Source organism: Streptomyces sp. NPDC059248 (assembly GCF_042753905.1).
Classification (GTDB): Bacteria; Actinomycetota; Actinomycetes; order Streptomycetales; family Streptomycetaceae; genus Streptomyces.
Genome location: NZ_JBHYZV010000045.1, coordinates 1 through 57,671, shown reverse-complemented (window position 1 = coordinate 57,671; position 57,671 = coordinate 1). Strand labels below are relative to the sequence as shown.

General features: G+C 72.2%; 44 protein-coding genes (1 of these 44 running past the window's edge). 11 read left to right on the top strand and 33 right to left on the bottom strand.

Annotation, left to right across the window (positions count from 1 at the left end):
- The 16 genes from ACFXG1_RS20375 to ACFXG1_RS20300 all read right to left on the bottom strand — a co-directional run.
- On the bottom strand, positions 1-856 hold the 5' portion of the coding sequence (locus ACFXG1_RS20375) for a DUF4910 domain-containing protein (protein WP_384719601.1). 398 nt of this gene lie to the left of the window's left edge; the window shows 856 of its 1,254 coding nt (coding positions 1-856); it begins with the start codon at positions 854-856; its stop codon lies beyond the left edge, outside the window.
- Positions 857-873: 17 nt separating this feature from the next.
- Positions 874-1,899, bottom strand: a complete 1,026-nt coding sequence (locus ACFXG1_RS20370) for an NAD-dependent epimerase/dehydratase family protein (protein ID WP_384719597.1) — start codon at positions 1,897-1,899, stop codon at positions 874-876.
- A 3-nt stretch (positions 1,900-1,902) separates the two neighbouring features.
- Positions 1,903-2,550, bottom strand: coding sequence for a PIG-L deacetylase family protein (locus ACFXG1_RS20365; RefSeq protein ID WP_384743932.1), 648 nt, complete (start codon positions 2,548-2,550; stop codon positions 1,903-1,905).
- Positions 2,547-3,395: a glucose-1-phosphate cytidylyltransferase gene (locus ACFXG1_RS20360; protein ID WP_384743930.1), complete on the bottom strand. Its 849-nt coding sequence runs from the start codon at positions 3,393-3,395 to the stop codon at positions 2,547-2,549. Before ACFXG1_RS20360 ends, ACFXG1_RS20365 begins: the two co-directional genes overlap by 4 nt.
- Positions 3,392-4,630 carry a class I SAM-dependent methyltransferase gene (locus tag ACFXG1_RS20355; RefSeq protein WP_384723330.1) on the bottom strand — a complete coding sequence of 413 codons (1,239 nt, stop codon included), beginning with the start codon at positions 4,628-4,630 and terminating at the stop codon, positions 3,392-3,394. The genes ACFXG1_RS20360 and ACFXG1_RS20355 overlap by 4 nt, the downstream gene beginning before the upstream one ends.
- A complete protein-coding gene (locus ACFXG1_RS20350; RefSeq protein WP_384743928.1) occupies positions 4,627-5,904 on the bottom strand; it encodes a glycosyltransferase in 1,278 nt (425 codons plus the stop codon). Before ACFXG1_RS20350 ends, ACFXG1_RS20355 begins: the two co-directional genes overlap by 4 nt.
- Positions 5,905-5,911: 7 nt before the next feature.
- Entirely contained in the window at positions 5,912-7,210 is a 1,299-nt protein-coding gene (locus tag ACFXG1_RS20345) for an O-antigen ligase family protein (RefSeq protein ID WP_384713759.1), read from the bottom strand.
- A gap of 95 nt (positions 7,211-7,305) precedes the next feature.
- Positions 7,306-9,282 carry an alginate lyase family protein gene (locus tag ACFXG1_RS20340; RefSeq protein WP_384713756.1) on the bottom strand — a complete coding sequence of 659 codons (1,977 nt, stop codon included), beginning with the start codon at positions 9,280-9,282 and terminating at the stop codon, positions 7,306-7,308.
- Positions 9,279-11,480, bottom strand: a complete 2,202-nt coding sequence (locus ACFXG1_RS20335; protein ID WP_384743926.1) for a bi-domain-containing oxidoreductase — start codon at positions 11,478-11,480, stop codon at positions 9,279-9,281. The genes ACFXG1_RS20340 and ACFXG1_RS20335 overlap by 4 nt, the downstream gene beginning before the upstream one ends.
- A gap of 26 nt (positions 11,481-11,506) precedes the next feature.
- A complete protein-coding gene (gene asnB / locus ACFXG1_RS20330; RefSeq protein WP_384713747.1) occupies positions 11,507-13,435 on the bottom strand; it encodes an asparagine synthase (glutamine-hydrolyzing) in 1,929 nt (642 codons plus the stop codon).
- Positions 13,436-13,438: 3 nt separating this feature from the next.
- Entirely contained in the window at positions 13,439-15,010 is a 1,572-nt protein-coding gene (locus tag ACFXG1_RS20325; protein WP_384743923.1) for a Wzz/FepE/Etk N-terminal domain-containing protein, read from the bottom strand.
- Positions 15,007-16,452, bottom strand: coding sequence for a Wzz/FepE/Etk N-terminal domain-containing protein (locus ACFXG1_RS20320; RefSeq protein WP_384743921.1), 1,446 nt, complete (start codon positions 16,450-16,452; stop codon positions 15,007-15,009). Before ACFXG1_RS20320 ends, ACFXG1_RS20325 begins: the two co-directional genes overlap by 4 nt.
- Positions 16,449-17,765 (bottom strand): glycosyltransferase family 4 protein, encoded by a 1,317-nt coding sequence (locus tag ACFXG1_RS20315; RefSeq protein ID WP_384716184.1) that lies wholly within the window; start codon positions 17,763-17,765, stop codon positions 16,449-16,451. Before ACFXG1_RS20315 ends, ACFXG1_RS20320 begins: the two co-directional genes overlap by 4 nt.
- On the bottom strand, positions 17,755-19,071 hold the full coding sequence (locus tag ACFXG1_RS20310; protein WP_384716187.1) for a nucleotide sugar dehydrogenase: 1,317 nt from the start codon (positions 19,069-19,071) through the stop codon (positions 17,755-17,757). Before ACFXG1_RS20310 ends, ACFXG1_RS20315 begins: the two co-directional genes overlap by 11 nt.
- An 82-nt stretch (positions 19,072-19,153) precedes the next feature.
- Positions 19,154-20,632 (bottom strand): sugar transferase, encoded by a 1,479-nt coding sequence (locus ACFXG1_RS20305; RefSeq protein WP_384716190.1) that lies wholly within the window; start codon positions 20,630-20,632, stop codon positions 19,154-19,156.
- 920 nt (positions 20,633-21,552) lie between these two features.
- Complete coding sequence (locus ACFXG1_RS20300; protein WP_384716193.1) at positions 21,553-22,494, bottom strand: alpha/beta fold hydrolase; 942 nt, start codon at positions 22,492-22,494, stop codon at positions 21,553-21,555.
- A 167-nt stretch (positions 22,495-22,661) separates the two neighbouring features.
- Here ACFXG1_RS20300 and ACFXG1_RS20295 point away from each other — a divergent pair, with 167 nt between their 5' ends.
- On the top strand, positions 22,662-22,961 hold the full coding sequence (locus ACFXG1_RS20295; RefSeq protein ID WP_384716196.1) for an ArsR/SmtB family transcription factor: 300 nt from the start codon (positions 22,662-22,664) through the stop codon (positions 22,959-22,961).
- Positions 22,962-22,964: 3 nt separating this feature from the next.
- On the opposite strand, the gene ACFXG1_RS20290 is transcribed toward ACFXG1_RS20295, so the two are convergent.
- Positions 22,965-23,951, bottom strand: a complete 987-nt coding sequence (locus ACFXG1_RS20290; RefSeq protein WP_384743917.1) for a GlxA family transcriptional regulator — start codon at positions 23,949-23,951, stop codon at positions 22,965-22,967.
- Between the two features lie 144 nt (positions 23,952-24,095).
- Between ACFXG1_RS20290 and ACFXG1_RS20285 the strand changes: the two genes are divergently transcribed.
- The gene (locus ACFXG1_RS20285) at positions 24,096-24,944 is read left to right on the top strand and encodes a S1 family peptidase (protein ID WP_384724159.1); all 849 of its coding nucleotides are present in this window, start codon (positions 24,096-24,098) and stop codon (positions 24,942-24,944) included.
- A 29-nt stretch (positions 24,945-24,973) separates the two neighbouring features.
- Positions 24,974-26,032, top strand: coding sequence for a GlxA family transcriptional regulator (locus ACFXG1_RS20280; RefSeq protein ID WP_384743915.1), 1,059 nt, complete (start codon positions 24,974-24,976; stop codon positions 26,030-26,032).
- A gap of 38 nt (positions 26,033-26,070) precedes the next feature.
- Here the strand turns inward: ACFXG1_RS20280 and ACFXG1_RS20275 are convergent, their stop codons facing one another.
- The 8 genes from ACFXG1_RS20275 to ACFXG1_RS20240 form a co-directional block, all read right to left on the bottom strand.
- Entirely contained in the window at positions 26,071-27,126 is a 1,056-nt protein-coding gene (locus ACFXG1_RS20275) for a hypothetical protein (RefSeq protein WP_384711941.1), read from the bottom strand.
- A 574-nt stretch (positions 27,127-27,700) separates the two neighbouring features.
- Positions 27,701-29,119 carry a tol-pal system YbgF family protein gene (locus tag ACFXG1_RS20270; RefSeq protein WP_384711944.1) on the bottom strand — a complete coding sequence of 473 codons (1,419 nt, stop codon included), beginning with the start codon at positions 29,117-29,119 and terminating at the stop codon, positions 27,701-27,703.
- Between the two features lie 398 nt (positions 29,120-29,517).
- The gene (locus tag ACFXG1_RS20265) at positions 29,518-30,558 is read right to left on the bottom strand and encodes a hypothetical protein (RefSeq protein WP_384711947.1); all 1,041 of its coding nucleotides are present in this window, start codon (positions 30,556-30,558) and stop codon (positions 29,518-29,520) included.
- Positions 30,559-30,859: 301 nt separating this feature from the next.
- Positions 30,860-31,951, bottom strand: coding sequence for a polyprenyl synthetase family protein (locus ACFXG1_RS20260; protein ID WP_384711950.1), 1,092 nt, complete (start codon positions 31,949-31,951; stop codon positions 30,860-30,862).
- Positions 31,948-33,099, bottom strand: coding sequence for a flavodoxin-dependent (E)-4-hydroxy-3-methylbut-2-enyl-diphosphate synthase (ispG, locus tag ACFXG1_RS20255; protein WP_384711953.1), 1,152 nt, complete (start codon positions 33,097-33,099; stop codon positions 31,948-31,950). Before ispG ends, ACFXG1_RS20260 begins: the two co-directional genes overlap by 4 nt.
- Positions 33,086-34,948 carry a 1-deoxy-D-xylulose-5-phosphate synthase gene (locus ACFXG1_RS20250; protein WP_384711956.1) on the bottom strand — a complete coding sequence of 621 codons (1,863 nt, stop codon included), beginning with the start codon at positions 34,946-34,948 and terminating at the stop codon, positions 33,086-33,088. Before ACFXG1_RS20250 ends, ispG begins: the two co-directional genes overlap by 14 nt.
- The gene (gene ispH, locus ACFXG1_RS20245; protein ID WP_384711959.1) at positions 34,945-36,282 is read right to left on the bottom strand and encodes a 4-hydroxy-3-methylbut-2-enyl diphosphate reductase; all 1,338 of its coding nucleotides are present in this window, start codon (positions 36,280-36,282) and stop codon (positions 34,945-34,947) included. Before ispH ends, ACFXG1_RS20250 begins: the two co-directional genes overlap by 4 nt.
- A 391-nt stretch (positions 36,283-36,673) precedes the next feature.
- Positions 36,674-37,174, bottom strand: a complete 501-nt coding sequence (locus ACFXG1_RS20240) for a carboxymuconolactone decarboxylase family protein (RefSeq protein WP_384711962.1) — start codon at positions 37,172-37,174, stop codon at positions 36,674-36,676.
- Between the two features lie 97 nt (positions 37,175-37,271).
- Here ACFXG1_RS20240 and ACFXG1_RS20235 point away from each other — a divergent pair, with 97 nt between their 5' ends.
- Positions 37,272-38,213 carry a pirin family protein gene (locus ACFXG1_RS20235; RefSeq protein WP_384743911.1) on the top strand — a complete coding sequence of 314 codons (942 nt, stop codon included), beginning with the start codon at positions 37,272-37,274 and terminating at the stop codon, positions 38,211-38,213.
- A 22-nt stretch (positions 38,214-38,235) separates the two neighbouring features.
- Complete coding sequence (locus ACFXG1_RS20230; protein WP_384724057.1) at positions 38,236-38,586, top strand: GNAT family N-acetyltransferase; 351 nt, start codon at positions 38,236-38,238, stop codon at positions 38,584-38,586.
- Positions 38,587-38,656: 70 nt separating this feature from the next.
- Here the strand turns inward: ACFXG1_RS20230 and ACFXG1_RS20225 are convergent, their stop codons facing one another.
- The 5 genes from ACFXG1_RS20225 to ACFXG1_RS20205 are packed head-to-tail and all read right to left on the bottom strand — an operon-like array spanning position 38,657 to position 46,295.
- The gene (locus tag ACFXG1_RS20225) at positions 38,657-39,865 is read right to left on the bottom strand and encodes an ABC transporter substrate-binding protein (RefSeq protein ID WP_384743909.1); all 1,209 of its coding nucleotides are present in this window, start codon (positions 39,863-39,865) and stop codon (positions 38,657-38,659) included.
- Positions 39,862-40,797 (bottom strand): hypothetical protein, encoded by a 936-nt coding sequence (locus tag ACFXG1_RS20220; RefSeq protein WP_384719995.1) that lies wholly within the window; start codon positions 40,795-40,797, stop codon positions 39,862-39,864. Before ACFXG1_RS20220 ends, ACFXG1_RS20225 begins: the two co-directional genes overlap by 4 nt.
- Positions 40,794-42,251: a VWA domain-containing protein gene (locus ACFXG1_RS20215; protein ID WP_384743906.1), complete on the bottom strand. Its 1,458-nt coding sequence runs from the start codon at positions 42,249-42,251 to the stop codon at positions 40,794-40,796. The genes ACFXG1_RS20220 and ACFXG1_RS20215 overlap by 4 nt, the downstream gene beginning before the upstream one ends.
- A 34-nt stretch (positions 42,252-42,285) precedes the next feature.
- On the bottom strand, positions 42,286-44,595 hold the full coding sequence (locus tag ACFXG1_RS20210) for a tetratricopeptide repeat protein (protein ID WP_384743904.1): 2,310 nt from the start codon (positions 44,593-44,595) through the stop codon (positions 42,286-42,288).
- Entirely contained in the window at positions 44,592-46,295 is a 1,704-nt protein-coding gene (locus ACFXG1_RS20205) for a serine protease (RefSeq protein ID WP_384716696.1), read from the bottom strand. The genes ACFXG1_RS20210 and ACFXG1_RS20205 overlap by 4 nt, the downstream gene beginning before the upstream one ends.
- A gap of 76 nt (positions 46,296-46,371) precedes the next feature.
- Between ACFXG1_RS20205 and ACFXG1_RS20200 the strand changes: the two genes are divergently transcribed.
- Positions 46,372-46,692: a trypco2 family protein gene (locus tag ACFXG1_RS20200; protein WP_384716693.1), complete on the top strand. Its 321-nt coding sequence runs from the start codon at positions 46,372-46,374 to the stop codon at positions 46,690-46,692.
- 74 nt (positions 46,693-46,766) lie between these two features.
- Here the strand turns inward: ACFXG1_RS20200 and ACFXG1_RS20195 are convergent, their stop codons facing one another.
- Positions 46,767-47,189, bottom strand: coding sequence for a secondary thiamine-phosphate synthase enzyme YjbQ (locus ACFXG1_RS20195; RefSeq protein WP_384716690.1), 423 nt, complete (start codon positions 47,187-47,189; stop codon positions 46,767-46,769).
- A gap of 68 nt (positions 47,190-47,257) precedes the next feature.
- Here ACFXG1_RS20195 and ACFXG1_RS20190 point away from each other — a divergent pair, with 68 nt between their 5' ends.
- Positions 47,258-48,340 (top strand): NAD(P)-binding domain-containing protein, encoded by a 1,083-nt coding sequence (locus ACFXG1_RS20190; protein ID WP_384743901.1) that lies wholly within the window; start codon positions 47,258-47,260, stop codon positions 48,338-48,340.
- On the opposite strand, the gene mltG is transcribed toward ACFXG1_RS20190, so the two are convergent.
- Both mltG and ACFXG1_RS20180 read right to left on the bottom strand, forming a co-directional pair.
- The gene (mltG, locus tag ACFXG1_RS20185; protein WP_384716702.1) at positions 48,337-49,164 is read right to left on the bottom strand and encodes an endolytic transglycosylase MltG; all 828 of its coding nucleotides are present in this window, start codon (positions 49,162-49,164) and stop codon (positions 48,337-48,339) included. The two genes, ACFXG1_RS20190 and mltG, sit on opposite strands and share 4 nt — an antisense overlap.
- Positions 49,165-49,233: 69 nt before the next feature.
- A complete protein-coding gene (locus ACFXG1_RS20180; protein WP_384743899.1) occupies positions 49,234-51,078 on the bottom strand; it encodes an ABC transporter ATP-binding protein in 1,845 nt (614 codons plus the stop codon).
- Between the two features lie 135 nt (positions 51,079-51,213).
- Here ACFXG1_RS20180 and ACFXG1_RS20175 point away from each other — a divergent pair, with 135 nt between their 5' ends.
- From ACFXG1_RS20175 to ACFXG1_RS20160, 4 genes are all read left to right on the top strand, one after another.
- Positions 51,214-51,660 (top strand): MarR family winged helix-turn-helix transcriptional regulator, encoded by a 447-nt coding sequence (locus tag ACFXG1_RS20175; protein ID WP_384743897.1) that lies wholly within the window; start codon positions 51,214-51,216, stop codon positions 51,658-51,660.
- A 371-nt stretch (positions 51,661-52,031) separates the two neighbouring features.
- On the top strand, positions 52,032-53,540 hold the full coding sequence (locus ACFXG1_RS20170) for a Gfo/Idh/MocA family protein (RefSeq protein ID WP_384743895.1): 1,509 nt from the start codon (positions 52,032-52,034) through the stop codon (positions 53,538-53,540).
- Positions 53,541-53,722: 182 nt separating this feature from the next.
- Positions 53,723-55,573 carry an ABC transporter transmembrane domain-containing protein gene (locus tag ACFXG1_RS20165; RefSeq protein WP_384743893.1) on the top strand — a complete coding sequence of 617 codons (1,851 nt, stop codon included), beginning with the start codon at positions 53,723-53,725 and terminating at the stop codon, positions 55,571-55,573.
- A 121-nt stretch (positions 55,574-55,694) separates the two neighbouring features.
- Positions 55,695-57,476: an ABC transporter ATP-binding protein gene (locus ACFXG1_RS20160; RefSeq protein WP_384743939.1), complete on the top strand. Its 1,782-nt coding sequence runs from the start codon at positions 55,695-55,697 to the stop codon at positions 57,474-57,476.
- Positions 57,477-57,671: the final 195 nt, after the last annotated feature.

Below are 57,671 nucleotides of genomic sequence, written 5' to 3'. Positions count from 1 at the left end.
AGCAGAACTGCCGCTCGTCGTAGCCGTAGGGAGTGAACTCGTTGATCTGGTGCGGACGTTCCGACGTGGTGAGGACGTATCGCATCACCCGGTCGATCTCCGCGTCCCCGCGTCTGCTCCGCTTGTACGTCAGCCGGCCCCGGTCACCGGCGCAGGCCAGCACCAGCCCGTGTGCGACCCGTTCCACGCGTTCCGCGTTACGGGCGAGCCAGGTGATCGCGCCGATGGTGCCGGGGGCGAAGAGGAACCGGTAGGTGTAGTACGGGGTCTCCGCCGCCAGCGCCCGGGCCAGGAACACCGCCACGGCGATACCGGCCAGGTTGTCGTTGGCCAGGGACGGGTGGCAGACATGGCAGGAGACGATCACCTCGTCGGGGACCTGTCCGGGGACCACGTACTCGGCGTAGGTGAGATGGCCGTCCGCGAGGGTGGAGTCGATACGGACCTCGTAGTCGCCGTCCGGCAGCGCGTCCAGGACCTCCTGGGCCAGGCAGAACCCCCATCGCGGCTGATAGTAGCTGGTGCGGTACGGCACCCAGCCCGGGTGGTCCGGCAGGGTGTACAGGTGTTCCCGCAGTTCGGCCAGCGGCATGGTGGCCGACACGGGCACGCTGTAGCCGAGGACGTGCAGGCTGGACGCGGCGAAGTCGACGACGCGGCGGCCGGTGGCGTCGGCGATGTACGCGTCCCGGATGTTCCACTCCTGCGGCACGGTCCAGTCCAGTACCCGGGTCCCGGTGGGTACCTCGTGCACCTGGAGCGGAAGGTACTCGCCCACGATGTCCAGGGTGGCGCGCACCCCGTCGCCCGTGATGCTCCGGCAGAGCGGGTAGAGCCGCTCCACCAGGGCGTGCATCCGGTCGCCGGCCCCGGTCACCGGCGCCACCGGAGGGTGTCGTCGACGGCACCGGCGTCCGACGCGGCGCGCAGTACGGCGAGCCGGGTGAAGCGCCGCTCGAAGTCCTCCCGGGTCAGCCCGTGTTTCCGGTAGGCGTCGGCGAGTTCGAGCGCGCCCTGCTTCACCGTCCACTCGCAGTCGAAGCCGGGTATCGCGGCGCGGAACCGGGCGAAGTCCACCCGGTACGACCGCGGATCGGCGCCGGTCTCGCCGGTGATCACCACCCGGGAGCCGGTCACCGCCTCGGCGACCTGTCCGGCGATCTCGGCGACGGTGACGTTGTTGGTCTCACTGCCGATGTTGAACGCCCGGTCGTGGACGGCCTCCCGCGGCGCGGTCAGCGCGGCGGTGAAGGCCCGCGCGATATCGGCGGCGTGCACCAGCGGGCGCCAGGGGGTGCCGTCGGAGAGCACCAGCACCTCGCCGGAGAGGAGCGCGTGGCCCACCAGGTTGTTCAGCACGATATCGGCGCGGAGCCGGGGCGAGTAGCCGAAGGCGGTGGCGTTGCGCAGGAACACCGGGCTGAAGTCGTCGTCGGCCAGGGCGCGCAGATCGTCCTCCACCCGTACCTTGGACTCGGCGTACGGGGTCACCGGGCGCAGCGGGGCGTCCTCGTTCACCAGGTCGTCACCGCCCGCGGCACCGTAGACCGAGCAGGTCGACGCGTACAGGAAGCGCCGTACTCCGGCGTCGCGGGCCAGCCGGGCGAGCCGTACGGACGCGTGGTGGTTGATGTCGTAGGTGAGGTCGGGCGCCAGCGCTCCCAGCGGGTCGTTGGAGAGCGCGGCCAGATGGATCACGGCGTCCACCCCGGCCAGGTGTTCGGCCGTGATGTCGCGGAGGTCCACCCGGTGTCCCGCCGGGTCGACGGGCGGCGGGCCCAGTACGCAGTCGGCGAACAGGCCGGCGTCGAGACCGGTGATCTCGTGCCCGGCGGCGGCGAGTACCGGGGCCATCACGGTGCCCAGGTAGCCTTGGTGTCCGGTCAGCAGCACGCGCACGGTTCATTCCCCCAGGTCGAGTGTGAGTTTGGTGACGGTGAACGCCTCGGCGTACCGCGTGTGGCATTCGATACCGCGGATCCGTGCGAGACCGAGGAACGCCTCCCGGTCGTACCAGGGCCGGTGCCGTTGTGAGGGGTAGTGCTCCTGGAGGAGCCGTACCTTCTCCTCGGCGGTCTCCGGCGGCAGCGGCTGGTACGCCGAAGGGCGGCCGAGGTCGCCGTCCCATTTGACGATCTCGTAGCCGAGCACCAGGTGGTCGCGGAACGCGGTGGTCATCAGCCGCGCCAGGCCGCGGTGGTCCTGGTGCGCGTCGTCGGTGCGCGGGGCCAGGACGAGATCCGGCTCCGTCCGCTCGCGCAGCTCCTCGATCGCGTTCTTGGCCTCCTCCCACCGCGCGGGCAGCCGGCCGTCCGGCAGTTTGAGTACGGTCGGCCGCAGGTCGGCGCCCGGGCAGAAGGCGGCGAGCGCGGCCCGCTCCTCCCGCTCCCGCTCGCCGCCACCGCCCGAGAGCACCAGGGCGTCGACGCGGATACCGGGCCGCGCACGGCAGATCGTCAGCAGGGTGCCGCCGGCGCCGATGGCGATGTCGTCGCAGTGGGCGCCCACCGCGACGAGCCGGTCGAGGCGCCCGGCACCGAGGCGGATCATCCGGTCCTCGTTCCGGCACCGCCGCCGCCGCTACCGCCGCCGGTGCCGGTGTGCTGGTAGGTCTCCGCGCCGTCCCGTTCCCAGACCGCCCACGGGCGGTCGCCCCGGGCGTAGGCGGAGTCGAGCGCGGCCCGCTCCTTCACGGTGTCGGTCGGTTTCCAGAAGCCGCGGTGCTGGTACGCCACCAGCCGGCCCTGCTTGGCCAGCCGGGCGCAGCCGTCGGCGACCAGGTCCCCGTTCTCGGGGATGTGGTCGAAGATCTCCTGCCGGAGCACGAAGTAGCCGCCGTTCTCCCACAGCGGCATATCGCTCACCGCGGTGATGCCTCCCACCAGGCCGTCCTCGGCCAGGTCCACACAGTGGAACGAGGACTGCGGCGGCACCACCGTCATCGACGCGCCGGCGTCGCGCCGGGCGAAACGGTCGATCATCTCCGGCAGCGGGGCGTCGGTGAGCACATCGGCGTAGTTGGCGAGGAACATCTCGTCGCCGTCCAGATGGTGCCGAACCCGGCGCAGCCGCTCCCCGATGGGTGACTCGATCCCGGTCTGGACGAAGGTGATCCGCCAGCCGGCGATATCGGTGGAGAGCAGCTCGGTCCGCCCGCCGTGCAGGACGAAGTCGTTGGACGTCGTCTCCTCGTAGGTGAGGAAGAAGTTCTTGATGTGGTGGGCCCCGTAGCCGAGGCAGAGGATGAACTCCGTGTGCCCGTAGTGCGCGTAGTAGCGCATGACGTGCCAGATCAGCGGTCGCGGGCCGACCATCGCCATCGGCTTGGGTATGTCGTCGGGTGCTCCGTTGCGCATACGCAGCCCGTAGCCACCGCAGAACAGTACGACTTTCATGACGGTTCGACCTCGACAATGCTCAGTTCCGGGATGGGAAAGACCAGCCGGCCGCCCCAGCCGTGCACATAGGACAGCTGTTCGGCCAGCTCGGCCCGCAGATTCCAGGGGAGGACGAGTACGTAGTCCGGCCGGTCGGTGCCGATCTGCTCGGGCGGCAGGATCGGGATGCGGGTGCCCGGGGTGTATCTGCCGTGCTTGTAGGGGTTGCGGTCGACGGTGTACGGGAGCAGGTCGGGCCGGATGCCGCAGTGGTTGAGCAGGGTGTTGCCCTTGCCGGGGGCGCCGTAGCCGACGACCGTCTTCCCCTGTTCGGCCGCGTCGACGAGGAACCGCAGCAGGTCCCGGCGCACCTTGGCCACCCGGGCGGAGAACTCGGTGTACCCGGAGAGTTCCTCCAGCCCGGCGGCCTTCTCCCGGGCCAGCGCGTCGGCCACCCGCGGGGTCGGCTCGCCCGCCGCATCGGCCGGGCGGGCCCACAGCCGGATGGAGCCGCCGTGCGTGGGCAGCAGTTCGACGTCCACGAGGGCGAGTCCGCCGCTCGCCAGGGCCCGGATCGCGGACGCGACCGTGTAGTACTGGAAGTGCTCGTGGTAGATCGTGTCGTACTGGTTCTGCTCGATCAGGGTGAGCAGATGCTGGACCTCGATGGAGACCCAGCCGTCGTCGGCGACGAGGGCGCGCAGCCCCCGGGTGAACCCGACCACGTCGGGGATGTGCGCGTACACATTGTTGGCGACGACCAGGTCCGCCGGGCCGTGCTCGGTCCGGACGGCGGCGCCGGTGGCCGGGTCGAGGAACGCGGTGAGCGTCGGCACACCCGCGTCCCGCGCGGCGGCCCCGACATTCACCGACGGCTCGATGCCGAGGCAGCGGATCTCACGGTCCACCAGGTGCTTCAGCAGATATCCGTCGTTGCTCGCGACCTCGACCACAAAGGCGTCGGGGCCGAGATCCAGCCGCTGTACGGCGCCGGAGACGTACGCGCGCGCGTGCTCCACCCAGGACGTCGAGTAGGAGGAGAAGTACGCGTACTGCGTGAATGTCTCCTCCGGGGTGATCAGCGGCGGGATCTGCGCGAGCCAGCAGTCGGTGCAGACCCGCAGATGCAGCGGGTACGCCGGCTCCGGCTGGTCCAGTTGGTCCGCGGCGAGAAAGCTCTCGCACGGCGGGGTCGCCCCGAGGTCGACGACGCTCGCCAGCGCCGCCGAGCCGCAGAGTCGGCATTCCGTCATCTACTGCCCCCATCCCTGCCCGCGCGGGTGTCCCGTCGCGAGCCCGTGTGTCCCTTGCCTGCCGGTGGCGTGCCGTGCCCGCCGCCGGACCACCCCGCGATCGCGGCGCGGTACCCCTCCATCAGGCGCTCCAGCCCGACGGCCGGGCTGAAGTCCCGTTCGTAGCGGCGCCGGGCCGCCCGGCCCATCGCCCGGTTGCGGTCCGGGCGTGCCGTGATCCGGCGCAGCGCCGACGCGAGTGACGCGGCGTCGCCCGGCTGGTGCAGCAGCCCGGTCACCCCGTCGTCGACGAGTTCGACGAAGGCGCCGTGGCCCGCGGCGACGGCCGGGACGCCGGCCGCCATCGCTTCGGCGATCACCAGCCCGAAGGTCTCCGGGGCCCGCGCGGGCGCCACCGCGGCGACCGCGCGCCCGACGGCCCGGCGGCACTGCTCCGGATCCCACAGGCCGGCGTACCGTACGTCGTCCCGGCCCGCCGCCCAGGCGGTCACCTCGCCCTCCATCGGGCCCGCGCCGGCGAGCACCAGCGGCACACCCACCCCGCCGCCGGCGGCCAGCTCGTCCCACGCGGCCATGAGCAGCCGTACGCCCTTGCTCTCCGAGAGGCGGCCCAGGAAGAGCAGATGCTCGCCGTCGCCCACGCGGCGGGCGCCCGGGTCGGGCACGAAGTTGTGCTTCACCGTCAGCCGCTCGGTCGGCATACCGGACCGTGCCAGGACGTCGCGCTGGGCCGCGGAGATACAGAAGAACCGCTCCACGCCGGACCACCACCGCCGCCGGTTGACCGACAGGCTGACGGCGAGCGGCACCGTCGCGAGCCGGGAGTTCCGGTAGCAGCCGTGCCGGACGGCGGGCAGCGCGGTCCGTGTCCCGACGCATTCGGTGCAGAGCCCGCCGTCCCGGTTCAGCGTGCCGGGCGGGCAGACCTGGGTGTAGTTGTGCAGGGTGGCGACGGCGGGCACCCCCGCGTCGGCGCACGCCGCGAGGACCGCGGGCGACAGGAGCGGGAAGACGTTGTGGAGATGGACGATGTCGGGCCGCTCGGCGCGGAGCCGGGCCGCCAGCTCCGCCCGTACCCCCGGATTCCACGGCACCAGCAGCGGTACCGCCGCCTTGCCCCACAGGGACCGGGCCGCGATGTCGTCGCTGCGCCGTTCGAAGACGTCGACCCGGTGGCCGGCCGCGCGCAGCAGCCCCACCTCCTGATCGACGACCTGGTTCTCCCCGCTCGGCTGTGCCGAGGAGTAGCGGTTGTGCACCACGAGGACGTGCATGGTCAGTTCACCTCCGGTCCCGGGCCCATGGCGGGATACGTCGTCGGGGGACCTCGGCCGTGGAGAGGGGCGTGGCCTCGGCGGGGGCCGCCAGCAGCGCGGCGGCCAGGGTCAGATGCAGCAGATAGGCGGAGGCGTCGCCGAGACCGGCCTCGGTGTACGACGAGAGCGCGACATAGCTGATCAGGAAGATCGCGCAGGCCCTCGGCAGGGACGGCGGCCGCAGCAGCGCGACACCGCCGAGGACGAGGACGATCGCGGAGACGAGGGTGACCCCGATCAGGCCCTGCTCGTGGTAGACGGCCAGCCAGCTGTTGTCGATCGGCAGCCCGCCGAACGACTTGTCGCTCAGGCCGGTGCCGAACACCTTGTCGCCGGTCGACCGGGGCGCCGCCAGCAGGGCGTCCCAGACATTGGCCCGGCCGGTGAGGCTGGTGAAGTTCTCCTGGCTCTGTCCGCGCAGAAACCACTTCCGCAGCGCGGACGCGAACACCACCGCGCCCACCGCGGCGCACAGCACCGCCCAGGTGAAGAAGCGACGGGCGGCCGCGCTGGTGAGGACGAGTGAGCCGATCGCCAGCGTCAGCCCGATGATCAGGCCCAGGGTGGCCGTCCTGGTGTGGGTGAGCGCGAGCAGGACGAGCGACGCCACGATGACCACGGCCGCGCCGCCCCGGTCGGTCCTGCGGCCCAGGACGAGCAGCACGGTCAGCCCGATGATCACCGCGGTGTACTGGCCGATCTGCGGCGGGGTGAGCGGCCACAACGCGCCGACCAGCCGTCCGCCGTACAGCTCCGGCATGGCCGCGCCCGGTGAGATGAGCAGGCCGCCGACGACGGATCCGAGCACCGTGAAGTAGATCCGGATGTGGTATCTGACGAAGGTCAGGCCGTCGTCCCACCAGCGGGTCAGCAGCCAGAGCGTGCCGGTGAAGAGAGCCAGCCGGGTACAGCGGAAGAGCGCGCCGAAGCCGGACTCCAGTTGCAGGCTGGCGACCAGGCTCGGCACCAGCAGCAGGGTGAGCAGGAAGAGGAAGGCGCTGGCCCGGATCCGCAGCCGGAGATTGAGGGCGAGCGCCAGGACGAACGCGGCGCCCAGCGCGCCCATGGTGACCATCTGGATGAGGGTGCGGGGCAGCGGGAAGATGGGTTTCGCCCCGGACGAGCCGAGGGTGTTGAGGATCAGCAGCGCCCAGACGATCGCGACCGCCTTCGGCGGGCGGGCGGGGCGCGGTGCGGCGACGGGCCGGGTGCCCGCCGGGTCCGGTCCTTCCGTCCGCTCGTCGCGCCGCGGCTCCTCGTCCATCTCAACCACCGGCCCGTGGAGGGAGAACGCGGCCCGCGCTCCGCCGGTCGGACACCGGTAACGCCCGGTCGCGCCAGATGTTCCGCACGCGTCCCCTAACCCCCGAACCTGAGTACGGTGGTGAACTCGCCGGACGGCGCGCCGCCGTCGGCGAAGCCCGTACCGATCAGCGTCGTACTGGGTTCCTTGCGTCCGAAGCCCGCGGAGTACCAGCCCAGCGGTGGATCGGTCTCACCCCGATGTGCCCGCCAGTCGAGCCGCTCCGGCAGTTCGAGGACGGCCGAGCGGTCCTCGCCGTCCCGGGTCCAGGTGAGCTCGGCCCGGTTTCCCACCAGGTGCGCGGTGATCGCGGGACCGAGATGGAACGCCAGACGCGCGGCCCGGCGCGGGCCCCGTACCTCGTCGGTCAGGCGCAGCTCCCGGCTCCCGGCGGTCAGCTCGACCCGGCGGCGGTGGACGGAGCCCTGGTAGCCGTGGTGCTCGGCGCACCAGCGGGCCGTGCTCCCGTCGGCCGTGTCGGTGGCGTCGGCGACGGCGACGGCCAGGACTCGGCTGCGGGCGTGCCGGGTCCACAGGAACGGGCCGCCGGAGACGGACTGGTCGCCGCCGTCCAGCTGCAAGGTGTTGTGGCCGATGGTCGACCGGAAGTACCGCCGCCACTCGGGCTGCCCGTGGTAGCAGAACGTCCCCGGGTCGGCGAGTACGTCGACCCCGTCGTGCCGGACCTCCACGGACAGCGCGTCCGCGTGGGCGTGCGCGGCGATGGAGAGGAAGCCGTGCGGGCCGCCGTCGCAGCGGCACCAGATCTCCCCCGGGCCGCGCAGGATGGTCATCCCCGCGTCGGCGAAGTGGGCGGGCCGGGTCGCGGGACGGGTCGCGGCCGGTGCCGTGGGGCGGATGAGCGCGGCCAGCAGCGGGGTGCGTACATCGGTACCGGTCACCGCCGGCCACCAGGCGAGCCTGCCGAACACGGCGTCCCCGGTGGCCAGCAGCGACGCCCAGCGGTCGGTGTCCGCGCCGTCCACGATCAGGCCGTGCCCGTCGTCCGCGTCGCCCTGGCGCGGCGGCCGCAACCGGTTGTCCACGACGGCCGCGAGCGCGTCGGTCATCCGCAGCAGTACCAGCCGGACGGAGTCGGGGACCGGCACATCGGCGGTGTCCGCCTCGGCGACGGCGGCCAGGCCGAGTTCCAGCACGAGTCCGTGGTACTCGGTCGCCAGCTCGCGGTTGAGGCCGGAGGGGAAGGTGTTGCCCCGCAGATGCCGCTCCAGCGACCGCAGCGCGTCGGCCCGCCAGCGCGCCGACGCGGGGAACCACCCGAACGCGCAGGCCGCGGCGAACTGTCCGGCGGCCTCGGCGACGATGTGGTTGTTCGCCGACGAGCCCCGGCTGGGGAAGGCGGCCAGCCAGCGCTGGTGGTGCCAGATCTGCCGGAGCGCCACCGGGTTGCCCTCGAACAGCGCGGCCGCGCCCGGCCAGCCGTCGAGCAGCCGGCGGATCCACACCCAGGAGAGCAGCCGGATCCCCAGCTCGATCCCGCTGATCCAGTGCACCCCGCGCAGGGGCGGGTTCGCCGCCCACCAGGACCGCAGGTGGTCGGCGACCCGTTCGGCGTACCGCTCGTCGCCGGTGGTCGCGTACGCGGCGGCGAGGACGGTGAGGTACTGGTGCCGGGACGGCTCCCAGATCTGTTTGATGTCCCCGACCGCGTCCTCACTCCGGTACGGCACGTCGAAGGCGTAGCAGGACGGGGCCCGGCGCCCGGTCTTCGGGTCGTACGACCAGTCCGGGTCGGCCAGGTCGTCGCGGTCCACCCCGAAGTACTCGGCGTGCCCGGCCATCAGCCGGTCCGCCTCGGCGACGAGGCGTTTCACGGCGTCCGGCGGTACCGAGGCGAGCGTTCCCGCGGGCAGTACCGCGGTGAACCGGGCGCCGGCCGGGCGGGGTCCTTCCGGCGGTGCCGACCGCCACCGCCGTCTGCGCACGGTGTCGCCGACCCGTCCCGCGACCTCCCGCGGTCCCATCCGGGAGAGCCGCCGCAGATACCAGCCGGCCGATGTGCCCGTGGTCATGGCGCCCCCGTCAGCGTCACCGGCACTCCGGCGGCCAGGGCGGCCGGTACGGCGAGGGTGGCCGCCGTGGTGGCGACCAGCGACTCCAGCGCTACCGGCATCGGCCCGCCGGTCCTCACCGCCTTGACGAAAGCGGCGAGTTCGGCGGACTGGCCCTTGTCCCGGGCCTTGGGCAGCCGGGAGCTGACCCACCGCTCGGGGCCGTGGACCGAGGCCCGGACGAAGTCGTCGAGCCGCAGCACCTTGCCGTCGGCGACGAGGTCCAGTGTCTCCTTGGGGAAGCCGGCCGCGCCGGTGGTGACATAGCTGATGGTGGCGGTCGCCCCGTCGGGGTAGCGCAGGACGACCTGGACGTCGCCGCCGCCGTCGGTGCCGGGCGTACCGGTCGCGTACACGGAGACCGGGTCGGCGTCGAGCAGCCAGCTCGCCGTATCGACGAAGTGTCCGCCCTCACCGGTGAACCGCGAGCCCTCGGAGTCCTGCCGGAGATACCAGCTGCCGTGCTGGAGCCGGCCCGCGTTGACGAGGTAGCGCAGGCTCGCGGGACCGGTCCTGGCGCCGAACTTCCCCTTGGCCTCCCGCAGCAGCGGTGCGAACCGGCGGTTGAACCCCACCTGGAGCCGGTCGTTGCCGGACTCCTCCACCGCCGCGAGCACCCCGGCCAGCTCGTCCCCGGTGAGCGCCAGCGGCTTCTCCACGAATACGGCCTTGCCCGCGAGGAGGGCCTTTCGGGTCAGTTCGGCGTGCGAGCTGTGCCGGGTGACCACGAACACCGCGTCGACGGACTTGTCGCCGAGTACGGCGTCGAGGTCGGTGGTCGCGTGGGCGAAGCCGAACTTCCGTCGCGCGTTGGCCGCGGAGAGCGCCGTCGTGGTGACGACCGTCGACAGCGCGACGCCGTCGCGCCGCGCGAGCTGCGGCAGCAGCATCGACGTCGCGTAGTTCCCCGCGCCGACGAACGCGACACGCACCGGCGCGTCGGCGCCCCGGGCCCGGCCACCGCCGGAGGAGCCGCGGCGGACCGCGGGCACGGCCACCGTCGGAGGAGCCGGCGTTCCGGTCTCCTCCGCCCGCTGTCCGGGGTAGCGGAACAGCACGGCAACGGCCTTCAGATCGCCGTCCTTCAGGCTCCGGTACGTCTCGACGGCGTCGTCGAAGCCCGCGATGTGCGAGATCAGGGGCTCCACGTCGACCCGGCCGCGGGCGGCCAGGTCGAGGAAGCACGCCAGGTTGCGGCGCTCGGTCCACCGTACGTAGCCGATGGGGTAGTCGCGCCCCTCCAGCTCGTACTCCGGGTCGTAGCGCCCGGGGCCGTAACTGCGGGAGAACCGTACGTCCAGTTCCTTCTCGTAGTACGCGTTCCACGGCAGGTCCAGACGGCACTTGCCGATGTCGACGACCCGGCCGCGGTCCCGGCAGAGCCGGGCGGCCAGCTCGACGGGCTGGTTGCTGCCGCCGCCCGCGGCCAGATACACCTGGTCCACGCCATGGCCGCCGGTGAGTTCGGCGACGGCGTTCTCGACGGCCGTCGACGCGGGATCGCCGCAGGCCGCGGCGCCCAGGCCCACGGCGAGTTCACAGCGCGCCGGGTCGGGGTCGGCGCCGACGACACGTACACCCGAAGCGGTGAGGAGCTGTGCCACCAGCTGCCCGATCAGTCCGAGGCCGATGACCAGGGCCACCTCGCCGAGCTGCGGCTCGCCCTGGCGGACGCCCTGCATGGCGATCGCCCCGACGGTGCCGAAGGCCGCGTGCCGGGGCGCGAGGCCGTCGGGCACCGGGGCGTAGAGGTTCCTCGGCACCCAGTTCAGCTCGGCGTGCAGCGCGTGCTCATTGCCCGCGCAGGCCACCAGGTCGCCGGCCTTCACATCGTCGATCCCGGTCCCGACCTGTTCGACCACCCCGCACAGGGAGTAGCCCAGCGGTGTGTACGAGTCCAGCTTCCCCATCACCTTGCGGTACGTGGCGGGCACCCCGTTGACGGCCACACTCTGCATGACCTTGGCCACCTGGTCCGGCCGGGAGCGGGCCTTGCCCAGCATCGACATCCCGGCCTCGGACACCTTCATCAGCTCGGTCCCGGTGGAGATCAGCGAATAGGCGCTCCGGACCAGCACACCCCCCGGCTTGCACCCCGGCACCGGGACGTCGAGCAGCGCCAGCTCGCCGCTCTTGTAGTTCTGCACAACCTGTTTCACCCGAGCTCCTCTTGATTTCTCCGCCGTCAGGCCGCTTGGCTCCGGCCGGAGCCGGAGGTCGCGCCGCGATACCAGTACTCGAGGGTCAGCACATGCCACAGATGCTTGGAGTAGTCCCGGTGCCCGGCGGCGTCCTCGGCGACGAGCCGGGCCAGCGCGTCACGGCGCAGAAAGCCGGAGCGGACGAGCACACCGTCGTTGACCACCTCACGGACGAGCGGGGCCAGATCCCGGCTCATCCAGGCCCGCAGCGGGGCGCTGAACAGACCCTTGGGCCGGTAGACGATCTCCCGGGGCAGGACCGAGACGGCCGCCTCCTTGAGGACGGCCTTGCCCTGCCGTCCGACGATCTTGCGATCGCCGGGCACGGCGAAAGCCGCCCTGACCACCTCGACGTCCACATACGGCACCCGCACCTCGGTCGACGCGGCCATGCTCGACCGGTCCGTATAGGCGAGGTTGAGGCCCGGCAGGAACATCCGGGCGTCGCCCAGGCACATGCGGTTGACGAAGTCGTCGAGGTCGTTGTCGTGGTAGACATCCGCGTGTTCGGTCAGGACGTCGTCGACGGTCCCCGCCAGGTCCGGGTCGATCAGGGCGAGCAGCTCGGCCCGGTCGTACATGGTGTAGCTGCGCCGGAACGCGGTCTCCTCCGGCAGATCGGCGAAGGAGAGGAACCGCTTCGCGAACCGCACCGACCGGTATCCCCTGCGGGCCGTGGCGACCGGCAGCCGGTCCACGGCCGCCGACAGGCCGCGCCGCACCGGCCGCGGGACGCGCTGGTAGCGGAGCGCGAGCAGATTGGCGAGGTGCTTGCGGTAGCCGGCGAAGAGTTCGTCGGCGCCCATCCCCGAGAGCATCACCTTGACCCCGGCCTCCCGGGCGGCCTCGCAGATCAGGAAGGTGTTGATCGCGGCGGGGTCGCCGATCGGCTCGTCCAGGTGGTACGTCATCCGCGGCAGCAGGTCGAGCACCTGGGGGGCGATCTCGATCTCGTGCAGATCGACGCCGAACCGTTCGGCCACCACCCGGGCGTAGCGCAGATCGTCCGGCATGGCCTCGAACTTGGCGTCCTCGGCGCGGAACCCGATGGTGTAGGCGGAGATCCCGGGCCGGTGGCGGGCGGCGAGGGCGGTCAGATAGCTGGAGTCGAGTCCGCCGGAGAGGAAGGTCGCCACGGGGACGTCGGAGAGCAGATGGCGTCGGGTGGACTCCTCGACGACGGCGGCCAGGTCCGGCTGTTCACCGGCGAGGGCGCGCTCCCGGCCCTCTGCGGCGACGTCCCGGAGGTTCCAGTACCGGCCGCGTTCCACCCGGCCGTCGGGCCGGCACCGCAGCCAGCTCCCCGGCGGCAGCTTCTCCGCCTCGCGGAACGCGCAGCGCGAGTCGGGCACCCAGTAGTACAGGAGCGACGCCACCAGCGCCGCGTGGTCGACCTCCAGGGATCCGCCGGCCACGTCCGCGAGCGCCTTCAGCTCGGAGGCGAACATCAGCCCCGTACCGCGCCGGAGCAGGAACAGCGGCTTGATGCCGAGCTGGTCGCGGGCGAGCACCAGATCACCGGTGCGCTCGTCGAAGACGGCGAACGCGAACATGCCGCGCAGCCGGGGCAGGCAGTCGGTGCCCCAGCGCCGCCAGGCCTCCAGCACCACCTCGGTGTCGGAGGTGCCGCGGAACCGCGCCCCGGCGGCGGCCAGCTCGGCCCGGAGTTCGGGGGCGTTGTACAGCTCACCGTTGTAGGTGAGGGCGAGGCCGTCCGCGACCATGGGCTGGGCGCCCGTCTCGGACAGGTCGATGATGGCCAGCCTGCGGTGCCCGAGGTGCACTTCGCCGTCGCCGGCGGGGTGGCTGTACCGTCCCGCCCCGTCCGGACCGCGGTGGGCGAGGACTTCGGTGAGCCGGTCGGTCACGGCCTTCCCGCCCGGCCATCGATACGTTCCTGCGATGCCACACATGTTCTACCGCGCCTCCTGGTCGCTGTCCGGGACTCGTGCGGCCGGCATCGGCGGCCGCTCCGTCCGCGTCCGGCCCGTTCCGTTCTGCCGGGCCGGTCGCTCGGTGCGCGGCCGGCCCGTCCCGTTCTGCCGGGCCGGGGGCTCGGCACGGCCCCGTAACGCCATCTGCGGTCCGTCCCACAGCGTGCCGTCGGTCCTGTCCCGGGGATCGGGGTCGATCAGCACCACACCGATCACCGGGATGTGCTGGTCCGCGAGCTGTCGCGCCACGGTGTGGAGCCAGGCGGCGCTGCCGTGCCCGGCCCGGACCACGAGCACGGTCCTGCCGCCGAGGTACTGGAGGTCGGTCCACGCCGTGCCGGGCGAGACCGAGCCGACGCCGAGCCTGCGTGCCTGGGGCGGGGCGGTCGCGGCGTGGTCGCCGCTGACGACGGTCGGGCCTCCCGGCTCCTGCTTGCCGTCGGCGAGCCGCCCGCCGGGCAGACCGTCGACGACGACCACGGGCCCGTCGGCCGACAGCGCCCCGGCGACGCTCAGGGCGATCGCGCCCGTGGTGCGCGCACAGCCCAGTTCCAGCAGCGATACGGGTTCGGCGGAGCCGCGTACGGCGCGGGCGAGGGTCGCGGTGAGCCGTTCGTGGGCGGCCCGGGTCCGCCGGCGCCGCCAGGGCACGACGGGCCCGCGGGGCGTACGGCGCCGTTCGGCGACGATCGACGCGCCCAGGTTCGCCGCGATCTCCCGGCGCAGTACGGGCCGGTCCGCCACGGCCGTGCCGACGGCGGCCAGCGCGAGCCCGAGGACGAGCCCGAGGACGAGGCCGATCACGGCGTTGGTGGCGGCGGCCTTGGGCAGGGAGTGCGGTACCGGGCGCGGGCCGTCCACGATCTGGGTACCGGCGACGACGCGGGGTGTGCCGGTACGGGCTTCCGCGGCGCGCTGGTCGAAGTCGGCGATCCGCGAGTTGAGTTCGGCCCTGCGGGCGAAGAGCGACTCGACACCCGCCGCCGCCTTGGGGTCGACCGTCCGCGGTCGCTCGCCGATCGACTTGTTGACCCGGGCCAGCTCTTCCCGCATCCGGTCGCGCTGTTCGAGCAGGGCCTCGGCCTCGGCCCGCGCGGCTTCCCGCATCCGCCGTACATGGTCGGCGATGAACGCGTCGGCCAGCGCGTCGGCCCGTTTCACCGCCTCCGTTTCGTCGGCGCCCGACACCTCGATCTGGAGCAGGTTGTTGGTCAGCCCGGTGCCCCGGTAGTCCCGCATGAAGTCCTCCGGCTTCTCCGGGGACTTGAGGGCCTTGAGCGCCTCGGCGGCGATCCGGGTGGTGCCCAGCAGCGCGACATCGGTACGGATCAGGCTTCCGGTGTCGTTCGGCTGGTCCTCCTGGTGCGCGACCAGCACCTTGGTCACCGCGGTCGGCGGCGGGGGCAGCGCGACCGCCACCGCCGCGCCGGCCAGCAGCCCCAGGAGCGCCAGGGACGACCACAGGCGGCGGCGTCTGCGGACCGCCACCACCAGCGCTTGCAGATCCAGCAGCGGAGCGGCCGTCGGCGGCTCCGCGGTCGTGCTCGTCGTCACACCGGCTCCCCCGTCGCGTGGCCGCGGACCGCGAGCGCCGGAGCGGCGTCGTCCGGGGCGCGGCCGGCGGACCGCTTCGTACGGGCCAGGACCGTACCGGCGACGACGACGCCGACGATCTCGTATCCGCCGTCCGCGCACGCCTCGGCGATACCGGTGAGCTCCCCGGCGGTCCAGCTGCCGGCGCTGAGGACGACCAGGGCCCCGGACTCGGTGTCGCGGTCCGGCACCATCGGCCGGGACACCGGGACCTCCACCACCCGCAGCGTGAGGTCCCCCCCTCCCGATCCGCCGCCCGATCCCCCTCCCGATCCGTCGCCTGATCCGTCGCTCGGGGAGTCCGGTGTGTGATCGCTCCCGGCCTCGTCGACGAGGTGCGCGGCGGCCCGGCGGGCGATCTCGTCGCCGTCCGGTACGACGACCAGCAGCCGCCGGGCGGCCGGCAGCCGATCCCGGAGGCGGGCGCACAGCCGCCGGTAGCGGATCCTTCTACTGGCCTCGTCGCCGGACGTCCGCGGGGTCGGCAGGTCCCATCGGGTGTCGACGCCGAGGAGCCGCCGGATCAGGGCCCCCGGGCCGCTTCCCTCCGGCCGTCGCCCGGACCGCTCACCCGGCACGTCCACGGTGCCCAGGACGACCGATCCCAGCGCCGCCGCGATCTCCGGTTCGGTGCGCGTCCTGCGGTTCGACCGTGCGGCGACGAGATGGCCGACGACCCCGAGCAGGACGGAGAGCAGGGCCCCGGCGATGATGAGCTGGATCCTCGTCGGCGGCGCCTCGCCCACCGGCCGGGGCGCCGGACCCATGACGACGAGGCCCGACTTGTCGGTCGCCGATTCGGCCTGCTCCAGCTTCTCCATGGCCTCCTCGAGCCCCGTGCTGAGCTTCTGGAGCACGGTGCGGGCCTGCACGCTCTCCACGGTCTGCCCCGGGTCGGCGGCCGCGGCCAGATCGGTGATGCGGCGGTTGGTCTCCACCACCTTCTGCCGCAGTGCCGCGGGCGCCGTCGCCGCGTCGGTGTCGGTGCCGCCGCCCGCGATCCGCGCGGCGAAGGCGACGAACTGCTGGGCCAGCCGGTCGGAGAGCTGCTGCGCGCCCTCCGGGGTGTCGTCCGTACCGGAGACCTTGATGATGTTTCCGTCGGTGGTCTTGGCGCTCACCCGGTCCCGCAGATCGGCGCCGCTGACACCCGGCCTGCCGAGCGCGGCGGCCACGCGGTCGAGCACCGACGAACTGGTTGCGATCTCCACCTGGGTCAGCAGCTCGCGCTCCTCCCACTGCCCCGGCAGCAGGACCGAGGCCGACGCGGTGTAGCGCGGCGGGAACACCACCGAGGCGCCGTAGCCGACGAGCGCGCCCACCACGGCGAGGACGGCGAGCAGCCGCCGGCGCCTGCGGAAGATCCGGCCGATCGTGACCAGGCGTATCGTGTCGTCGCTCAACGCCGCGGCCACTTCCTTCGCCGGCCCCCGCCGTCCGCCGGCACCGGAGTACGGCCCCGGCAGGCGGCGTCGTAGGCGGCGAGCAGCGACCGCTGCGAATTCCGCCAGGACAGCTCGCCGCTGATCCGCTCCTGGCCGATCTTGCCCATCGTGGCCCGCTTCTCCGGATCGTCCAGCAGCTGGGCGATCAGCCCGGCGAACGCGGCCTCGTCGTTGGCGGGCGCGTAGACGGCGGCTTCACCGGCCGAGACGCGCGCCTCCCGGAGGTCGAACGAGACGAGGGGGCGGCCCATCGCCATGTACTCCAGGACCTTGTTCATGGTCGACACGTCGTTGAGCGGATTGCGCGGATCGGGGGAGAGACAGACGTCCGCGGTGGAGAGGTAGCGCACCAGGTCGGCGTCCGGGATGCGTCCGGTGAACTGCACGTGCTCGGAGAGCCCGAGCTGCCCGGACAGCTCCACCATCGCGTCGAAGGCGTCACCGGCGCCGACGAACACCGCGTGCCAGTCGGTCCTGCCCAGCTCGTCGCGGAGCTTCGCGAGGGCCCGCAGGGCGTAGTCGACGCCGTCCTGAGGCCCCATCACACCGAGATAGCAGAGCAGATGGGGCTTGCCGCGCTTCAGTTCCGGCTCCGGGTCCACCGGCTGGAACCGGTCGGTTCGGGGCGCGCTGCGCACCACGAAGACGTCCTCCGGCCGCCGGCCGCCGCGGCGCACCGCGACGTCCTTGTAGCTCTCGTTGGTGGCCAGCACGATGTCAGCGGTGCGGTAGGTCAGCCGTTCCAGCGCGCATACGGCGCGGTAGAGCAGGTCCTCGCCCCGGTCGAACCGGGAGAGATACAGCTCGGGTACCAGGTCGTGCTGGTCGAAGACGAACCGGGCGCCGAGCCGCTTCAGCCGGAGCGCCGGCAGGAACAGCAGGTCGGGCGGGTTGCATGCGTGGACCACATGGACCGGGCCGACCTTGCGGGCCAGCCGGGCCGTATGCCACAGCGCCGCTCCGTACTCCCGCAGATAGCCGGCCGGTCCGCCGGTGGCGGCCCGTAACGGGTAGCGGTGGATCCGCACCCCGTCGATCTCCACCTCCGGTTCCGTGTCCCGCTGACTGCCCCGGGGGCAGATGACGTGCACCTCCCAGCCCGCGTCGCGCAGGGTCGTGCACTCCTGCCACACCCGCCGGTCGAACGGCACCGACAGGTTCTCCACGAGGATCAGCGCGCGCCGGTGCGGCCGGTCGCCGCCCGTCCTGTCGCCGGTCCTGTCGCCGCTCTTGTCGCCGGTCGAGCCGCCGGTCGTCGTGTCACCAAGCAAGGCCCATGTACCCCGGTTCGGTCCGGCGCGTGTCGGCGTCGGGAAGGTGGATGAGATCGATGAGCACCGGTCCTTCGCCGTGGGGCAGCGCCGCGAGCACGGCCGGATCACTGGTCCCGACCAGGCATACCTCGGCATGGTCGAGCACCTCGCCGACGGAGTCCGCGAGCAGTTGCGCCAGGTGCGGCAGCCGGGTCTCGATGTACTCGCGGTTCGCGCCGATCAGCCGGGAGAGGCTCACATTGGCGTCGTGGATCCGCAGGTCGTACCCCTTGCCGAAGAGTCTTTCGGCCAGCTCGACGAGCGGGCTCTCGCGGAGGTCGTCGGTGCCGGGTTTGAAGGAGAGTCCGAGCAGGCCCACCCGGCGTCTGCCGGTCCGCTCGACCAGCTCCACCGCGCGCTCCAGATGCGCGGTGTTGGAGGGCAGCACATGGGCGAGGATGGGTATCGAGACATCGGCCCGCTGCGCCGCGTGGACCAGGCTGCGCAAGTCCTTGGGCAGGCAGGAGCCGCCGAAGGCGAAGCCGGGGCGCAGATAGGCGGGGCTGATGTTGAGCTTGCGGTCGGCCAGGAACACATCGATCACCTGGTGCGAGTCCACGCCGAGCGCCTGGCAGACCGCGCCCAGCTCGTTCGCGAAACCGATCTTGAGGCCGTGGAACGCGTTGTCCGCGTACTTGATCGCCTCGGCGGTCGGGACCGGGACCCGGAACACCTCGCCGGGCAGGCCCTCGTAGAGCGCCGCCACCGCGTCGCCGCTCGCCGGGTCGAGTTCGCCGATGACGGTCTTGGGCGGGTCGAAGAAGTCCCGCACGCTCGTGCCCTCGCGGAGGAACTCCGGGTTGACGGCGACTCCGAAGTCCACCCCGGCCGTGCCGCCGACGCACTTCTCCAGGATCGGCACCAGCAGGTTGAGGCAGGTGCCCGGGAGCATGGTGCTGCGGAACACGACGGTCTGCCGGCCGCCCCGTTCGGCGAGCGCGGTCCCGATCTGCTCGGTGACCCGCTCCAGATAGGTGGTGCACAGACTGCCGTTGGACTCCGACGGCGTCCCCACGCAGACCAGTGACACATCGCTGCCCATGATCGCTTCGCAGACGTCGCCGGTGGCGCGTAACGCCCCGCCGCGCACGACCTCGGCGATCAGCTCGCCGATCCGCTCCTCGACCACCGGGGCCTTGCCGTCGTTGACCAGGTCGACCTTCACCGGGTTCACATCCACCCCGATGACCTCGTGCCCCATGTCGGCCAGGCACGCGGCCGACACACAGCCCACATAGCCGAGCCCGAAAACGCTGATCCTCATGACCTGTCCCTCCGCCCAGGCAGGCCCTCCCGGCCTGCGGTTCGCGCGCCGGTGCGGCCGCCCCGCCGCGGCCCTTCGCGCATCAGTACGCCCCTTGCCCGTGGAGTACCGCTCGCAGGGTCTTCCACAAGATCACCGTGTCCAGGGCGAGCGACCAGTCCTCCACGTACCGCAGATCCAGCCGGACCGCCTCGTCCCACGGCAGGTCGCTGCGTCCGCTGATCTGCCACAGACCGGTGAGTCCGGGTTTGACCAGCAGCCGCCGCCGGATGTCCGGGCCGTACGCGGCGGATTCCTCCGGGAGCGGAGGCCGCGGCCCGACGAGCGACATCGAGCCGGTGATCACGTTCCAGAGCTGCGGGAGTTCGTCGATCGAGTACCGGCGCAGCACCGTTCCCACCCGGGTCACCCGCGGGTCGCGGCGGAGCTTGAACAGCAGTCCGGCGCCTTCGTTGCGGTCGGCCAGTTCGGCACGTGCCCGGTCGGCCCCGGCGACCATGGTGCGGAACTTGAGGATGGTGAACTCGCGGCCGTCCTTGCCCACCCTGCGCTGCCGGTAGAACGCCCCGCCCCGGCTGTCCGCCAGGACGAGCACCCCGACGAGCAGCATCAGCGGTGCGAACAGGATCAGCAGGATCGCCGCGCCCATCCGGTCGACGACTTCCTTGACCGCCCGGCGGCCCCCGCTGAAGGTCGGCATGCTGACCCGCAGCAGTGGGATCCCGAGCACCGCGTCGATGTGCAGCCGCGGTCCCGCCACCTCCATCAGTACGGGGGCCACGACCATCTCGGCGTCGCTGCCTTCGAGGTTCCAGGCCAGCCGCTGCAACCGGTCCGGTGACCAGTGCGGGTCCGGGGTGATGGCGACGACCCGGTAGCCGTCGCGGCGGACGTGGTCGGCGACGTCCGTCAGCCGGCCGACGACCGGCACTCCGTCGAGTTGGCCGCCGTCGATCCCGAGCCCGTCCGTCGTGCACACGGCGTCCACCCGCCAGCCGAGGTGCGGGAACTTGCGGGCCCGGGTGATCAGATCCCGTACGGTGACCACACTCCCGGCGGCGAGCACCGGTCTCAGGCACTGCCCTTCCTTCCGCTGTCTGTGCAGCCGGAGGCGGAACAGATACCGCGCGGTCATGGTGACCAGCGCGATCGCGGGGATCGCGACGAAGACCCAGAGTTTGATGTTGCGCGAGGTCAGGGCGATTCCGCCGAGCGCCAGGATGACGGCCGCCGCGAAAAGTGAGCGTCCGAGCCGGCGGAATTCCTCGGCGCCCTGCCCGAGTACGGCCGGAGACCATGCCCGGCTCACCGCCAGCGCTCCCAGCACCAGCACCTCGGTGCCGAAGGCGAGAATTCCCCACTTCTCATGCCAGTCGGCCGCGTTGCGGGCCCCGAAGAAACTGCCGATCGCCGCCACCACGAACGCGGTGGCCACCGTATCGCCGGTTATCACGGTACGGCGGTACCGCTCCTCCCAGTCGCTCGCGGACCGGCTGATCACCCCGTTCGCCAGACGCCCGTGCGTCGAAGGAAACGAGTGGACTAATCCCCCCTGCTCCACAGAACCCCCCAGGTCGACAGCGATTCGACGTGTTCGCCCAGCACTGTGCATCCCCCTGCGGAAGACCCCCGTCCTCCGCGCCGCGCCGTTCCTCCCCCGCGGGAGGCCCCCGCCCCCCGCGCATGGCACAACCCGCTGTTTCAGCGCTACTTGAACAACCCGCTCCGGCGGCAGCGGACTCGCATGTCCTGCCGGACGCGAGGTGTGTGGTAACCCCTCGGATCCCCGGGTGCTCCCCGCACCCGTCGTCACCTCTCGGGCTCCACGAATCGATCACCCCGGCGTCCGACGCAGGGGACGCGACTTTCGGCTGTCCCCGGCGCCGGACCAATAGATCATTTTCGTTCGCCTCGTGCCCGAACATCTGAAGCACGGTCAATCTAGACCATCGGGGCCGGTATGGAGAGGGGATGTGTGCAAGTTGTGGTCAAGCTTTGAAATAGGCTCCACCAATCGTTGACTACCCATGGGTGCCCCCATTCCGCGAACCTGCCGTGTGACCTGCCATAACGGGAGTTCACCGACCCTCCGGAACCGGCATCGCGGAGGCATCCCGGCATGGGCGGCCGGTCCACAATCTGGCCACAACTGGACGGTATTCAGGCCGTGTTGGCACCCCACGGCGTCATTTACGCGGTGGTTCGGGCATATCCGGCGGACTCCGCGGACCGTTCCCGGCCGGAGGGCCGGAGGGCCGGAGGCGGAAAGGAGTGGGGAAGGGTCAGCCGGCGGGCCGGTCGATCCGGTAGACGAAGTGCGCGCGGCCGTCGACTGGATTGTCGGGTTCCAGGGATGCCTCGGCGTACCGGGTGGAGTTCCGCCTTCTCCAGGGCTCTCCAGGATCGTCACGGGAAGCCTCACGGAATCGGTTGCGTACCCGTCAGTTGTCCCGGACGACCGGCGGCCCCGTCACCTGGATATCAGCCCAGGAAGGCGGTGAGGGCGTCGATGACGGCCCGGGGCTGCTCCTCGGGGATGTAGTGACCGCAGTCGGCGACTTCCCGCACGGTCACATCGGTGCCCTTGGCGGGCATCAGATCCCGTAGATAGGTGTAGTTGCTGCGGTCGCCGCCGAGCGCGAGCAGGGGCACGGTCACCGGCCCGTAGGTGCGCTCGTCGGCGATGTCACGGTTGTACGCCCGGTACCAGGCGTTTCCGGCCCGGACGGCGTCCGGGGTGGCGTAGGCGTGCGCGTAGACCTGCCGGGAGAATTCGTCCAGCGTGTCCGGGTCGTGCGCCATGTATGCGAAGAGCCAGTCCACCAGGCTCCGGAAGCGGCCTTCCAGCAACTGCTCGGGCAGACCCCTGATCTGGTTGAAGGCGAACCACCACAGATAGGTCCTGCCGCCGTCCTCGACGACCGAGTCGGTGTGCTGGTCCGGGCCGGGGAGCAGACTCAGCGCCGAGAGGCTGGCGTCCGGGTGCGGAACGTCCAGCAGGACGGCGCGGGTGGTCGCCTCGGGATGGTTGGCCGCGTGGGCGTAGGCCACCATGGCGCCGATGTCGTGTCCGGCGATACTGGCGGAGGTCAGACCGAGCCGGCGGATGAGTTCGCGGATGTCCCGGGCCATCGTCTTCTTGTCGTAGCCGCCGTCGGGCTTGCTGGAGCCGCCCATACCGCGCAGGTCGACGGCGATCACCCGGTACCGGCGGGCGAGTTCGGGCATGACCTTGTGCCACTGCCACCAGGTCTGCGGCCAGCCGCCCAGCAGGATCAGCGGCTCTCCCGTACCGCCCTCCACATAGTGCAGCCGGATTCCGTTGACCTCGGCATGACGGCTGGCGAATCCGGGCCCCAGCCGGCGGGCGAGAGCGTCGTCGCTCAGCGATTCGGCCGACGGGTCGGTCAGAGACGCGGGCATGGCAAGTCCTCCTGATGACGGGCCGCCCGTGGCGGCGTGTGCGTGCGGAGACACTCATCGATCGTACGAACTTCCCGTACAATCAACTGTACGAGATCTTCGTACGATTCGATGGAAGCTGTCAACGGGCCCGCCCCGTCCGTACGGGACTCCCGTACAGTGAATCCATGGAGGAGCTGCCCCACCCCGAGGCCGCGGACATCCGCCTCGTCGACGTCCTCGCGGCGCTGGGCCACCCCGTCCGCCTGGAAGCCGCGCGGGCACTGGCCAGTGGCGAGGAGCGGTTCTGCGGCGAGATCCTGCGCGATGTGCCCAAGTCGAGCATGACCCACCACTGGCGCACGCTCCGGGAGAGCGGCGTGATCCACCAGCGGCGCGACGGCCGGAAGTTCTTCCTCACCCTGCGCCGCGACGACCTGGACGCCCGTTTCCCGGGCCTCCTCGACCTCGTCCTCACCGAATCCTGAGGGTTATCCGGCGTAGTCCTCGTCGTCCTGCGTGAACATGGTGACGATCGACCGGAAGGCGGCCCGGTACGCACCCGGTGTGGTGCCGTTGAGCCGCTGGAACTGATGGCGCAGATTGGCGGGCGTCCCCAGACCGGTGAGCACGGCGACGCGCTCCACCGGCAGGTCTCCGCGTTCCAGCAACTGCTGGGCGCGTTCCACGCGGAGCCGCAGCAGGTACTGGAGCGGGCTGAGCCCCGTCCCGGAGCGGAAGCGGCGGCTCAGGGTGCGGACGCTGGTCTCCGCGTGGGCGGCGATGTCCGCGAGGGTCAGCGGGCGGCGCAGCTCCCGCTCCAGCCATCGGATCACCGGCCCGATGACGTCCGCGCCGCCGGGGTCCGGGACCGCCACGGCTTGCGGCCCGCCCCGCTCGGGCAGCCGGAGGAAGAGCCGCCGGTCGGCCTCGCGCGCCACCGCCTCGCCGTGCATCTCCTCGATGAGCCGCAGCCAGAGGTCCTTTCCTCCGAGCACCCCCGCCGACATGAGGAACGGGCCGTCGGCGACGACCTCCTCCCCGGGGCCGACGACGACCCCGGGGTGGCGTACGGCCAGTTCCCGGGTGTGACGTGGGTCGGTAGTGGCCCGCCGGCCTTCGAGCAGTCCGGCCGCCGCCAGCGCGAACGTACCCGTACCGACAGCGCCGACCCGGCATCCCCGGTCGGCGGCCGCGCGCAGTCCGGCCGGCACCACGACCGGGGGCGCGGCCCGGAACTCCCGGTATCCGGCCATGATCACGGTGTCCGCCCCGTCGAGGCCGTCGAGCCCCCACCCCGTATCGAGGCCGAACGGGCCCGGCGCCGCCGTGGCGCGGAATCCGGGGCCGAGACAGATCCGCAGCTCGGTCCTGCCGCCTTCGGGGCCGGACCGCGCCAGCGCTCCGAGCAGGGCCCCGGCAGTGGTGAGCTGATGCCCGGGAGCGCCGTCGAGCAGGAGGAGAGCGGTGATCGGCATGGCCGGAATTTTGTCATAGCTGGCATCACGGTGGCTGTTTCCGATCGGTTGACGGCCCGGAGGATAGAGGCACAGGCGGTCCGGAAGCGGTCAGTCCGCTGATCGTCCACAGGCCCTCATCCACCGACGAAAGGCGTCTTCACCATGTTTGGTCCGACCTCCCTGCCGCAGCACCGATCCGGCCTCCGCTCCCGGCTGCCGGCCAGGCTGGCGGCGGTCGGCGCCGCGACCCTCCTCTCCGTCACCGGCCTGACGGCGGGAACCGCCGGAGCCGTCGTCAACGGGGAGGACTCGACTCGGCCGTACTCCTTCATGGCATCGGTACCGCAGGTCATCACGGGTGCCGAGGGCCCCGTCCACGGAGTCTGCGGCGGCACCCTGATCGATCCCCGGTGGGTCCTCACGGCCGCCCATTGCGCCGGCCATCCGGATGTGCCCGCCGCGCCGGCGGGGACGGTCCGGATCGGCAGCGAGTATCAGAGCAGTGGCGGGACGGTACGCAGGATCGTCACCACGGTGCACCACCCGGCGTACACCGTCGGCGACGCCCACCGGGGTCACCACGATCTCGCGCTGCTCAAGCTGGACCGCCCCGTACGCGAGCGGCCCGCGCGGATCGCCGACCGGGCGCCGAAGGTGGGCGAGCCGACGCGGATCCTCGGCTTCGGCAATACGGCCGAGGGCCCCGACTGGTCGTTCTCCGAGCGGCTCCAGCAACTCGACACCCGCAGGATCGCCGACTCCGCCTGCTCCCCGTTCAAGGCGGGAGCCGAGCTGTGCACCGGCTCCCGGGTCCCGGACGCCATGGGGTGCCGGGGTGACTCCGGCGGCCCCCAGATCCAGCGCGTCGGCGGGCGCTGGCACCTGGTCGGGGCGACCTCCGGCGACGGCAACCCGGCGGCGGGTCCGGAGTGCTCCAACGGACCCGGCGTCTGGACCTCCGTGCCCGCGCACAAGGAGTGGATCACGAAGACGCTCCGGCAGCACCGCTGACCCGGCCCACCGCGGATACCCTTGCCCACATGCCCGTGGTCGCCCTTCTCGTACTCGACGGGGTCCCCGGACCCCAGCTCACCACCCCGGGCCTCGTCCTCGAAGCCGCCGCGGCGACGCACCTCCCCGCCCGTACCGAGCTGCGCGTCTGCTCCACCGGACCCGTCGTCACCACCGCCGGTCCGCTGCCCCTGGACATCACCGTCTCCTGGGGTCTCGACGGGCTGGTGGACGCGGACACGGTCGTCGTCGCGGGCCATGACGGTTTCCTCGACGCGCCCGCGCCGGCCGTGCTCGACGCCTTGCGCGCGGCGGCGGCCCGGGGCAGCCGGATCGCCGCCGTCGGCACCGGTACGTTCACACTCGCGGCCGGCGGCCTGCTCGACGGGCGCCGCGCGACCACCGAGTGGAGTCGTACGGCCGAACTCGCCGTACGCCATCCGCGCGTCGACGTGGATCCGGCCGGCACGGTGGTGGCGGACGGTCCGTTCCTCACCTCGGCGGGCGTCCTCGGCGGTGTCGATCTCCTGCTCCACCTCATCGGCCGGGACCACGGTACGGCGGTCGCCGGACGGACCGCGCGGTATCTGATCGCGCCCCTGTACGAGGAGGCGGGGTCCACCCGGGACGAGATCGACCGCGAGCTGGCCGAGACCGCCGGTCTTGAGCCGACGCTGCGATGGCTGGAGGAGCGTCCGGAGCTCTCGCCGAGCGTCGCCGAGATCGCCGCCCACGCCAGGACCAGTGTGCGCAGCCTCAACCGCCGTTTCCGGCAGCGGACCGGACTCACCCCCCATCAGTATCTGCTGCGGCTCCGGATCGAGCGGGCTCGACGGCTGCTGGAGCGCGCAGAGGGCACGATCGACGAGATCGCGGCCCGGACGGGGTTCGGCTCGTCGGCGGGCCTGCGCCGTCACTTCCGGCGGATCACGGGCACCACTCCGAGGGCCTATCGCGCTTCCCGCGGCGCGGACGGCGGACAGCCGCCCGCCCTTGCGATCGCGGGGGATGCGCGGCCCGATCACGGGTGGCCGGGAGACGGGCCCGGGGGCACGGTCACCACGACCGGAAGTGAATCCGGCCGGTGACCGATCGGGGACGGCCCCGGTTGCCCGTCCACGGGGTCTCACAGGGGTGCGGCTTCCTCCAGCAGGAGTGCCACATCGGGTTGGTTGCGGTACGGGCGCAATACCTCGCGCATGGTGGTGAGGGACGCGGTGGCACGGGCCGACCGCAGTCCCGGGTAGTCGTCGAGGAACCGTCTCCATGTGGTGAGGGATTCTTCGAGCTCTCCCTGGACGAGCTGCGACTCGGCCAGGAGCGCCGTGGTCAGAGCCCTCGCCCTGCGGGCCTGCGGAGCACGGGCGCGCAGGGAGGCGTGGAAGGCGTGATCGGCTGCCTTGTGCTCCTTGAGGGCCGCCAGTGTGCGGGCCTGCTGGTAGGAGAGGGCGGCGGCCGGATAGCTGTCGAAGGGGTCGCCCGGATTCTGGTCCGCGTGGCTGTGGAGGACCTCCGCGTACTTCAGTGCGAGGAGCGCCCGCGTGCGGTCCTGGACCCTGGCCTGGGCCAGGGCCAGGGCCAGTTGGGACTGGGCGAAGGCTTGGACCAGGGGTGAGGAGTGGTGGGTGGCGGTGGCGGCTGCCTGTTCGGTCAGGGTGAGTGAGGGTTGGCGGTGGCCGAGTTCCAGCGCGTGGGAGGCGAGGGCGCGCAGGGCGATGGTGTAGGTGTGGGGGTCTTCGGCTTCGGCGGCCAGGTGGGCCGCTGTGCGGTGGTATTGCTGGGCCTGCGCGTGGGCGTAGTCGTCGGCGCACATATTGCCGAGGAGCACGGTGAGTTGTGCGGTGTAGGTGAGGAGTTCTCGGTGTACATGGTCGGCGGCGCCTGCAAGGAGCCAGGGGACGGCGTCATCCGCGAGATAGGCGGTGAGTGCCGTGCGGGCGTGTCCGCCGCCGAAGGTGCCGGTCGAGGTGGCGAAGAAGGCGGTCATGCTCCGGAGTACGTCGACCTCCGCACGGCCCACGCGGTGTCCGGCGGTGGCGCCGTCGCGGCGGGCCTTGGTCCGCATGAGTAATTCGCCCCAGTCCGGGACCGCGAGGGTGGCGGGATCGTAGGTGTCGGCGCCCGGGAGTGCCTCTCGGGTGGGGTCGAGTCTGCTGCTGGTGAATTTGGCGAGATGGTGCACGGGGTCTGCCTTCCATGACCGGTCCGGTGTACGTGCGGGGGGGGTGGCTCGGGCCCCTCCGAAGGCCCTCGGGCCGGACCGGCGTCCGCGGTAGCCAGGAGGTCTGCCCGGGCGGCGGAGAGCGGCTCGGAACGTCGGCGTACGAGGGGATGCCCGACAGTCGGCACATGGCGGTCGAGCGGCTCGCGGTCAGGTTATGACCGTATGCGGAATCCGCTGGCAAGAGGGCTTGGGCGAGATGGGTCGCATGTCACTCCGCCTCCTCGATCAATCGCGCGGGCCGGGGGCCGGGTCGCCGAGGGATCAGCGACTCACCTCGTTCTCGGCACGGACCGAGGTGCCCTGCCACAGCCTTAGCCAAGGTGCCCTGGATGCGACTCCCTTCACAAGGGCGCACAGAGGCAGTGGGCGCAGCGCACACGCGCGCGCACCGGCAGCCCTGCGCGGAGCGGCCCTGGTGACGGTGCCGAAGGCGTCGCGGCCCGTTGCGCCGTACCGACGGTCGCGGGTGCCGGTAGCACGGGCCGCCCGCGGTTGCCCGGGCGCGGGCTCGCTTTCGGTCGGGCGGCAGGGGTCACAGGCGGCCGCGGCCCGCCCCCTCGCGCGCGGGGGCACCGTTGGAGGAGGCGGGCCGTGTGTTGGTCCTGCTGAAGGCTTGAGCTATGTCGAGCACATGGGTGGTGTGGGGGTGGCGCGTGTAGGGGCGCAGGTGTGCCTGGAGGCGGGCCAGTGCGGAGTCGGCGCGGGCGGAACGCAGTAAGGGGTAGTGCTGGAGGAAGGTGCCCCAGGCCTTGCAGGCCGCGTCCAGGTGGCCCAGGCGAAGGAGCGTTTCCGCCCTGCGTGCCTGGGTCAGGGCGGTCTGTCGGTGACCGTGGGGCCGACGGTGGCGGGTGGAGCTGTCGAAGGCCCTCAGAGCCTGCGGGAGTTCGTCGAGCGCCAGAAGGATCTCGCCGCGCTGGTAGTGGAAGCCGGCGCGGGGGTACGTGGCGAAGGGGCCCTGGCTCTCGGTGTCCGGGGTGTGGTGGCGCTCGGCGTCGATCAGGTCCGTCAGGGCCTCGTGGTGGCGTCGGCCGTGGGCGTGGGTGAGGGCGCGTTGGGCCAGGAGGAAGGCGCGGGTGTCACCGGAGATGTCCTGTGGCGCGGTACGGACCGCGGCGTCGGCGAGGTCCGCGGCGGCTTGCGGATGGCCGCGTTCCAGTGCTTGGAGGCTCAGGGCGCGGAGGGTGATGGCATAGGTGCGGCGGTCGTGGGCCTGGTGGGAAAGGTCGAGTGCGGTGAGCAGATAGCTCTGGGCCAGGGCGTGGAAATCCGTATCGAAGGTCATCTTCGCGAGCAGATGGCTGAGTTCGGCCGTATGGGTGAGGAGGTCGCGGCGCTGCGCCTCGTCCGACGACCGGGCCAGCAGACCGGCCGCGTCGTCCGTGAGGTAGGCGGCCAGGGCGGAGCGCGCGTGACCGCCGCCGCGGTGATCCATCTGCCGGGCGAAGACGGAGGCCATCTCCTCCAGCCCCCGCGCGTCCGCGGCTGCCGGCCCGCCGGTGCCGGACCGGGCGGGAAACGGGGCGCGTTTGGCCGACCAGGTGGGTGGGGCGACGGCAGCCGGTGTGTAGATCATGCGGGTGAGGGCGGAGCGGGTGGTGGGCAGGACGTCCGCACGGGTCAGTGAGATCAGGCGGGTGAGGGGGTCGCCTTCCGGGTCCTTCTCCTTCGGTTCCGCGTCCTGGCCGGGCTCGGCGTCGTCCTGGGCGAGTCCGGTGTCGTCGGGCAGCACCGGGCGCCGCAGTCGGCGGGCGAAGACGGCGGCGGCCAGTTGGGGAACGGGCGGGCGGGGGCGGGAACCGCGCAGCCAGTGGGCGACCGAGGTGCGGTCGTAGCGCAGGTGGCGGCTCTGCGCACTCCCCTCGGAGTTGATCGCCTGGGCCAGTTCACGAGCGGTCCAGTTCGCTTCGAGGAGTAGCTCCTTCAGCCGCTCGTTCGGGGCGTTGCGTGCCATCACCTCTCCAAGGACCACACGGAGAACGGGGGGAACGTACGGGCCGTGTCGCAGCCGACGGCAGGTCAGGTGCCGTTCTCATGGCGGGGCCGCGGTTCTGCTGACGGCCCGTTGTGCGCGCACCCTTGAGAGCGGGTGTGGAGTGGCGGGTTTCCTCCGTCACCGGGACCGGGAGACCTGAACAAGCGGCGGCATATTTACGGATGAGCTGACAATCGCATCACATACCTGATATGGAGCCCTTGGCAAGGGGCCTGCGGGGGGTAAGGTGTGAACGCGTTGAACACCGCGGCTCCGCCGACGACGGAGCCGCCGCGTACGGGGCCCTCGACCCCGGCCCGACGGCCGTGCGGGCCGCTCCTGGCGGGTGGGTTCGGCACCCGTGTTCCGGGCGGCCGTCACAGCTTCCGGGGAACCATGTCGAAGTAGCGATGAACGTCGTAGCGGGGACAGCTCAGCCCCCAGTCGTAGAAGCCGCGCAGCATGGTGCGCATGGCCACGAGGAAGCGGCTCAGCTCCGGACCGGCCCAAGTGGCCACTTCCGCTTCCGCCGAGAGATACGCCTCCATCTCCCGGTTGTGCAGTCGGGCGGTCTCCTCCAGCGCCCCCTGTTCCTCCCATTCGGCGTGATACGTGAGAGACGTGGGCAGATTGATCGGCCGACGCCCCGAGGCATTCCGTTCCTTGCCGTAGGAGATCACGTCGTCGCACCAGCAGTTGATGTTGGCGGCGTGCCGACGCAGCGTGCGGACCGCGGGGTGCAGATAGTCATCGGGTACGACTTCATAGCCGCCGGCGATGTCCTGGAGGGACAGCCGGAACAGGGTCCCGCCGGTCATGCGCCGCCCGATGGCGTACTCCGCCGGGGGTGGCGTCGTGGACCGGACGCGGTGGCCGGCCTCCCACAGCGTGCCGAGGAAGTAGTAGTCCATCTCCGCGACGAAGCGCATGTACTGGGCGGAGCTGGCCCGGTCGGCGATGGACCGGAAGACGTCCTGTCCGGCCTCCGCCAGGCCGTGACACAGGTTTCTGTCGTTCTCGTTCAGGCCGGCGGTGGCGGCGAGAGCCAGGCTTTCGGCCGCGGTGACACTGCCCACTTCCATGATCTCGCGCATCCAGGCGTGGAAGGTGGCCAGTTGGGCCAGGTTCCGCCCGAGGACTCCCGGGTCGCGGACCCGGTCGGCGACAAGGAGGATCCAGCACCAGACGTTCGTCACCACCCTCAGCCCGTCGGAGTCGGCATCGAGGTACTCACGGCCCGTGAGTGCGGAGAGACGGGTGTGCCGCAGGGCTGTCTCCAGGCCGGGGTCCGTCAACAGGCCGTGGCCGGTCAGCCAATGGATCAGTGCCGTCTCCGCCTGGTCGGTCTCGGGGTGGATCCCGGGCGGAAAAGGGTAGTGGAGATAGGGGAACCGCAACGCGGCCGATGTGGCTGTCATATGCCGCTGCCTTTCAGCGGTGATCGGATCGGTACCGGCCCCGACCGACGGTGTCCGGGCGCCGGCGGGCCGCCTCGCCCAGTCGCTCCCGTACGAGGACGTCAGCACGCAGCGGCGCCCTGAGCGGGATCCCGGAACCCGCCGGGAGGAGCTCCTCCACGTCCGGCCCGGGGGCCGCCTCACGTACCTCACCGCGAGGCGCGGTCAGCCTCCGCCGCTCCCCGGACCTCGGCCGGGCCCCCGCGCACCGACACCGGGCGGCCTCGGAGCCTTCCGGCAGGGGAGCGGAGGCCGTGTGGGGCTATGTGGTCCTCGCGGTGGCCTGCCGGGCCAGGTCGAGCAGCAGGCCGGCGGTGTCGGCCGGGATCGAGCCGGATTCCATGGCGTGGCGGGCGGTGTCGAGCCGTTCCCGGATCATGTCCTCCACCGCCGCGGGAGCACCGACGTCAGTCAGCAGGCGACGGAGGTGGACGGCGGCGGATTCGTCGAGGTGCGGGTTGCCCAGCAGGGTGCGCAGGGTCTGCCGCCGGGCGGCGGTGGCGTGCCGCATGGCGTAGGCGATGAGGACCGTGTGCTTGCCGTCGCGGAGGTCGTCGAGGGTCGGCTTTCCGGTCCGCCGGGGGTCGCCGAAGACGCCCAGAAGATCGTCGCGGAGCTGGAACGCCTCGCCCAGCGGGATGGCGAACGCGGTCAGTGCGTCGAGCAGGCCCTGTTCGGCGCCGGCGAGAGCGGCGCCGATGTGCAGGGGGCGTTCGATGGTGTACTTCGCGGTTTTGTAGCGGCAGATCGCCAGCGCCCGTTCGACGTCGTCGGTGGGTGTTCCTGCGGCCGTGACGTCGAGGTACTGGCCGTACATGACCTCCGTGCGCATGGCATCGATCAGTGGGAGGACTTCGGTGAGTCGCCGCGTGCCCAGGCCGGCAGTGTGGAGGAGTTCGTCGGACCAGGCGAGGGCGAGGTCGCCGACGAGGACGGCCGCGCTCTTGCCGAGTCGGTCGGCCGCCGAGGTCGTACGGCCCTGTCCGTGGTGGGAGGCGAGGACGCGGTGGACGGCGGGCTGTCCGCGGCGGGTGGCGGAGTTGTCCATGACGTCGTCGTGGATCAGGCAGAACGCGTGGAACATCTCCAGCGAGGCCGCGGCCTGGACCAGGGCGTGCGGCCGGTTCTTGCCTCCTGCGGCGTGCCAGCCGGTGACGCAGAGCAGGGGTCGGATGCGTTTCCCGCCGATGGCCAGGAAGTCCCCGAGGACGGTGGTCACTTCGGTGGGCAGTCCCTGCCCCGCGGCGGTACGGGCCTTGTGGCCGAGGTAGGCGCTGAGGACGGCGTCGACCTCGGCGCGGATCCGGTCGTGGTCGAGGCCGTGGTGCTTGGCCGGGACGGTGGAGGTCGTCATGAGGGATTCCCGGCGGTGGTGGTGGTGGATGTGTCCGGGCGGTCGGGTACTTCGGTGAGGCGGAGGGCTTCTTCGAGCAGGGCTTCGACGATCTTGTGTTCGGGGACGGTGGTGATGACCTGGCCCTTGCGGAAGATCTGGCCTTTGCCGTTGCCGCAGGAGACGCCGAGGTCGGCTTCGCGGGCTTCGCCGGGGCCGTTGACGACACAGCCCATGACCGCGACCCGCAGGGGGTGCGGGAAGCCGTCGAAGGCGGCTTCGACCTGGGTGGCGAGGCGGTGGATGTCGACTTGGAGGCGGCCGCAGCCGGGGCAGGAGACGATCTCCAGCTTGCGGGGGCGCAGTCCGAGGGAGGACAGGATGTGGCAGCCGGCTTTGACCTGTTCGACCGGTGGGGCGGAGAGGGAGACGCGGATGGTGTCGCCGATTCCCTCGCCGAGGAGGATGCCGAAGGCGACGGCGGACTTGATGGCGCCCTGGAAGGCGGGTCCGGCCTCGGTGACGCCCAGATGGAGGGGGTAGTCGCAGGCTTCGGCGAGGAGTCGGTTGGCGGCGATCATCGTGGCGGGGTCGTGGTGCTTGACGGCGATCTTCAGGTCCTGGAAGCCGTGCTCCTCGAAGAGGGAGCACTCCCACAGGGCGGACTCCACGAGGGCTTCGGGGGTGGCCCGGCCGTGCTTGGCCAGGAGCCGGGGGTCGAGGGATCCGGCGTTGACCCCGATCCGGATCGGTACCCCGGCCGCCGAGGCGGCCTTCGCGATCTCCCCCACCCGGTCGTCGAACTTGCGGATGTTCCCGGGGTTGACGCGTACGGCGGCGCACCCGGCGTCGATGGCGGCGAAGACGTAGCGGGGCTGGAAGTGGATATCGGCGATGACCGGCAGCTTCGACCGTGCCACGATCCGCGGGAGGGCGTCGGCGTCGTCCTGGGACGGGACGGCGACCCGCACGATGTCGCAGCCGGCGGCGGTGATCTCGGCGATCTGCTGGAGGGTGGCGTCGACATCGGCGGTGAGGGTGGTGGTCATGGTCTGTACGGAGACCGGTGCGCCGCCGCCCACGGGCACCGTGCCCACGCGGAGAGGGCGGGTACGGCGGCGCACCGGAGTTGTCGGCACCCTGGGGAGTCCCAGGTCAGTGGTGGTCATCACGCCTCCTGGACGTCGTCGCGAGGGTGCTCCCCTGCCGGGCGGACGCGGGTCGCCGGTCGGGGTGGGCGGCGAGGACGGCCGCCGCGATACCCGGTCCGTCGAGACCGGCCTCGGCGAGCAGCGCACCGCGCCGGCCCTGCGGGACGAAGGAGGCGGGCAGTCCGAGAGGGATCACCGGGGTGGTGACGGCCGTGTCCTGACAGGCCTGGGCCAGGGCGGTGCCCATGCCTCCGGTACGCAGCGCGTCCTCGGCGGTCACGACCAGCCGGTGGCGGGCGGCCAGGGCGGGCAGGGCCGGGTTCACGGGGAGGACCCAGCGGGGGTCGGCGACGGTGACTCCCAGGCCCTGGTCTTCGAGGAAGGCCGCCGCTTCGAGGGCCGGCGCGGCCAGTGGGCCCGCCGGGACGAGCAGGACGTCGAGGGGGCCGGAGCGGGTGCGGTGCAGGATGTCCAGGCCGTCCATCCGGGCCAGTGCCGGGATCGGCGGTCCGGCGGTGGCCTTGGCCAGCCGCAGCGCCGTCGGCCCGTCGGTCGTGGCGACCGCTTCGCGGAGCTGTTCGCCCAGTTGCACGGTGTCACGGGGTGCGGCGATCCGCAGGCCCGGCACCGCGGACAGCATGTTCAGATCCCACATGCCGTGGTGGGAGGGTCCGTCCGGGCCGGTGACCCCGGCCCGGTCCAGCACGAACGTCACCGGCAGCCGGTGCAGCGCCACATCCATCAAGACCTGGTCGAAAGCCCGGTTGAGGAACGTCGCGTAGATCGCCACCACGGGGTGGAGTCCGCCCATCGCCAGACCGGCGGCCGAGGTCACGGCGTGCTGTTCGGCTATCCCGACGTCGAAGACCCGGTCCGGGAACTTCTCCCGCATGGGGTGCAGACCGGTCGGGCGCAGCATCGAGGCGGTGACGGCGACCACGTCGTCGCGTTCGGCGGCCAAGGCCGCCAGCTCGCCTCCGAACACACCCGTCCACGACTGCCCGGACGGGGTCGTGGACCGGCCCGTGGCCCGGTTCACCACGCCGACCGCGTGCAGACAGTCCGCCTCGTCCCGCTCCGCCGGTTCGTACCCCTTGCCCTTGACCGTCACCGCGTGCACGACCACCGGGCGGCGCAGGGCCCGGGCCCGGCGCAGTGCGTCCTCGACCGCGGCCGTGTCGTGGCCGTCGACCGGGCCGAGGTAGGCGAACCCCAGATCGGTGAAGAGATTCCGGCGCCCCGTCCCGCCGTCCCGCCGGAGGTCGCCCAGATGGGCGGCGAGGGCACCGGTGGTGGGGGCGTAGGAACGGCCGTTGTCATTGAGGATCACGATCACCGGCCGCTCGGACGCGCCGAGGTTGTCCAGCCCCTCCCACGCCATGCCGCCGGTCAGAGCGCCGTCACCGATGACGGCCACCACCGCCCGGTCGGCCTCGCCGGCCAGTTCGCGGGCCTTCGCGAGTCCGTCGGCATAGGAGAGGGCGGTGGAGGCGTGCGAATTCTCCACCAGGTCGTGGACCGATTCGCTACGGGACGGATAGCCGGACAGGCCCCCCTGCCGCCGCAGCCCCTCGAAGTCCCGGAGGCGACCGGTCAGCAGCTTGTGCACATACGCCTGATGGCCGATGTCGAAGATGATCGCGTCCCTGGGCGAGTCGAATACCCGGTGCAGTGCGACGGTCAGCTCCACCATCCCCAGATTCGGCCCCAGATGGCCGCCGGCGGCGCACACCTTCTCGACCAGGAACGCCCTGATCTCGGCTGTGAGCCGGTCCAGTCGCTCTTCGGGAACGGCCCGCAGGGCCGCCGGGTGGCCGGCTTTCGCCAGCAGTGGATAGACGGTGCGGTGTCCGTCGAAGGTGCTCATCGGCTGTTCCTCACTGCGGCAGGTGGTGCGAAGTAGGTGGTCTCGGTCGTGGTGGTCTGTTCCCTCACCACGAGGGGGCCCAGCCCGGCCAGGGCCGAGAGGGTCTCCTCGACGAGGGCGGGCGGCGCGGACGCCCCGGCGCTGAGCCCGACCGTGGCGACATTCGCCAGCCAGACGGGCCGGATATGCGAGGCGTCCTCGATCAGCTGGGCGGGGGTGCCCGCCTTACGGGCCAGTTCCACGAGCCGAACGGAGTTGGAGGAGTTGGCCGACCCCAGGACAAGGACCAAGTCCACCTGCGCGGTGATGGACTGCAGGGCGTGCTGACGGTTGGTGGTGGCGTAACAGATGTCCTCCGAGCCCGGACCGCGAGCCTGGGGGAACCGTTCCTTGAGCGCGGCGATCGTCGCCCGCGTCTCGTCGACGGCAAGCGTGGTCTGGGTCAGATAGGTGACCTTCGACGGGTCCGGCAGTTCGAGTCCGGCAATGTCCTGTGGACCCTCGACGACGACGGTGGCGTCGGGCGCTTCGCCGTACGTGCCCTCGATCTCCTCGTGCCCGGCGTGTCCGATGAGCACGATGCTGTCGCCGCGCTCGGCGAACCGGCGTGCTTCCGCGTGGACCTTCGTCACCAGCGGGCAGGTCGCGTCCACCACCGAGAGGCTTCTGCGCTCCGCCTCCGCACGGACCTGCGGGGAGACACCGTGGGCGGAGAACACCACCAGCGACCCCTCGGGAACCTCGTCCAGTTCCTCCACGAACACCGCCCCGCGCCGCGCCAGATCGGCGATGACATGGGTGTTGTGGACGATCTGCTTGCGTACGAAGACCGGTGCGCCGGTGGCCGCGTGCCGTTCCAGAAGGGCTTCGACCACGTCGATCGCCCGCTCGACTCCGGCGCAGAACGAGCGCGGAGACGCCAGCAGCACCGTACGGGGGCGCGCGATCCCGGCCCAGGTCTCCACGGCGTTCCACGCCGCAGCCCACGCACGGCGACCGGACGCCGCCACGCTCCCGGCCCGGTCGTCGGAGGTCACCAGCGTGCCGCAGGCCGGTAACGGCCGCCGTACCGCCGACTCCCCCGCCGACTCCCCCGCCGGAACGGCCGTCAGCAGCCGGAAGGCGCTGTCGGTGCCTTCCGGCAGCAGCACCACCGGCGCGGTACGCACCCGCACACCCGCCCGCTTCAACTCGGCGGCCACCAGCGGTGCCGCGGGACACGGATCCCGGGGGCCCGAGGGGCGTAAAACCTCGGTGGCCACCAGCACCTCACCCGGCTCCAGGGCGGGTACGGGCGGTACCGCGGGACAACTGCGGATCTCCGGTCCGGTCACGCTGACCGCCTCCTGGGAACACGCCGACTGGATAAGGTTCGGGGAGACTGCGGGCAGCCGGGCCGGGCGGTGGGGAACCGCGTCCGGCGGGACCGGGCCCCTCGTACCGCGCCGGTACGGGCACCGCGGCCTCGACCGGTTCGGCCCGAGCGCTCTCCCCATCAAGTACCCGGCGGGCCACGGGCGACAAGGCCGGGCCATGATCCATGCGTGCACGCGTTGAACGGCCGACCCGGCCGACACCGCGACACCGGCCCCTCCGGGGACGGTGCTCAGGGTGGGCCGGTGTCCGTTCGCCCAGGCCATGGCCCCGGCAGGACCGGGTAGCGGTCCGGGGTGGCGCGGGCCGGGGCCGCCGCGGTCGCGGGCCGGGCGACGGCCTCGCGGGGAGTCAGCGGGCGGGAGTCTCCCTTACCGGGTGCTTACTCAGGATCGAGACCCGGTTGAAGGCGTTGATCGTGATCGCCACCCAGACCACGGCGGCGATCTCGTCGTCGTCGAGCGCCTGCCCCGCCTCCGCGTACGCCCGCTCCTGAGCGAGGGCGTCGGCGGGGTGGGTGGCGGCCTCGGCCAGCGCGAGGGACGCGCGCTCCCGGGCGGTGAAGAGCTCCGTGTCCCGCCAGGCCGCGAGCACCCCGAGGCGCCGGGTGGACTCCCCGGCGCGCAGCGCGGCCCGGGTGTGGACGTCGAGGCAGGAGGCGCAGCCGTTGAGCTGGGACACACGGAGGTTGACCAGCTCGACGAGGATCCGGTCCAGGCCGGCGTCGGCGGCCGCCGTACGGACGACGTCGGCGGTCCTGACCAGCGCCCGATACGCGGCGGGGCTCTGCTTGTCGAGGTAGATCCGTCCGTTGGACCGATGGGCTTCGGCGGCCTGCGCGGTCTCGGTCATCGGTGTTCCTCCGCCTGTCGTCCCGGGTTGCCTTCAGATCTATGATCACCCATTATTGTTGAATCCAAAACTACTTTACTCGGGGAAGGCACAGGAGATGGATCACACGGGTACCGGCATCGGGGCCGGCATCGAGGTCCTCACCGCCCGGGACGTCCCGCTGGGCGGGCCGAGGGCGATGACCGTACGGCGCACCCTGCCGCAGCGGGCCCGGACGCTCATCGGGGCCTGGTGCTTCGCCGACCACTACGGTCCCGACCGGGTCGCCGACTCCGGCGGCATGGACGTCGCGCCCCACCCCCACACCGGGCTCCAGACCGTCAGCTGGCTGTTCAGCGGTGAGATCGAGCACCGCGACAGTCTGGGCACGCACGCCTTCGTGCGGCCCGGCGAGATCAACCTCATGACCGGGGGCCACGGCATCAGCCACACGGAGGTCTCCACGCCCGGCACCGCCGTGCTCCACGGCGTCCAGCTCTGGGTGGCCCTCCCCGACGGACACCGCCACGCACCGCGCGAGTTCCAGCACCACGCACCCGCGCCGCTCCGCGTTGGCGGCGCCGAACTGCGGGTCTTCCTGGGCACACTCGCCGGCGACACCTCCCCCGTGCGCACCTTCACCCCGCTCCTCGGCGCCGAGGTCCTGATCGACGCCGGTGCCACCGTCACTCTCGGCGTCGACCCCCGGTTCGAACACGGACTCCTCGTCGACGACGGCGACGTCCGCCTCGACGGAACACCCCTGCGCCCCGCGGAACTCGGTTACGCCGCACCCGGCCGCACCACCCTCGCCCTCACGAACGACTCCGACCGCCCGGCCCGGACGGTCCTCCTGGGAGGCCCGCCGTTCGAGGAGGAGATCGTGATGTGGTGGAACTTCATCGGCCGCAGCCACCAGGACATCGTCGAGGCACGGGACGACTGGGAGCGCGCCTCGGACCGCTTCGGCACCGTCGATGGCTACCCCGGCGAGCGACTGCCCGCCCCCGCCCTGCCCCACGCCGTCATCACCCCCCGCAAGAACCCCTCCCCCCGCTGACCCGAACCGGAAGGCCACCCTCATGAACGACCGGACCACCGGCGCCCCCGTCGTCCGCCACATCGACACCCGGCACCGCTACGAGATCCTCGTCGACGACGACCGCGCCGGCCTGACCGCCTACCGCGACCGCGACCGCGACGACCAGCGGGTCTTCTTCCACACCGAGACCGGCGACGCCTACGCCGGCCGGGGACTCGCCGCGATCCTCGTCGAGCAGGCCCTCACCGACGTCCGCGCCTCCGGGATGCGGATCGTCCCCGTCTGCCCCTACGTGGCCAAGTTCCTCACCAAGCACCGGGAGTTCGCGGACATCACCGACCCCGTCACCCCCGAGATCCTCACCTGGCTCGACTCCCGGCTGGGGCGCTGAACTCCCCGTACTCCGACGCACGCGGTCATCGACGCCGGCCGGGACGCGACCGTCCGATGAATCAAGCCGGTCAGTCCCGGCTGCACACCGGCAGGGACTGCTCCACGCTCAGCTTCTGCAGCTTCTTCAACTGGGCGTCCAGCGACGCGGGTTCGACGAGATAGCGCAGCACCGCCTGATGGAAGGCGTCCCGCAGGGCGCGGGGCATCGTGTCGGAGGCGTCCCAGCAGCGAGTCTCCTCCTGCCTGCCGCGCAGGATGTCGCCGATCTCCTTCCGGGTGGCATCCTGGGCGCCGTCCGGTGCCGCCGCCTCGTTCACCGAGTGGTCCGGCAGCGCCGCGGCGGTGCCGGCCAGGTAGCGGATCAGCTGCCGGGCCTCCTCGGTCGGGTTCAGCAGGATCGCCAGGTCGCCGGAGACCTCCCAGGCCCCGGCGTCCGGGCCGGTGTCGGGGACGATCTCGGACGAGTGGACGTAGTCGCCGCCCGCCGCCCGCCAGTGGCCGGCGCGGAAGGACCCCAGGTGCTCCAGGCGCGGGCCCGCGCAGTCCTCCCCGTATCCGGTCGTCAGCGCCCGCACGGCGTGGCCCCGGCCCGCGCCGGCCAGTTTCCCCCACGTCGTCCACGCCTTCCGAACGGCGGGGTGGGTCCAGTCCAGCCCGCCGTTCGCCCACTTCTCGTAGACCCGCGGTCCGGCCTGCTGGAGCAGGATGTCCTCCACCCAGTCGGTGCCGGGCCAGCCGGAGGTCGCGCCGGACTCCATGCCCAGGCACCAGCGTTCGGGATCGCCCGCCGACTCCGCGGTGGGCCGTTCGCCCGAGTACCACACCATGCTCTTCAGGCCGGTCTTGACCGGCAGCCAGTACGTGTTCCGGCCCTCCCGGCCCGGGACCGTCACCTCGGGCGCCCAGATCCGGTCGTAGTGCCCGGCGTCGAACAGGCCGTCCAGCGGCTGGAGCCGGCCGTCGACGGCGTAGGCCAGCAGTTCGCCGGGGCTGGGCAGCACCGCCACGTCCGGCGGGTTCCCGGCCACCAGGTCGGCGGCAAGCACCTGGCTGAGCGCGGAGCTGCCCTGGTAGACGACATCGATACGGTACGTTCTCTCGAACGGCTCGATGATGTTCTCCTCGAACTGATCGCGCTCCTCGCCGCTCCAGTTGGCGAGCAGCGTCACCGAACCCTGCCAGCCCCGGGCCCAGCGCACCCCGGCGAACACTCCGGCTCCGAGCAGGACCAGACAGACGCAGAGGATGCCCGCCGTGCGGGGTCGCAGCCGTCTCATCGCGGTGCCCTCCATCGGTACTCGGTGATCCGCGGCCACAGCCCCCACGCCGTGAGCGCCATCGCCACGGCCCCGCCCAACAGCACCCAGCCGGACAGCGACGCCCAGAGACCGGCATCCGCCAGGGCACTCCGCACCTGGTCGGCGGTCCTGGGAATCCCGTCCGGGTCCTTCTCCCGTACCCGGATCCCGTCGAGGGACCGGCTCATCGCGCGCTGCGCGGTCCAGGTGATCCAGCCCAGCGCCGGCACGCCGAGTCCGCACACCGCGGTGGCGGCGAGCAGCCGTATCTGCACGGGGCGCCGGAAGCGCCGCCGCAGAAACCGCTGAGTGTCCAGCAGGGCCAGGAGCAGCGCGAGGTACAGCACCGCGACCGTGCTCCACCCGAGCCACAGTTGCCACGGGAACGCGGCCTGCCGCTCGGCCACGTCGACCTGCTTGTCGCGCAGGGCGTCGAGGCGGCTCATGACGTCCCCGTCGGTTCCGGGCTCGGGTTCCAGGCCGAGCACCCGTTCCGCGTAGTACAGATAGGCGGTGCTCAGCCCCTGGTGGTCCTCCCGGCCCCATCGCTCCACCCAACCCGAGTAGACCGCGATCAGCCCGGTGATCGTCTGCAGATCGTGGCGGCCCTCCACGCCGATGACGTTCTCCGACGCGGTCAGGGCGAGGCTCTGGTGGGCGACCGAGACCTGGGTGTGGAACTCGTCGCTCATGTCGCCTTCCGGCCCGCTGTCGCCGACGATCCGGTGTGCCGTGCCGAGCGCGTTCCGCGCGGTGTCGACGGCGAGGATCCCCGGGGTGCTCGACGACGACAGCGGTACGGTGTCGTCGTGCACGCCCCGGTAGGCGAAGAACAGGACGAGCGTGGCGGCGGCCCCGAGCGTCAGCAGCAGCCGGAGCCTGCGGGTCAGTTCCCGGCCGGTGGTGCTCACGGCCGCTCCGTGAAGCGGTGGCGGCAGGAGGGGCAGAACCGTGCGGTGGCCGGCGCCCGGCGGGCGCAGCTCGGGCATGGCACAGCAGCCCCGCCGCCCGGTCCCGCGGCTTCGGTGGCGCTGTCGGCGCCGGTGGCGGACGCGGGACCGTAGGTACTGCGGCTGCTCGCGGTGATCAGGTGCTCGAAGTCGACGGCCGTCACCTCGGAACGCAGTCTGACCCGCCCGGCTCGCGCGTCGTCGATATCCACCAGCCTTGCCAGTCTGCCGAGTTGCTGATCGGCGCCCATGGCGTGGGCGAGTCGCACGGCCCAGCCGAGGTTCCGCTCCGCCAGGTCGCGCTCGCCGCGGCGGTGCGCGTCGGTCGCGGTCGCGATGGCCTCGCCGAGCCGCTGGTGGTGCTCGAAGTGCTCGACCTGGGCGTCGGTCCGCGCGGAGAGCGCGGGGTTGTCGGTCCAGTGCACCACGCAGGGCTGCGGCGGCGGCAGCCGCACCTCGGCGCCGCCGGGCGTCTCGATGGTGACGACGGCGAGCTGGAGGTCCTCGTGGCGCGGCCGAGCGGCCGGGTCGGCGGACAGACACAGCTGGTAGCGGCGGGTCTCGTCACCCCAGGCCCGGGTGACGAACCGCTGGGTCCCGTCCTCGGGGATCAGTTGGGCCTCGGTCGGATAGACCTGCTTGAGGTAGCGCACGGCGGCCCCGGCCATCGGGGTCACGGTGATCTCCAGTTCGGGCACGGTCTTGGTGAGCAGGCGCTCCATCAGCTTCTCGTACTCCGCCGGAAGGGCCGCCTCCCCGTGGACGGAAGAGGCGCTGCCGTGCAGCCGACGGGTGATGCGCAGCAACTCCCGGCCGTCCCAGCCGTCGCCGATGCCCCAGGCGTCGCAGACGAAGCGCCCCGCGCAGTTGTCCAGCACCTCCGCGAGCGGCATCCGCTCGTCGTGCTGGTTCTTGCCGTCGGTGAGCAGCAGTACGTGTCCGATGGGCGCGTTCTGCTCGGCCAGCAGCCGATGGGACAGGTCCAGCCAGGCGCCGATGCAGGTGCCGCCGCCCGCGACCAGCCGGTGCACGGCCCGCTCCGCCGCCGCCCGGCTCCGGTCGTCGGCCCGGGCCATGCCGAGGGTGTCGGGGTAGACCACTGCCGCCTTCTCGTTGCCCCGGACCACCGCGAACGGGGTGCCGTCGGACAGCATCCGGATCGCCGCCGCTGCCGCCTGCTGGGCGGCGTGCAGCTTCTCCGGCGGCCAGGTCATCGAGCTGGAGCAGTCCACGGCCAGGACCTGTGCGAGCACCGGGCCGCGGCCGCCGCCCTCGGCGCCGTCTACCCGGACGCTGAGGATGGCGTGCATCTGCGGGTCGCCGGCCTCGCTGGACAGGTACTTCCACTGGCTGATCTCCAGTCCGACGGCGACCTGCGCGGTCCCCTCGCCCGTTTCGGGCGTTCCTCTGTCCACTGTGTCGGTACTCCTCGCCCTCGTCGTCGCTTCCTCAGGCGGTACGCCGCCATCCGCGCAGCAGGTCCCGGAACCCGGGGGGCGCGGGGAGCACCGCGTACGCCCGGTCCAGCAGATCGCCGCGCTCACCGACGCTGCCCGCCTGGTCCGCGAGCCGCTTCAGCGACCGGGACAGCAGGGCGGCCAAGGCCTCCGGGGTGTCCTCGGGCCCGAACAGGTCACCGGCGGGGAAGCCGGTCCCCCAGCCGGCGCGCGGACGGCAGGCGAGCGCGTGCTCCCGCACCTCGGTGGCCAGCCGGTCCCAGGACCCGCCGCCGTCCAGGTAAAGACCGGCCAGCCGCTCGGCCGCCAGGCCCAACTCGGCGGGCCCCGGCCCGGCCCCACCCGGCAGCCGGCCGACCAGCGTCCGGACCGCGGCGACGCGCGCGGCGTCGTAGTGCCGTGAGGTCGTCGGCACCTCGTCGAGCACGGCGACGGCCCTGTCCCGCTCGTCCCGGCGCAGATGGACGCGGGCCAGTCCGAAGGCGGCGCTGCCCTGGGCGGGGTCCCGCCGCCGGACGGCCTCGTAGTACTCCGTGGCACGTCGCCCGCGGTCCTGTTCGCCGGCGAGCTGTGCCGAGTCCCGGTACTCCGCGCAGTACCCGAGGGCCAGCTTCGGCGCGGCCTCGCCCGGGAGCGCGTGGTAGGCGGCCATGAACTCGGCCTCCGCCTCGTACACCTCATCGCGCATCAGAAGGACCAGGCCCTGGTGCCAGGAGATCCGCCAGTCGTAGTCGCCGCTCCATCCCTTCGCCGTCCTCACCCACGCGTGGGCCCGGTCCGCCTCATCGGCTTCCAGATACGCGCGGCACAGCCACAGCGCGGCCTCCACGGTGCGCAGCCTAGGGTCCTGGCGCGCCTGCTCGGCGATGCGGTCCGGACTGTCGGCGGCGAGTCCGCCGAGCAGCACGGCGGCACCGTCCCCGGCGTCGGGGATCGGGACCGGCAGGGCCAGGGCCGTCTCCCGGGGCTCCGGAGCCCCGACGGGCAACTCCGGTGCCTCGGCCGCGGAGCGGCGCGTCCAGTACTCCAGCTCCGGGACCGTGCCGAGATCGGCGCCGAAGACCGCCGCGGTCGGCTCGAACCGGGTGGAGCGCTCCGGGTACGGCTCGTGCCCGGCGAGCGCCTGATGCTCGCGCAGCACCTCCCACAGCTGGCGGGACATCTCGGCCGCCGAGCCGAACCGGGCGGCCGGGTCCGGGTGGGTGGCGCGGCGGATCAGCACGTCGAACGAGCGGGCGGCGAGCCCGACGGGCTCCGCGGCACGGGCGGCGAGGGACTTCAGGGTCCGGCCGACGGTGAACAGGTCGCTGTCGATGTGGAAGCCGCGCTTGTCGAGTTCCGACCTGCCGGGCGGGAAGCCGTGCGTGTAGGTCAGGGCGGAGGTCCGGTCGCCGATCGGTCGAATGGCCCCGAGGTCGATGACCTTGATCCGCCGCCCGTAGTGGATGACGTTCTCGGGCTTCATGTCGCAGTACAGCAGACCCTGGTCGTGCAAGTACTCCAGGGCGCCGAGGATCATGCAGCCGTAGGTGATCACATGCCCGAACTCCAGTGGGCCGCCGAGCAGCCGGGTCAGCTCCTCGTCCGGGGCGAACCGGATCCAGGCGAGCGAGCGGCCGCCGACGTACTCCATCACGATGTAGCCGGTGGGTTCCGGGTCTCCGGCTGCCCGGTGCTGTACATGAGTGATGATGCGGACGATGTCCGGGTGGCGGAGCGTGGTGAGTGAGCGGCGCTCCTCGACGGCCGCGCGCCGGGCCATGGCGTCACCGGTGTTGATCAGCCCTTTGAGGACGACGTGCAGATCCGGCACCCGGGTGTCCTCGGCCAGGTAGATCCAGCCGTGGCCGCCCGCGGCGAGATAGCCGAGCACCTTGTAGTGGCCGCCGACCACGTCGCCGGGGCGCAGTTTCGGCCTGAACGAGTACTCCGTACCGCATTCCGGGCAGAACCCGTGGTCGGGGAGCGGGTCGCCGCCGTACGAAACCCCGATGGTGCCGAGGCAGTTGTCCACACCGCAGCGCCGGCCGCCGGTGGGCGGCTGGGCGGTGGTGTCGGCGGCCTCCGAGGGGTCGGGGGAGGGGAGATACGGCAGGACCGGCAGACCGTCGCGGTCCAGCTCTCCGGCGGCCGGGCCGGAAGGGCGGCGTGGGGGATCGGGCTGCTCGGCTTCGGGCTGTTCCGGCGCCGGGGCCGGCGGGGCCTCGGTGGCGGCGGGGCGGCGGAAGCAGGTGTCGCAGAAGCCGGTCACCATGATGTGGCCGCTCCGGCAGCCGGGTCTGACACATGCCGCGGGGGTCATGACGGCGGACCCCCGAGGTGGCTGCGCCGCTGCCCGTCGCGGTCGTCGACCTCGCGTGTGTAGGCGTCCACCGCCGCCTCGGCCGCGCGCACGTCGCAGGGTCTGGCCTGGAGCAGGGCGTGCGCCCTGAGATAGAGAGCGTCCACCGCCGGGTCCTCCTCGCCCTGGGCGGAGTGCTGGTGCAGAACGTGGTAGCCGCGCAGACGTCCGCCCAGTTCGTCGCGCCGGTCGCGGAGCCGGTCGAGGCGGTCGATGTCTCCGGCCAGCCGGGCGGCAACCGACTCGGCCAGCCGCTCGTAGCGGACCCGATCCGGGCCCCGGCCCGGGTCGTCCTGCGCGCGGGTGAGGTCGGCGAGGGCGGCGTGGGCGGCCACCAGGTCCGAGTCCATGGGCCGGATGCCGTCGGATACCACAGCGGCCCGGAGGTCGTGGAGGGATCCGGCGAGTGGCCCGGTGATCTCCCTCAGCCGCTCGACGAGCTGTGCCCGGCGCTCGCGTGCGGGCCTGATCAGCAGCTCGTCGCGGGCACGGCGGTGCAGAGCGCCGGCCGTGCGGAAGACGAGCAGCAGCCTGCTGCCCCCGGCGCGCAGCACTTCCAGCAGATCGAGGAGGGCGGGGGGATCCACGGCCTCGTCGACGCCGACGACGACGAGGCTGAGGGTGGCCTTGGCGTCTCGGATCCCCTCGGTGGCCGAATCCGCCGAGTGCTGCCGGAGTCCCATCCGCTCGGAGATCCGCCCGGCGATCTCGGCGCAGGAGAGCCCGTCGGCGTCCACGGCCAGATCGTGGCCGCCGGCCGAGGGGATCGTGCTCGGTGGATCGAGCGAGGCGCGATGGACGGACGCGGGGGTGCGCAACTCCCGGTCGGCGAGGGTGATGGCACGGCGCAGCGTGGCGGCCCGGGCGCTGTCGCCGCGCCGGACGACGCTCACCTTCACCTGCTGTCCGTCGTCCCGCAACCAGGCGGCGAGGCGGTGGGCGAACGGTTCGTCGAGCAGGGTGTCGGATGCGTCGTCGCCGGTGGATCTGAGCCGGTCGTCGACGGCGGTCCGGCCCACCGTGAACTGGTGGACGTGGTGCAGATGCCGGACGATGGTCTCGGCCGGGGTCATGAAGGAGAACAGGTTCCCGTGTGCGTCCTTCTGCCCGGTCAGCACCATGCCGAAGACCTCGCCGGTCAGGCTGTCGGCGACGCCCGCGCCGCTGCATCCGGGGCCGGCCAGCTCACCGGGGCTGGCCGGGATGAGCTGCACCTGCCCGTCGCGTCCGCAGCCGCCGGCGACGGTGGCCCGGAACCAGATGCCGCCGTTGTGGTCCTCGGGGAAGCCGTACATCCGCACATCACGGTTGGACGCGGACAACCGGTGGAGCCGTACCGCTTCTTCGGCGGGTCTGGGCCGTTCCAACCTCAGCAGTGCGACATCCCCGCTGGGGTCGCCGTCGGCGTCCTGGGTCTCCGGCACATAGGCGTCCCCGTCCACCCAGGCCGCCGTGGCGGGGACGCTGTGACCGGTGGCGCCGACGAACTCCGCGGTGATCCGTCCCGCCGCCGCGTCCACCACATGAGCACAGGTGAGGACGCGGTCGGGGCTCAGCAGAATGCCGGCCCCCACGATGTGCCCGTCCGCTCCCCGGATCCGCGCCGCCCAGCCGGGCGTCTCCATCGACGAAGCGGCCCGGACTCCCCCGCCAGCAGCCATATCGAAACTATACGGGCGCCTGCTCCTGTCGCATACTGACGAGACCGAGGATCAACATGCCTACTGTGGAGGCGAGTTGTCGAACGAATCGGAGTCCGTGGGGCTGGCCGAGGTGATCCGCCGGATCCGCAGCGAGCTGGAGGAGGCCCGCACGGAGGCCCAGGGCAGGGACGTCGGTTTCACCGTGGAGAACGTGAACCTCACCCTGACCTTCCAGGTCCACCGCTCCGGAACCGGCCGCGGCGGTCTCAACATCGGCGTGGTGACCGCTGAATTCGGCGGCGCGGTGGACCGCCAGACGACGCATCAGATCCAAGTCGACCTGAAGCCGGAGCTGCCCTCCGGCGAGCGCGTGAAGGTCAGCCGGACCAGGGGGGCGCGCGGTGCGGACGGCTGAGGCTTCCGGGTAAGCGGCAGCCGAGCCGGGGCCGCATGCCGGGTGCCGGACGGCCGACCCCAGGATGATGTTGATCAGCCGAGGAAGCTGAGCCGCACCCGGCGGCTGACGTTGTCGACGTTCGTGTCGACCAGGCAGACCGACTGCCAGGTGCCGAGTTCCAGTCTGCCGCCGAGGACCGGCAGGGTGGCGTGGGGCGGGACGATGGCCGGGAGGACGTGGTCGCGGCCGTGGCCCGGGGTGCCGTGGCGATGGCGCCAGCGGTCGTCGGCCGGGAGGAGGGTGCGGAGGGCGGCGAGGAGGTCGTCGTCGCTGCCGGAGCCCGTCTCAATGACGGCGATGCCGGCGGTGGCGTGGGGGACGAAGACGTTGAGGAGGCCGTCGCGGCCGGCGGCGGCCTCGTCGAGGAAGCGCTCGCAGGCGCGGGTGAGGTCGGTGACCGACTCCCGGGAGCCGGTGGTGAGGTCGAGTGTCGTGGTGGTGAAGGGTGTCGGCATGGGTCCATCTTGCCGACTTCCGGGTGCGGGGCGGGAAGAAGGGCACGCACCCCAGAGTTAGTAGAAACATGAACGACTCAGGGGTGCGGGACGTGGACGTGGTGGTCGTCGGCGCCGGGCAGGCGGGGCTGTCCGGCGCGTACCACCTGCGGCGGATCGGGCTGGTGCCCGACCGGGACTTCGTGGTGCTCGACCACTCCCCCGGCCCGGGTGGGGCGTGGCAGTTCCGGTGGCCGAGCCTCACCTACGGCAGGGTGCACGGGATGCACGCGCTGCCGGGGATGGAGCTGACCGGGGCCGATGCGGCACGGCCGTCGGCCGAGGTGATCAGCGGGTATTTCAGGGAGTACGAGGAGCGGTTCGGGCTGCGGGTCCGGCGGCCGGTGGATGTGACGGCCGTACGGAACGGGGCGGGCGGCCGGCTCGTGGTGGAGACCTCGGCGGGCCACTGGTCGGCGCGGGCGCTGATCAACGCCACCGGGACCTGGGACCGGCCGTTCTGGCCGCGGTATCCCGGGCAGGAGACGTTTCTCGGGCGCCAGCTGCACACGGCCGGGTTCCGGGGTCCCGAGGAGTTCGCCGGGCGGCGGGTGGTCGTGGTGGGCGGCGGGGCGTCCGGGACCCAGCATCTGATGGAGCTGGCGGAGTACGCGGCGGAGACGACCTGGGTGACCCGGCGGGCGCCGGTCTTCGTCGACGGGCCCTTCGACGAGAACGTGGGCCGGGAGGTGGTGGCCCGGGTGGAGGAGCGGGTACGGAACGGGCTGCCGCCGCGGAGCGTCGTCTCGGTGACCGGGCTGCCGCTGAACGACGCCGTACGGGCGGCCAGGGCGGCGGGGGTGCTCGACCGGCTGCCGATGTTCGACCGGATCACCCCCACCGGGGTGGAGTGGGACGACGGCCGGGCCGTCGCGGCCGATGTGATCCTCTGGGCGACCGGGTTCCGCGCCGCGCTGGAGCATCTGGCCCCGCTGAGGCTGCGGGAAGCGGGCGGCGGGGTGCGGATGGACGGCACCCGGTCGGTGCGCGACGAGCGGGTCCATCTGATCGGGTACGGCCCCTCCGCGTCGACGATCGGCGCCAACCGGGCGGGGCGTGCGGCCGTACGGGAGATCCGGGAGCTGCTGGAGCGGGCGCCGGCCCTCGTCTAGAGGGTGCTCGCACGACGGGCGTTGAAGTCCGCCACATGGCGCAGGTGTTCGGTGTAGGTCGTACTGAAGCGGGTGTCCCCCGGTGTCACGGTGACGAAGAACAGCCACTCCCCCGGCGGCGGGTCGATCGCGGCCCGCAGCGCCTGGTCCCCGGGGTTGTCGATGGGGGTGGGCGGCAGTCCTTTGCGGGCGTAGCTGTTGTAGGGGCTGTCGATCCGGGTGTCGGCGACGGTGGTGTCGATCGTGGACCGCCGCAGGGCGTAGTTCAGGGTGGAGTCCATCTGGAGCGGCATACCGCGGGCCAGCCGGTTGCGGATGACCCGGGCCACCTTTCCCATGTCCTCGGCGGTGGCGGCCTCGGCCTGCACGATGCTGGCGACGCCGACCGTCTCGTAGACGCTCATCCCGCCCCGGCGCGCTCCGGCCGTGATCGGGTCGGCCGTGAAGCGCCGGTTGGCGGTGTCGACCATCCGGGCGAGCAGTCCGGCGGGGGTGGTGGTGGCGTCGACGGGATAGGTGGCCGGGAAGAGGTAGCCCTCGGGGTTGCCCCGGGCCTCGGGCGGAAGGTGCCGGGCGGCCGTGGCGGCGGCGCGGCGGGCGGTGCCCGGCGGTTCGCCGAGGGCCCGGTCCACGGCCTCGTACACCTGGGCCGCTCGCCAGCCCTCGGGAACGACCAGGGTGGCGGCGCCGGCCAGTTCCGTATGGAGCAATGACGGTACGAGCACGGCGCCGGCGAGCACGAGACCGGCGGCGGCAACACTCAGGGCGGCTCTGCCGCGGCGGGTCGGCCTCGGACGGCGCCCGCAGGGGCGGCGTGTGGTGATCACCCGGCCACATTAGCCGGATTGATCATATTTTCATGATATATGCGCCATATGGCTCACTCCGGGGGATCACACCGCGGCGGAGACCGTCGGGTCGGTGTCCCGGCGGATCAGCTCGGCGTAGCGCCCGTCCCTGGCCAGCAGTTCGTCATGGGTGCCGCGTTCGGCTATCCGGCCGCCGTCGAGCACGACGATCTCGTCGGCTCCCCGGACGGTCGACAGACGGTGGGCGATGGTGATGGTGGTACGGCCCGCCGACAGGGCGTCGATCGCCCGCTGGACCGCCTCTTCGGTACGGGTGTCGAGGGCACTGGTCGCCTCGTCGAGGATGAGCACGGGGGGATCGCGCAGGATGGTCCTGGCGATGGCCAGACGTTGTTTCTCACCGCCCGAGAAGCGGTAGCCGCGCTCGCCGACGAGGGTGTCGTAGCCGTCCGGGAGGGCGGCGATGTGGTCGTGGATCTGGGCGGCCCTCGCCGCGGCCTCGATCTCGGCGTCGGTGGCGTCGGGCTTGGCGAAGCGCAGGTTCTCGGCGACGGAGGCGTGGAAGAGATACGCCTCCTGGGAGACCACGCCGACGGCGCGGGCGAGGCTGTCGAAGTCGAGGTCGCGGACGTCGATCCCGTCGAGGGTGACCCGGCCGCCCGTGACGTCGTACAGCCGGGGCACGAGATAGCCGAGGGTGGACTTCCCGGAGCCGGTCGGGCCCACGACGGCCAGGCTGCCACCCGCGGGGAGGGTGATGTCGACGCCGTCGAGGGTGGGGGCGCTCTGCCGCGGGTCGTAGCCGAAGTCCACGCGCTCGAAGCGGACGTCGCCGCGGATCTTCGCCGGCCGGACCGGCTCGTCGGGCTCGTCGATGTCCACGGGCAGATCGAGGTATTCGAAGATGCGCTGGAAGAGGGCGAGTGACGCCTGCATGTCCACGCCGGTGGAGAGCAGGCTCACGGCGGGCCGGAACAGGCCCTGTTGAAGAGAGACGAAGGCCACCAGGGTGCCGATGGAGATGGCGGCGCCCCCGGCCAGGGCGAGCCCGGCGGTCCAGTAGATGACGGCGGGCATGGCGGCCATGACGATGCCGATCGTGGACATCCGCCACCGCCCGGCCATGCTGGAGCGGACCTCCAGATCGACCAGCCGTTCGGACTCGTCGGCAAAGGAGCGGGTGAGCGAGTCGGCGCGGCCCATCGTGCGGCCGAGGAGGATTCCGCCGACCGAGAGGGACTCCGTCACCGTGGCCGCCATCGCCGCCAGCTGCTTCTGCCGCTGGGATGTGATCCGTTTCCGCTCGCGGCCGACCCGGCGGCTGATCCAGACGAACACCGGCAGCAGGAGCAGCGACACCACCGTGAGCCGCCAGTCGAGGGCGAGCATGGCGACCACCGTGGCGACCACGGCCGTGACGTTGGAGACCAGGGACGTGGCGGTGGAGGTGACCGTGGCCTGCATCCCGCCGATGTCGTTCGCGATCCGGGACTGCACCTCGCCCGTCCGCGTCCGGGTGAAGAACGCCAGCGGCATCCGCTGGAGCCGGGCGTAGACCGCGGTCCTCAGATCGTGCATGACCCGCTGGCCGACCGTGGTCGAGATCAGGGTCTGGAGCACACCGAGGACGCTGGTGAGCACGGCGGCGGCGATCATGCCGAGGGCGAGCAGGCCGAGCAGGCCGGTCCGCCCCTGCGGGATCGCGGTGTCGATGACCGCCTTCAGCAGGAACGGGGAGGCGACGGAGACGAGGGACGACGCCGCGACGAGGAGCCCGACGAGGGCCAGACGGCTCCGGTAGGGGCGGAAGAGCCGGACGATCCGCCGCACCTGGGCGGGCGGCTGCTCCGGCGCGTGGTCCGGGTCCGGACCCGGAGCCGGATCCCGGGGGTTCCGGATGATCCGTTCGGGGTGCGTGTCGAGGTGCATGGTCTCCTTCCGCGGCCGGGCTCGGGCCGTATCCCGCCCCGTACCCGTCCTGCCCACGTCCGGCACGACGATATGAAGAGCGTAGTGCATAGTTACCTATGTACACAATGAATATGGTCCTGATATCATTCCCGTATGACCACACCCGAGCCCGACGGCGTGCTGGCCGAGCAGTTGCTCCGGCTCACCCGGCGGATCCACCGCAGCCAGCAGCGCAGGCTGGAGGCCGCCGGGGTCGTGATCACCCCCGCCCAGTCGCGTCTGCTGCGCACCCTGGCGCACGACGAGCGCGCGCCGCGGATGGCGGATCTGGCCGCCCGGCTCGAAGTGGTGCCCCGCGCGGTGACGAGCCTGGTCGACGGCCTGGAGGCGGCCGGCCGGGTCCGGCGCGCCCCCGACCCCGACAACCGCAGGGTCATACGGATCGAGCTGACCGACACCGGCCGCGCCACCCTCAAGGCCCTCCGGGGGGCCCGTCGCGCCGCCGCCGAGGACATCCTGGAGCCGCTGACGACGGAGCAGCGCGCCGAGTTCGGGACCCTGCTCTCCACCCTGGTGGACGGGCCGGGCCGACCCTGCTGACCGGACCGGTGGTCGCGCCGGGGCGGTGATCCGGGCGCCGGGCGCACTCCGGCACCCGGCGGGGCCCCGCCGGTCGACCGCCGCCGGGAGCCACGGAGACAGCGGCTTATCGGTGCCGACGCGCACCATTGCGCCCGCGCCCCGTCCGGAGCATGCTCCCCCGAGGGCTCACCGCACCCGGGCGCCGTGCACCGCCGATCCCCGTACGGAAACCGGGAGTCACGGAACCACGCACCCCCGCGGCACCCCGGCTCGGCGACCACTCACCCGCCTCAGAGGCCCTCTTGCGCGTCAGTGGCCCCGACCGACATCGTGCTGACCCAGGTTCAGCACCAGCAGCGCACCATCAGCTCCCCTTTTCTGGAGGCTCGATGAACGACGCAGCCACACCGGACCACGGCGCCGGGACCCCCGGCGGGGACAACGATGTCTCATCCACCCCCGACTCCACACCCGACTCCGCACCCGACGGTACGGGCTCCCCCACCCGCCGGACCGTCCTGCGGACCTCGGCGGGCGTCGCCGGGGCCGGGGTCGCCCTCGGCGCGCTCGGCGCCTCCTCCGCGACGGCCGCGACCGATCGGATACGCCCCCCGGAGGCGGCCGGGATCGAGCGGCCCGCTCCTCCGCGCCAGGGCCGGACCATGGCCGGGGTGCCCTTCCAGCGCCGCGGCACGGTCCGGCTCGGGATCATCGGCCTCGGCAACCGCGGCGACAGCATGCTCGGGCTCTTCCTCGCCCTCCCCGGGGTCCGCGTGGTCGCCCTGTGCGATCCGGTGCGGACGAAGACCGAGCGGTCCGCCGCCAGGGTCGTCGCGGCAGGACAGCCGTCCCCCGCCCTCTACACCAACGGCGAGGACGACTACCTCCGGCTGTGCGAACGGGGCGATCTCGACCTCGTCTACGTCGCCACGCCCTGGGAGACCCACTTCGCCATGGCCAAGGCGGCCCTCCTCGGGGGCAAGCACGTCGGGGTGGAGTGTCCCGTCGCCATGGAGCTCGACGAACTGTGGGGCCTGGTCGACCTCTCCGAACGCACCCGCCGCCACTGTATGCAGCTGGAGAACTGCTGTTACGGCAGGAACGAGATGCGGATCCTGAGAATGGCGCACGCCGGACGGTTCGGCGAGCTGCTGCACGGCGCGGGCGCGTACAACCACGATCTGCGCGACCTGATGTTCGATCCGGACTACTACGAGGGCCCCTGGCGGCGGCTCTGGCACACCCGGCTCCGCGGCGACCTCTATCCGAACCACGGCTTCGGCCCGGTCGCCAACTACATGGACGTCAACCGGGGCGACCGGGCGGTGTCCATCGCCAGCTTCGGCACCCCCGCGCTCGGGCTCGCCGAGTACCGGGAAGCCCATATGCCGCCGGGCGACCCCAGTTTCAAGGAGAGCTATGTCTCGGCCGACCGCACGATCAGCATGGTGCGGACGGCCAAGGGGCGGCTGATCCGACTGGAGCACGATGTGTCCACCCCGCATCCGTACAGCCGGATCAACAGTCTCGGCGGCACCAAGGGCGTCTTCGAGGACTATCCGGCGCGGATCTATCTGGAGCCCGACCACAGCAACCACCAGTGGGGCGACTTCGCCCGGTACGCCGACTGGGACCACTGGCTCTGGAAGGAGCACGCCAATCCGCCCGGCGGTCACGGCGGGATGGACTACATCATGCTCTTCCGGCTGATCCAGACGATGCGGCTCGGGCTGGTGCCCGACTTCGACGTGTACGACGCGGCGGTCTGGACGGCGCCGGTACCGCTGAGCCATCAGTCGATCAAGGCCCAGGGCGCGCCGCTGAAGATCCCGGACTTCACCCGTGGCGAGTGGCGCCGGAGCCGTCCAGGTGTGGATTCGGCCAAACCTGGAGAGTGAGGCGGAGACTCCGCTTCGAACCCGAGTACGGCCGATGCCGTACGGGGAGCGGGCGCCGGGCACGGCTCCGCTCCCCTCCTTGCTTACAGGCGTGTGAAGCGCCCGAAAACCGATTGCGCGAACGGGTCGATCCGGGTGAACCTTGCACGGTTTGCACCACCCTCGACCCGTGCTGGGACCCCATGCAGATCAAGAATCTTCCCTACAGAGATCCCGGTAAACCCGATGTGCGCTCGGGTGCGCGATTTCTGGCCTGGCTCTTCCGGAATCAGCTCGGCGGCCAGGCCAGAGCTCTGGGCTGGGGCCTGCTGAACCAGCTCTCCATCGCCGGACTGGCCGTGGCCACCGGTATCGCCGTCCAGGCCGTGGTGGACCGGGACGGCACCCGGCTCGCCTGGGCGGGCGGGCTGCTGGCCGTCCTCGGCGTCGCGATCGGGCTCGGCGAGACCATGCTGCACCGCGCCACGGTCACGAACTGGATCACCGCCGCCGCCCGGGTCCAGCAGCTGCTGGCCCGTAAGACCGCCGAGCTGGGCTCGGTACTGACCCGCCGGGTCGCGGCCGGCGAGGTGGTCGCGGTCTCCGGGGGCGACGTGGAAAAGATCGGCTGGTTCGTCGAGGCGTTCTCCCGCTTCCTCGCGGCGGCCACCACGGTGCTCATCGTCAGCGGGGCCCTGGTGATCTACCAGCCCGCACTCGGCGTCGTGGTCGCGATCGGCTTCCCGCTGGTCGCCCTCGCGGTGCTGCCGCTGCTGCCGCACGCGTCGCGCCGTGCCGACGTCCAGCGCGACAAGGCCGGCTACGCGACCGAACTCGCCGCCGACACCGTCGCGGGACTGCGCGTCCTGCGCGGCATCGGCGGTGAGGAGCTGTTCCTCGACCGCTACCGGTCGGCGTCCCAGGAGGTGCGCAAGGCCGCGGTCCGCGCGGCCCGCACCTGGTCCCTGATCTCCGCGCTCCAGACCCTGGTGCCGGGCGCGCTGATGCTGACCGTGGTGGTCTACGGCGCGCATCTGGCGCTCGACGGGCGGATCACGGTCGGCGAGCTGGTCACCGTCTACAGCGCCGTACTGCTGGCCCAGCACCCGCTGCGGAACGTCGAGGAGATCGCCCTCGCCTACGCGTACTCGATGCCGTCCGCGAAGCGGGCGGCGCGGGTGCTGGCGCTGCGCCGGACGAGTACGACCACCGACCGCGAGCACGGACGCCCCACCGGCGACCTCTACGACCCGGTGACGGGCGTCCTGGCGCCCGAGGGCCTGCTGACCGCCGTGGTCTGCGGCGACCCGGACGCCGCCGGGACCCTGGCCGAACGGCTCGGCGGACATCCGGCCGCCGATGTGGTGAGCGCCGGGGCGAGCCCCGTCGGCACCGGCGCCGGGACGGCGGACGGCGAGCCCGCCGCCGCGGACGGTCCGCGGACGGACTCCGTCCTCCTCGGCGAGGTCCCGCTCGACGAACTGCCGCTGGACGAGGCGCGGGCGGCCGTCCTCGTCCAGGACAAGGAGCCGGTGCTGCTCTCCGGCACCCTGCGCGAGCTGATGGACGTCCCCTCGTCGGGGCGGGTCTCGGCCGCCGACGCGCTGGACGCGGCGCAGTGTGCCGACGTCCTCACCGCCCTGGGCCGGGCCTCGGGGCACTCCGGCGGCTCCGGGGACCCCATGGAGACCCCGATCACCGAGCGCGGCCGGTCGCTCTCCGGCGGCCAGCGCCAGCGTCTCGCCCTGGCCAGGTCCCTGGTGACCGACCCCGAGGTGCTGGTGCTCGACGAGCCGACGTCGGCCGTGGACTCCCACACCGAGGCCCGGATCGCGGCGGGCCTGCGGCGGCTGCGGGACGACCGGACGACGGTGGTCTTCGCCTCCTCCCCGCTGCTGCTCGATCTGGCGGACCGGGTGGTGCTGGTGGACGGCGAGAGCGTCGCCGCCGTGGGCACACACCGGGAGCTGCTGCGGTCCGAGCCGCGCTACCGGGCCGTCGTCACCCGTGAGACCGACCCCGGAGCGGACCGGGAGGCCGGTGTCCCGGCCTGACCGTCCCGACCGGCCTGCCGGCCGGGACGGCGAGAACCTGCGACGACCGCACGACGGACCGGTGGGCGGGACGACTCCACCGCCGGAACGCACCCCCTTTGAGACTTCAGGAGGAATGACCATGCTCCGGGTGAAGCCGCCGGATCTCGACCCCGCGGCCCCCGAGTCGGCGACGACGCTGCCGGTGGGCGGCGCGACGACCGTACGGGCCTATGCGCGGGAGCTGCTGCGGCGGCACCGCCGCGCCTTCACCGTGCTGATATCCGTCCAGGCGCTGGCGGTGATCGCCTCCATGGTGGGGCCGTATCTGCTGGGCTCCCTGGTCGAACGGCTCGACGACGGGGCGCGCGAGCTGCGGCTGGGGCCCACCGTCGCGGTGTTCGCGGCGGCGCTGGTGCTCCAGACGGTCTTCGTCAGGCTGGTGGCGCTGCGCGGGGTGATGCTCGGCGAGGAGATGCTGGCCGATCTGCGCGAGGACTTCCTCGTCCGGTCGGTACGGCTGCCCCCGGGGGTGCTGGAACGGGCCGGGACGGGTGATCTGCTGGCCCGGATCACCACCGATATCGACCGGCTCGCCAACGCCATGCGGGAGGCCGTGCCGCAGCTCGTCATCGGGGTGGTGTGGGCGACGCTGCTGATGGCCGGGCTCACGATCACGGCACCGCCGCTGGCGCTCGGCGTCGTGGTGGCGGCCCCGCTGCTGATCGTGGTCTGCCGCTGGTACTTCCGCCGGGCTCCGTCGGCCTACCGCTCGGAGGCGGCCGGCCTGGCGGGGGTGTCCGCCACGCTCGCCGAGACCGTCGACGCGGGCCGGACCGTCGAGGCGCACCGGCTGGGACACCGCCGGGTCGAACTGTCGGACCGGCGGATCAAGGAGTGGACGTCCTGGGAGCGGTACACCCTGTATCTGCGCTCGGTGTTCTTCCCGGCGATCAACGCCACCCACACCACCGTCCTCGGTGTGGTCGTGGTCGTCGGCGGGGTGTTCGTGCTCCAGGGCTGGCTCGACGTGGGCCAGCTGACCACCGGGGCGCTGCTGGCGCAGATGCTGGTGGAACCGGTCGGTCTGATCCTGCGCTGGTACGACGAACTCCAGGTGGCCCAGGTGTCGCTGGCCCGGCTGGTGGGTGTGCGGGAGATCGAGCCCGACGAGGGGGACGACGAACTGCGTCCCGAGGGCCGCGGCGTGCGCGCCGACGATGTGCGTTTCGGCTATGTCGACGGCGTGGACGTGCTGCACGACGTGACTCTGGCGGTGGAGCCGGGCAGCCGGGTGGCGCTCGTCGGCCCCTCGGGCGCCGGCAAGTCGACCCTGGGACGGCTGCTGGCCGGGATCTACGGCCCCCGGTCGGGGCGGGTCTCCCTCGGCGACGCCGAGCTGTCGCGGATGCCCGCCGAGCGGGTGCGTGAGCATGTGGCCCTGGTCAACCAGGAACACCATGTGTTCGTCGGCTCGTTGCGGGACAACTTGCTGCTCGCCAGGGCCGGGGCGGACGATCCCGAGCTGTGGGGAGCGCTGAGCGCCGTGGACGCCGACGGCTGGGCTCGGGCGCTGCCGGAGGCGCTGGACACGGAGGTCGGCTCCGGCGGTCTGGCACTGACCCCGGCGCAGGCGCAGCAGATCGCGCTGGCCCGGCTGGTGCTGGCCGATCCGCACACCCTGGTCCTCGACGAGGCGACGTCCCTGCTGGACCCGCGGGCGGCCCGGGAGCTGGAGCGGTCGCTGTCGCGGGTGCTGGAGGGCCGTACGGTCGTGGCGATAGCCCACCGGCTGCACACCGCGCACGACGCCGATGTGATCGCCGTCGTGGAGGAGGGCCGGATCACCGAGCTGGGTCATCACGACGACCTGGTCTCGGCCGGGGGGCCGTACTCGGCGCTGTGGCGGTCCTGGCACGGCTGACGGGCCGCTCGGGCCACCCGGGCGGCGCGTGCGGGCGCGGCCGGGTGGCCGTCCGGGGCCGTTCGCCGTCGCGCCCGCGCCTCCGGTGCCCTGCCTCATCGGGGCGGCGGGGCACGGAAAGCGCCCCGGCCGCCCCGGTCCGGCAGCCGCGGCAGGCCCGCGCCGGGCGCCGGAGCGGGCGCGGGCGCCGGCGGC

What these genes read in the sequence shown, in the direction of transcription:
- ACFXG1_RS20365 (WP_384743932.1), bottom strand. Translation starts at nt 2,550, where the DNA reads ATGATCCGCCTCGGTGCCGGGCGCCTCGACCGGCTCGTCGCGGTGGGC.
- ACFXG1_RS20360 (WP_384743930.1), bottom strand. Translation starts at nt 3,395, where the DNA reads ATGAAAGTCGTACTGTTCTGCGGTGGCTACGGGCTGCGTATGCGCAAC.
- ACFXG1_RS20355 (WP_384723330.1), bottom strand. Translation starts at nt 4,630, where the DNA reads ATGACGGAATGCCGACTCTGCGGCTCGGCGGCGCTGGCGAGCGTCGTC.
- ACFXG1_RS20350 (WP_384743928.1), bottom strand. Translation starts at nt 5,904, where the DNA reads ATGCACGTCCTCGTGGTGCACAACCGCTACTCCTCGGCACAGCCGAGC.
- ACFXG1_RS20345 (WP_384713759.1), bottom strand. Translation starts at nt 7,210, where the DNA reads ATGGACGAGGAGCCGCGGCGCGACGAGCGGACGGAAGGACCGGACCCG.
- ACFXG1_RS20340 (WP_384713756.1), bottom strand. Translation starts at nt 9,282, where the DNA reads ATGACCACGGGCACATCGGCCGGCTGGTATCTGCGGCGGCTCTCCCGG.
- asnB (WP_384713747.1), bottom strand. Translation starts at nt 13,435, where the DNA reads ATGTGTGGCATCGCAGGAACGTATCGATGGCCGGGCGGGAAGGCCGTG.
- ACFXG1_RS20310 (WP_384716187.1), bottom strand. Translation starts at nt 19,071, where the DNA reads ATGAGGATCAGCGTTTTCGGGCTCGGCTATGTGGGCTGTGTGTCGGCC.
- ACFXG1_RS20300 (WP_384716193.1), bottom strand. Translation starts at nt 22,494, where the DNA reads ATGCCCGCGTCTCTGACCGACCCGTCGGCCGAATCGCTGAGCGACGAC.
- ACFXG1_RS20295 (WP_384716196.1), top strand. Translation starts at nt 22,662, where the DNA reads ATGGAGGAGCTGCCCCACCCCGAGGCCGCGGACATCCGCCTCGTCGAC.
- ACFXG1_RS20290 (WP_384743917.1), bottom strand. Translation starts at nt 23,951, where the DNA reads ATGCCGATCACCGCTCTCCTCCTGCTCGACGGCGCTCCCGGGCATCAG.
- ACFXG1_RS20285 (WP_384724159.1), top strand. Translation starts at nt 24,096, where the DNA reads ATGTTTGGTCCGACCTCCCTGCCGCAGCACCGATCCGGCCTCCGCTCC.
- ACFXG1_RS20280 (WP_384743915.1), top strand. Translation starts at nt 24,974, where the DNA reads ATGCCCGTGGTCGCCCTTCTCGTACTCGACGGGGTCCCCGGACCCCAG.
- ACFXG1_RS20270 (WP_384711944.1), bottom strand. Translation starts at nt 29,119, where the DNA reads ATGGCACGCAACGCCCCGAACGAGCGGCTGAAGGAGCTACTCCTCGAA.
- ACFXG1_RS20265 (WP_384711947.1), bottom strand. Translation starts at nt 30,558, where the DNA reads ATGACAGCCACATCGGCCGCGTTGCGGTTCCCCTATCTCCACTACCCT.
- ACFXG1_RS20260 (WP_384711950.1), bottom strand. Translation starts at nt 31,951, where the DNA reads ATGACGACCTCCACCGTCCCGGCCAAGCACCACGGCCTCGACCACGAC.
- ispG (WP_384711953.1), bottom strand. Translation starts at nt 33,099, where the DNA reads ATGACCACCACTGACCTGGGACTCCCCAGGGTGCCGACAACTCCGGTG.
- ACFXG1_RS20250 (WP_384711956.1), bottom strand. Translation starts at nt 34,948, where the DNA reads ATGAGCACCTTCGACGGACACCGCACCGTCTATCCACTGCTGGCGAAA.
- ACFXG1_RS20240 (WP_384711962.1), bottom strand. Translation starts at nt 37,174, where the DNA reads ATGACCGAGACCGCGCAGGCCGCCGAAGCCCATCGGTCCAACGGACGG.
- ACFXG1_RS20235 (WP_384743911.1), top strand. Translation starts at nt 37,272, where the DNA reads ATGGATCACACGGGTACCGGCATCGGGGCCGGCATCGAGGTCCTCACC.
- ACFXG1_RS20230 (WP_384724057.1), top strand. Translation starts at nt 38,236, where the DNA reads ATGAACGACCGGACCACCGGCGCCCCCGTCGTCCGCCACATCGACACC.
- ACFXG1_RS20225 (WP_384743909.1), bottom strand. Translation starts at nt 39,865, where the DNA reads ATGAGACGGCTGCGACCCCGCACGGCGGGCATCCTCTGCGTCTGTCTG.
- ACFXG1_RS20210 (WP_384743904.1), bottom strand. Translation starts at nt 44,595, where the DNA reads ATGACCCCCGCGGCATGTGTCAGACCCGGCTGCCGGAGCGGCCACATC.
- ACFXG1_RS20205 (WP_384716696.1), bottom strand. Translation starts at nt 46,295, where the DNA reads ATGGCTGCTGGCGGGGGAGTCCGGGCCGCTTCGTCGATGGAGACGCCC.
- ACFXG1_RS20195 (WP_384716690.1), bottom strand. Translation starts at nt 47,189, where the DNA reads ATGCCGACACCCTTCACCACCACGACACTCGACCTCACCACCGGCTCC.
- ACFXG1_RS20190 (WP_384743901.1), top strand. Translation starts at nt 47,258, where the DNA reads ATGAACGACTCAGGGGTGCGGGACGTGGACGTGGTGGTCGTCGGCGCC.
- ACFXG1_RS20180 (WP_384743899.1), bottom strand. Translation starts at nt 51,078, where the DNA reads ATGCACCTCGACACGCACCCCGAACGGATCATCCGGAACCCCCGGGAT.
- ACFXG1_RS20175 (WP_384743897.1), top strand. Translation starts at nt 51,214, where the DNA reads ATGACCACACCCGAGCCCGACGGCGTGCTGGCCGAGCAGTTGCTCCGG.
- ACFXG1_RS20170 (WP_384743895.1), top strand. Translation starts at nt 52,032, where the DNA reads ATGAACGACGCAGCCACACCGGACCACGGCGCCGGGACCCCCGGCGGG.
- ACFXG1_RS20165 (WP_384743893.1), top strand. Translation starts at nt 53,723, where the DNA reads ATGCAGATCAAGAATCTTCCCTACAGAGATCCCGGTAAACCCGATGTG.
- ACFXG1_RS20160 (WP_384743939.1), top strand. Translation starts at nt 55,695, where the DNA reads ATGCTCCGGGTGAAGCCGCCGGATCTCGACCCCGCGGCCCCCGAGTCG.